This is a genomic window from Chryseobacterium sp. YR221, assembly GCF_900176315.1.
GTDB lineage: Bacteria > Bacteroidota > Bacteroidia > Flavobacteriales > Weeksellaceae > Chryseobacterium > Chryseobacterium rhizosphaerae.
The window spans coordinates 922,352-980,022 of record NZ_FWXM01000001.1 but is presented as its reverse complement, the minus strand read 5'-3'; the positions used below and the strand labels follow the sequence as shown (position 1 = coordinate 980,022).

Sequence of the window (57,671 nt, the reverse complement as noted above, 5' to 3'; positions counted from 1 at the left end):
AATTGAGTCATCATTTTTCCGGGAAAACTGTTTCCATTTCCAAATTACACCATTGGATTAGAAAATAGTACCCGTACACTTCTATACATCCGGTTTACCTTTGTGTTAGAATCTATGAGCCAAAGCAGGAGAAAATAGATGCTCTGCAGGCTTTTAGAGGAAAACGAGAGTGCAGAATAATTCAAAATATAATGATTATGACATCAACAAAGGAAATTAAAGAATGGGCAGGTACGGATATAGATGCTCTTTTATCACCTAAACCGCTGTCTCTGGAGACAGGAATCAAAAGATTAGAAAACGGAATGCTCCATGTTGCGATGAGGAATAATATGCATCAATGTACAGGCAAAATGCTGGACTGGTGGTTCACCTATTTCGAAACCACTGCAGATCTCAGATTATGGCATCCGCACGATCATGTAGAACATGGGGGATGGGATGATCAATGGGTTAAACATAAAAATTATATCGGAGCGACTATTCATGCAACAGAATCATTGGGAGATATTCCTCCGGTGCCTGCCACCATTAAATTTCATGATCCTGCAGATATTTTTAATCCGGAACGCTTAAAAGAAGCCTATGCTAATGGAGATGTGAGTACGGTCATTTATGGACGGATTGGATTTGGAGAAAACACACCGATAGATATGCATGGTGACCCTATGGATGGCTATATGCTGCATGTTGTGAGAGATACGGCACGCGGATGTGTTTTGAGAAGTCATTTTTTCCTTGGCGCCCTGACAGCCGGAACTGAGAATCCGTTACCGGATGAAATCGGATTTGGGCTGATGGAACATTGCTATACCGAGTTCACCTACCTTTCTCAAGTATTGCCTTCGTTGTACTATGCGGAAAATAAAACCGGCGACAAAGCCCCTCTTCTTTGGTAACTTTTAAGGATTGGGAGAAAATTAAGGTATGAATTCAGTAAAACGTCATGTGTTGTCTTTTACATGGCGTTTTGTGAGCAATAATTTAATTAACAATTACTTAGAAATAAAGGAGTCGTCAATGGATGACTGTAAATCTGCAAACTTCTTCTGTGGCACGAAATTTATCGAATAAAAGTGTGAAAAAAGTTGGAGTTAAAAAGTATTTTTCTATCTTTGCAGTCCCTTAAACAAAGGGATTTGCTTAAAAATGGAAACATCAAAAAGTAGATAACCGACTCGGTAGCTCAGCTGGTAGAGCAATACACTTTTAATGTATGGGTCCTGGGTTCGAATCCCAGCCGGGTCACTTAATAGGACAAATCTAAACAATCTAGATTTGTCCTATTTTTTTTGCTCTTTAATCTGTTGGTAATCTGACAGATAGGTTCGGTTGCCGGATTCATTCTTAGACTTTGATGTAGTGTTCTGTCAAAATCCAAAGATTCAGGGGAGCTTTTACATTCAATTTGAAATTTGTGGAAATGGGCAGTGCTGATGGAGAATCAATTATTTACTCTATAGTTTGAATAAAAATGGTACAAAAGCTATTTGACTGATTTTTTTAATCTTTAGATTACTGTTTACTTTTTCGTTGAAAAGAAAAATATATAATAATTGCACTAATAGCCATTAAAATGGATGCTAGAAAAAATGGCGCTCCTGAAAATTCAAGTGGCGCTTTATCGTGGGTAAAATAATAGAATAAGTTGGTCATGATCGGAGGGCCTATAATAGAAGTAGCACTCACTAAACTTGCTAATGCCCCCTGAAGTTCACCCTGCTCATTTGAAGGGACATTTTTACTGATTATTGATTGTAATGCCGGTCCACAGATTCCTCCTAAAGAATAGGGGATAAGGAAAACAAACATCATCCACCCTTGATTGGTAAATGCAAACAGCATTAAACCTAGGGCATAGAATAGCAACCCAAGATATACACTTTTCTGTTCTCCTAATTTTGGGGTTGTCCATCTTATTAGAACTCCTTGTACTAATCCTATTAATAACCCAAGCAACCCAAGAGATAAGCCTACCGTTCGTTCTGTCCAATTAAATTTATACATGGTAAAGAAATGCCAGTTGCTCTGTACAGCATGGAGAGCCACATAGACGAAAATTAAAGCAACGACAAGAGTTGATATTTTTGATTGTTTTCTCAAAAAATTAAATGTTCCTATAGGGTTTGCACGCTTCCAGCTAAATGATCGACGTTTATCTTTTTCTAAACTTTCCGGTAGTACAAACAACCCGTAAAGAAAATTAACCATGCATAATATAGCCGCAACATAAAAGGGAACTCTTGCTCCATAATGTCCAAGTAAACCCCCGATTACTGGGCCTATAATAAACCCTAATCCAAAAGCTGCACCTATTAAGCCGAAATTTTTGGCTCTATCTTCATCGGTGGATATGTCAGCTATATATGCACTGGCAGTTGAAAGGCTAGCTCCAGTAAGCCCTGCAATGATTCTTCCAAAAAACAACCAACCCATGGAAGGGGCAATTGCTAATAGCACATAGTCAATAGCAAATCCAAAAAGAGAAATTAAAATAATTGGGCGTCTTCCATATTGATCACTGAGGTTGCCCACTATAGGTGCAAATATAAATTGCGTAATAGCATAGGCGAAGCCGAGCCAACCTCCATATTTTGCAGCTTCACTAAGGTCACTATGGATAAGCTCTCCAATGAGTTTAGGAACCACGGGAAGTATAATTCCCCAACCTGTAATATCAATCAACAACGTGATAAATATAAATCCAATAGCTGCTTTTCTACCTGTTTTTTTCATGCTGTAAAATTATACAGAGATAAAAAGAAGGTATTAACAATTTAATGGTGTTTACATACAATCTGAAAGCTAATAATGTTCAGCGATCTGTAAATAGTGTTCGTACATAAACGGATATACATTATGATTCGTTTCTATACGTTTTTGGTGACATTCCTACTATTCTTTTAAAGTATCTGCAAAAGACACTGGTTTCTTCAAAATAAAGCTCATTGCTAATTTCTTTAATTGATAAATTAGAAGATTTTAATAAGGTTTTAGCATACAGAATTGTGATATGATCAATCCACTGTAATGCAGATTTTCCAGTTTTCTGTTTCAGGAAAGAGGAAAGATACTGTGGTGTTAAATGTAGTTTTTTAGCATAAAATGCAACGTTTCTTTGTTCGTTAGCATGCTTTGTAATGAGTAGATAAAAATCGTCTATAATCTCATGTGTTCGGTTTTTTACTAAACTTTTGTTATTCGCTAAATTAGAATATACCTCAGAAATCATACTGATGAGAACCATAACAAGATGCCGCAGCATTTGTGTCTTATGAGGACTCGGTTTTTTATGATAGAAGTTTTGTATAAGGGTCAATAATTCATTTTGAAGCGTTATGTCTTCGGGTTGAAGTCTGATAATTGGTTGCCATCTTATTTGATTATTCATTACAAACTCACGTAGAATGGGAAATTCTGTAATAAAATCTAATGAAAGACCAATTGTGACTATTTGTGCATCTTCACTTAATGACTTTGTGTCGATCATCAATTGTGGTTGTAAAATAGCAATATCACCCGTATTTATTTCATACTCTAAAAAATGGATTTGCGATTTCATGGATCCTTGTACCATGAACCCTAGTAATAAACCATCAAATAGTCGACTATGACTTGTATATTTCTTATTGGGGTCATTTTGTTGACTAAGAATAACTATCCCTTCCGTCTTTTTTGAAGGATCAAGATTGTACAGTTTATAGACATTATCCAAAGTTATAAATAGAGCCATGTGCAAATATCGAAAAAAACACACCGCTGTAGCAAACGTTATGAGGTACTACTTTAAAAATCGCATACAAATACCATGAAAATTAAAAATCATCTATGAATTAATTTACGTCTCGACTGCTTAATTTGTGCTTCCTCCTTCGAGAGGTTTTATAATTACTGACAGAATTAACGGGTCAATTTGAACGGGTTACTATGGGGCAAGCTTTGCAGATCCTATAGTCAAATTATAGTTTTCTTCAATCGGTACTAATTTTCTGGCTATTTTTTCTATGTCTTTTCCTTCTTTAGTCCACAAAAAAGGTACAAATGAATAGACTTGATTGCCACTTGCTTTTTTTACGTCGTCTTGCCAATTTTTCCATCTGAAAATCTCATAAAACGTATTGATATCACCAACCAAAGCCCAATAAAGAAATTCAGAATAGTTGGTGTCTAAACATTCCCATTCAAGAGTGTCTTGTGGTAAATAATAAACTTTCCCAATCTCACTTCCAATTCCGCCGGCGTTTAGGGCAAAATATCCACCGATTACATCGTCCGCAATTAAAAAATGTGAGGGTTGGTCACCATAATTTTTAAAAGTTTTTCCTTTATTCCATTCAGCCAAACCCCGGTCTAGTTTTTTACTTCCTGAACCTAAAATTCTAAGCCAGCCGTTGTCAATTAATATACCGCCCGTTTCGTAGATTACAGCACCCATTGACGAACGTGTTGTGACTTGAGTATTCACAAGTTCTTTTTCTGCTCTTTTCTCGTCTTTTGGTAAAATTTCATATTCGTTTTGGGCTTCATTTAACCATTCTGTTACTAATTCCCAACCCGGCTCTTCCAGGTGTATTAAATCTTCAAGTGTCTTCATATTTTGTTCGTTTTTATTGGTGTAGGTTGGTTCTATAAAATTATCACTACCTTTTTTCGGCTTTACGTTCGGGTGAGAACATGAAGCATAAAAGCTAATATCCTTATTAAAGTTCAACTAAAAAACTGTTGTTGAGCATTGCACTTCAGCTAAACTGACGTGAAAATCTTTTTTTGCTGTAGCTTTTTTACACAAGCTTATTTTTAAATTCGTAAAATAATTCAGGGTTAATAAGTTTAAAATTTTTCTTCAAATCGCTTTGTTCATAGTCAGAAGCAACCACCACAAAATCATCCGTTTTGTTGAGTTCAAATGCAGAAATACTATTTTTTAAATTTTTACAGCATTCTATAATCATTTTTATCGTATTATTTTCTTTCTGATGTAAAGAGGTTTCTTGATTGTATAAATTAAACAGATTTTGAGTTTCTTCGTTCAACTCAATTTCGAGGGAATGGGAATAGTCTATTGGATTCCAAATTATCCATTTTGCTTCTTTCCCTTTTTCATTGAGCCATTCTTTACGGTCTGACTCGGTTCCAAATCCAATTGAAGGCGGGAGCATTTCCTCATGATAATAATAAATATAGATACAATAAATTTTTTCCTGAATGTTATAATGTAAAATGTTTTGCTTTAGAATTTCAAGAAGTTTTTCTGATACAAGGTCGGTTAATTTTTTGTAGCTAATTTTCTTGTTCGGCTTATTATACCAATAATGCTCCTTTTCTTTTATAGATTGAAGCAGCCCTGTTTCGTCATAATAGTAATCAAATATCCTATCAGGAACTTCTGTGTTTTGATAGATACGCTGCATTGTCTTAGTTGACAGTTTTCCCTTATTATAAGTGTACAGATATTTAATCCAACCGTCTTTAAAAACAGCATAACTAATAGTTAATACTGAATGCTCATACATGAAAAGTTCCACATGGTCTATTTCTTTTTCTATACTATAATCAAATCGGTAGCTTTCTATGTTATCTTTTTCCCTGATATAAAAAATTTCGTAAAATAAATCTTTTAGACCCGTGAATTGTCTTTCAACAATGATTTCATTATGGTCATCAACACCATATTGATACTGATTTTCTTTTTTTACAGGTTCATCTTTATGAAGTCTGCCTTTTGGAAAGCGGTTTTCCTCAAAATAAAAAGGCTCAAGATTAGAAATGCTGTCAGTTGTCCAAAACCATCTGATTACTTTTTGTTCTGTGTTTTTTTTAATCGTTTTATAATTCTTTTGAGCTTTGCTGAATTTTTCTTGAAGTTGTTCTATAGTCTTCATCAGTTTTTAGTTTGTGCGATCTGTTTTTGGAAAGTTTACAACTAATGGGTGGGTGCTTATGATTTGCAGGATTTTGAAAACCGAAATGTTCTACTGTCACCAAATGCCATATGGAAATAATGACTTCTGCATAGTATTTTTTTCAGTCATAATGGTCATCTGTTTTTGATTTCTTATTTGAAGTTTGGGGAAGCATAGGAGGTGGTGGAACATGAGAGCTGTTAATTTGCTCAAGTGTGGGAGGAACAATATGCTCAAGGATAACGGTCTTTTTGAAAGGAAACTGGTTTTTTGAAAGTTCCTCATGGTAATCAAAGTAATAGGTATCCTTGGTATAATAATAGGACTGAATAAGTAATGAGTCTTTTGTACCAAAATAAGTATCAGAGAGGTTAAGCTTTACAAGTCCTTTATCGTTGGCTTTTACTTTTTTTACAATCATAGCACCGGTTTTGTTTTCTTTCATAAAAGTGACTTCAACATGCGGAGCTATTTCATGAGTATCCGTAAGGAAAAGAAGTTCTATACTGTACTGTTTTTGTGCTATAGCTGCTGAAAAACAGAGTGAAAACAGGAAAATCTGTAGTTTTTTCATAATAATCGTTTTAATGATGATACTTCATGACTATATTAGAATCCGTTTCTTTTTCCACTTCTTTAAATCCAATCTTTTTGTATAAATAGTAAGCTCTTTCATTGGTCGGGATTACATCCAGGAAAATATCGATAGGATGAAATAATCTTCTTGCTTCATGAATCACAGCCTCTACCAATTCGTACCCTATGTTTTTACCCTGAAATCCTTCTTGGACATACATCTGGTAGATATTTCCCGAAGAACCGGTATCTTTAACGAAAACACAGATTCCTATAAGCTGAGCATCTGCAAATGCCCCCCAAACAAATCTTTCCGGCGTTTGATTTTCTATATCAAATTGCATTCTTAGCTTTTCCGTATTTTGAGCTTCTTCATAGGTAGCCCCAAATGATTCAGGAAACTTTTTCAAGCTTTCCAGCCGGAGCAGTCTATAGATTTTGCTTTCAGCCGGATGCAATTTTCTGTATTCAATAGTCATAGATAAGTTGTAATGCTATAGCATAGCAAAGATGCGAATAGTTTAGGATACAGATAACATCAATTGTTAAGAATTTTTTTTATGTCAATTAAGTTAAGTCGAGTATTTGATTATTTGTCAAGATGTGTGATGTGTGTTTGTATATCACTTTACTTGGAAATAATAAAAGGTAGAATAATTTTCATGTTATTTGTATTTTCACTCTTGTTTTTGGTCAAAAATTAAGGGGTGTGGCAGATTTTTTGTTAAGCGAAAAGATGCATTCTTAGTTTATTTGTAGTAGACTGAGGTTGAAAAATGGGAAATAATTCGTTAATAATTATATTGTTTATTAAATTAATACCTAGTATTCCTTTAGTATGATAAATTATGTATATTTATATGGAGGAATTATTAATAATCGAAAGATATAATAATATGTTAATTGGATTCTGTTTTGGTATTATTTCTTATGATGCGTAGGTAGGTATAGGAAAATGAATAATATGATTACAGATGAATGGGTGAAAAAAATTGAAAAAATACTTTTTCAATTAGCGTTAATAAGTTAAATGATCAGAAGTAAAATTAGTTATTAAAAAAATCATGAAAAATATTAAAATCTATACCCTCTGTATAGGTTTATTGCTTGTCTTGGTTTCATGCGGAAAGAATATAAGTGAAAGAGAGAAGGAATCCTTTGATACCGATTTAGTGTTTGCAAATCATACTTACATGTCAACCTGGGGATACGAATCTGCTATGCGTCTGAACATAGAGTATTTGAAAAAAGCAGAAAAGATGAATTATCCGGAAGGTAAGGGTATTTGCTATCATAATATTGCATGTATTAATGTGACCATTGGGGATTATGAAAAAGCCAATTTTTTTTTCAATAAGGCGAGGGAATATATTGACATTTCTAAAAATCCACTTCATAAAGCTTTATTTTATCATAATTATAGCCGGTATTACAAATTTCTTAATTTAACCGATAAGGCAATAGGATATAGCAATACTGCATTTTATTATATGAATAAAGCAAAAAAATCAAAACTTAAAGATAGAATTCTTCCCAGGATGTATTTGAATAGAGGAACTTATTTTATGGAAAAAGGCTGGTTGGGTACATCACTGAAAATTTTCCTTAAAGCCAATGAACTTGAAAATTCAAAGTTAACCAATAGTATGTTGGCAAAATATTATTTGTCTGTCCATCAGCCGGATATTGCGGAAACATATCTTGTAAAGGCTAATGAAAAAATGTTGAGTGATAAAACAGATGATGTGGAGTCCTTTTATGTATACTCCACAATGGGCGAGTATTATAATACGTTGAATCGTAATGAAGATGCTGAAAAAGCTTTTAAAAAAGCCCTTTTCATTTTAGAAACACAAGGCGTTTACTCTGTATTCAAAGGACGTTGCTATAAGTCTTTGGCAGAACTATATAAAAAGATGCATGATAAAGACAGAGCTTATTATTATCTGAAAAAATATACCGAGGAAGAAGGAAAATCTGGTTCTGCTCAATTGACAACACTGAATAAAATGATGGATGATTTTATGACAGAAACGAAAAAGGAGTCGGACTGGAATAGAAGTAAGTTGCCTTTAGCTATTGCTTTAGCCATTGGTGCGATCACAACTTCAGGAGTCTATGTTCGAAAGATTATTAATACACTGAGACTGAAAAAGAGAAACTTAAAAAAGGAAACCGATGATTTAAAAAAACATATGCATACCAAGCAGTTTCAGGAAGTTCGAGAGCTGGTAAAAAGGAATGATTCTTCTTTTCTGTTAAAATTCAAAGAACTATATCCGGATTTTGCAGGTGCCCTTTTAAAGATTAATCCCGATCTCGAAAATTCCGAACTGGCTTTCTGTGCTATGCTGAAACTCCGTCTTTCATCCAAAGAGATTGCTGATTATACTTTTGTGCAGCATAAGTCGGTTCAGCAAAAAAAATACCGGATCAGAAAGAGGCTGAATATTCCGGCAGAAGAAGATACTTATGATTTTTTTGACCATTTACAATAAAAAAGGATGATAATCAATATGTTGTCATATGAATTTGAAAAGAGGTTGGTAGACCTTTTAAAACAAGTAAAGAAGACTAGCACCTATATCTTTTGTATAGCTTTGTTACTGGTCTTGGTTTCATGTGGACATAAGAATATAAGTGAAAAAGAGAAAGAAACCTTTGATAACAATTTACTGAGTAAGAATGATTTTTTGTTGTCATCAGGTGAATATGAAGCTCTTATCCGCCTGAACATAGACTATTTGAAAAAAGCAGGAAAATTGGGTTATGGAGAAGGGAAAGGACTTTGTTATCTCAATATAGCAAGGGTGAATGTTTCTGCCGGAAATTATGAAAGGGCTTTGGTTTTTTTTGAAAAAGCAGAAAAAGCTTTATATAAATCCGGAAATGCATATCATAAAGCGTTGTTTTATGATAGTTATAGTAAATATTATTCTCATTTTAAACTGTATGATAAGGCGATAGAATACAATGACAAGGCACTTCATGATGTAAAGGATGTCAAAAAGTCAGAATTCAATGATAAACTTCTTCCAAGGCTATTGGTGAACAGAGGAGCTTATTTTGCATGGAAAGGGTGGTCGGGAACTTCTTTGAAATGTTTGTTAAAAGCAAATGAATTAGAAAATTCAGCATATACCAACTGTATGGTGGCGCAATATTATTTATTTACGCACCAGCTGGAACCGGCAGGAATATACATTCACAGAGCAGAAGAAAAAATACTGACCGAGAAAATAAATAATGTAGAATCTCTTTGGGTATATTATACGATGGGCTACTATTATAATGAGATCAACAATTATAAAGAGGCAGAAAAAAATCTTAAAAAAGCACTGGGAATTAATGTAAAAATAAGACATACATATTCTTCACATATGGTAGAAGTATATCAATCTTTAGCCGAAATGTATAAAAAAATGCATGAAGAGGACAAAGCCTATTATTATCTGAAAAAATATACGGAAGAACGGGGAAAATCCAGTTCTGCCCAATTAATCGCAATAAATCATACGTTGGATGAATTTATATCGGAAACAAAGAGAGAATCGGACTGGAAGAGAAATAAGCTGCCCCTGGCTATTGCATTAGCTATTGCTGTAGTTACTGTTTCGGGAGTCTATGTTCGGAAGGTTATCAATACCCTGAGACTGAAAAAAAGAAGTTTAAAAATGGAAACTGAAGATTTGAAAAGACACGTAAATACCAAGATGTTTCAGGAAGTTATGGAACTGGTGAAAAGAAATGATTCTTCTTTTTTGTTGAAATTCAAAGAACTATATCCTGATTTTGCAGGTGCCCTTTTAAAGATTAATCCTGGTCTCGAAAATTCTGAACTGGCTTTCTGTGCTATGCTGAAACTCCGTCTTTCATCCAAAGAGATTGCTGATTATACTTTTGTGCAGCATAAGTCGGTTCAGCAAAAAAAATACCGGATCAGAAAGAGGCTGGATATTCCGGCAGAAGAAGATATTTATGATTTTTTTGATGGTTTATAATAAAAAATAATAATGATAAGTATAGTATTGTCAAATGAATTTTAGGAAAAGGTTTTATTCAATGTGAAACAAGTGAAGTATAAAGAGTAGAGAATATTATTACCTGTTAAAAAAACAGTTTTTTTACTCATAAATTATATTGGAAAATATTAAAAAATATGATGATCCGTTTTTTTCTTTTTATTGTGTTGATTGTTTTGGTTTCGTGTAATCAGCGTTCCCGTAAACAGGATGAAGAAAACTTTGATATTTCTTTAGGGGAAAAAAATGAGCAGTTCAGCCTATCCGGGGAATATGATTCTCTTGTCAGTCTTAATACAAAATATTACAGACAAGCTAATCAAATGGGCTATGAAGAAGGGAAGGCTTTGACCTATGTCAATCTAGCTAAATTAAATATTTCTCTTGGAAATTTTCAAAAATCGGAAGTGCTTTTTGGTAAAGCAAAAAATGTTCTGGAAAATTCTCAAAATAACCTTCATAAAGCAATATTCTATACTGCGTATGGACGGTTTAATTTTGAACTTAGCAAAACGGATAAGGCTTTTGAGAATTATAATAAAGCATTGAATAATATTTATAAAAGTGAAAATTCTAAATTAAAAGATAAGCTGCTTTTCGATATTTATATTAGACTGGGTGTTTATTTTTCCTTGAAGAAAGAATACCAGAAAGGATTGAAATTTTTTCAAAAGGCTCAAAAGATTGATAATACAGGATACGCAGAATGTGCTATAGGAGATTATGTTTATTACAGGTATCAGGATTCTGCCTACAAATATATAGCAACAGCCTATCATAAGACCAATATTTCCGGAAAAAAAGATGGGATAGCGCTTTATACCAATACGATGATGGGAGAATGGTACTTTGTAGACGGACAATATGATAAAGCAGAGGAAATGCTTTTACAGGCCCTTGAAATTGATAAAAAGACACGGCGTGTATACGCTCATTATACCAAATATATTTACAACGATCTCAGAATGGTATATGAAAAAAAAGGAGACAAAGAAAAAGCTTATTTTTATTTAAATGCTTATACCAATGCAATAGATAAAACCAATATTGCAATATTTACAACCATTAACAAGGATATGGAATCTTTTATTGATGAAACCAAAAAAGATACTAAAAGGCATGATAAAAATGTGCAATGGGTAATCCTATTATCGCTTGTGGGGTTTTCTGTTCTGGGAATATATGCCTGGAGGATTATAGACATACTGAGGAAGAAAAAAGAAGCACTTAAAGTCGAAACAGAAAAATTAAAAGCCAAAGCGGATGATAATAAACAGGACGAAATTCTGGAACTGGCAAGGAAAAATGATCCTGAATTTTTTAACAGGTTTAAAGAAAGCTATCCTGAGTTTATCAATAAGCTTCTCATTATCAATCCTAGTCTTGAAGCTTCCGAGCTTACATTTTGTGCTATGTTAAAATTACATTTTACCTCAAAAGAAATTGCCAGTTATACACTCATCCAACACCGGACTGTTCAGCAGAAAAAATACAGAATCAGAAAAAGACTTAATATCCCTACAGAGACAGATATTTATCATTTTTTTGATAATCTGGTATAAATCCGATATAAAAAACTGCCTGATGATTCCATCAGGCAGTTATTCGAAATGTTTTTTTTCACCATTTAGCTTTTTGGTGATTTGCTTTTTCAAATTTGAATATTTTTCATGAAATTCAAAAATAATCACCTACTACATACGTACTACATTATTATTTTTGTTTAATTTTTTTTATCATTTATCTGTTTTTATTGAAATTCTATGCATCATTGATTTTTTTAATTGATTATTAAAATGTGTACTTTCTAAGTGCTCAATGATAACATCTTTATCTCTTTTTCTCATTAATTTTTAGCATTCTGTAATCTTTTTTTCATCAGAGGAATAATCAATTTAATTGTATGTCATTGATTTGTAGTGTGTTGTATACTATGTTGTATCTATGTAGTAGATCTATTTAATGCTATTTACTATTTAAAAATATAAATTGACATTGTTTTTTGTTACTTAATTAAAGACCAAATGAAGATAGTTTTCGCCAAAATTATTCTTTACTCACATTAAGAATTATACTTGAAAAATATTAAAAAACATTATGAAAAAAAAATTATTATTGGTTAGTACATTAGTAGCTGGAAGTATAGCTACCTATGGACAGAGATGGGAACCTGCTTCTCAAAAATCATCTCAAATAGATAAAAACATTGAAGTTCAGTACTCGTACCAGCTAAACTTACAATCTCTGAGAAACCTTCTAAAAGATGCTGCAGAAACAGGAAGAAATGCAAAACCTGTTATTATTTCTTTACCAACTGCAGAAGGAAGAATCGAAAAATTTGCGGTCTATAGCAATCCGGTGATGGATAGATCTCTGGTAGACAGATATCAGCTAGGTTCTTATGTAGGAGTTGGAGTGGATGATCCTTCTAAATATTTGAGATTCAGTACGTCTCCAGGTGATATGCAGTCTATGATTATCAAAGACGGGATATTCCAGTTTATAGAGCCGATAAGTGCTGATAAACAAACTTATGGAGTTTTCTACAAAACAAAAGAGAGAGGAGAACATGGCTTTAAATGCGAAACGGGAGAACATCATCTTAATGACATTAATAAGTTAGTAGAGAATGGTAAAAAAATGCTTTCGGGAGTAGGAATTGCCAGCAGACCAACTAACACAAAATACAGAGATTTCAGAATGGCATTGTCCGCTACAGGAGAATACAGCCAATATCAACTAACAGCAGCAGGAACTCCCAGCAATGCTCCCGATGATATAAAAAAAGGAATTGTTCTGGCCGCTATGAATAATACAATGACACGAATAAATGGTGTTTTCGAACGTGATTTTGGAGCTCATTTTACGGTTCAGAATCTCCCACAAATCATCTATCTTGATGCTGCTACAGATCCTTATACAAATGATTTAAATACTCAATTACAGCAAACACTTACTTCTGAGGTAGGAAATGCCAATTATGATATTGGGCACGTTTTTCATCAAAATGCAGAAAGAAGTGGAAATGCCGGAGGAATTGGGATTGTCTGTACAGATCCGGATCCCGCTGATAATACGGATATTAAAAAAGGATCAGCTTTTACCAGAGGACCTGTACCTGTAGGTGAAATTTTTGACTTTACCGCTGCCCATGAAATGGGACATCAACTGGGAGCTAACCATACGTTTTCCAACACATCTGTCACAGATGCTAATGAGGGAGCTAATGTAGAGCCTGGAGGAGGAACAACTATTATGGGATATGCAGGCATTACATATGATAATGTTCAGGCTAATTCGGATGGATATTTTCATTATAAATCAATTGATCAGGTGTTAACTAATTTAGAAAATAAACTTAATTGTGGAGTCTCTCAAAATATCAATAATAATACGGCTCCGGTGATCAATCCATTGGCAGCTTATAGTATTCCTAAAGGTACCGCTTATTATCTTGAAGCTTCAGCTACCGATGCTGAAAATGATCCTATAAATTATACATGGGAGCAGAATGACAGTACAGATGAATTTTCCACCATTTCAGGAGACAGCGGTTGGGGATATAATTCAAAAGGAGCCCTCACAAGATCGCTTCCCGGATCACCGAATGGAAGAAGATATTTTCCTAAACTAGAGACAGTAATGAATGGAGGATTAACTAACAAGCAAGAATGGGAAACTGTATCTTATATTCCTCGTGTTTTGAATTATGCAGTAACTGTAAGAGATCAAAATCCACAACGTCCAATGGTTTCCAGCTCAACAACCTCAGTAACGGTAGGAAATGATGGACCTTTCAAATTCAATGGACTTACAACATCTTCAGTACTGTATAATGATGCAGTAAACACAATATATTGGGATGTTGCGAATACAAATACAGCTCCTTATAATGTAGCAGCTGTAAAAATAGATTACACCACTGATAACGGAATTACATGGGCAGATCTTGTGACTGCAACTCCCAATACAGGAAATTATAATGTGCAAATGCCGGGTAGCCTAAGTGGTACCGTTAAACTAAGAATATCGGCTGTAGGTAGTATATTTTATGCAATTTCTCCTGTTATTACTGTAGGAGGTGCCCCTACATCTTCTACATTAGCTCCTACAGGTATCTCTACTTTGGATACTGAGGTTTTCAAAACAACAGCAAGAGTTTCATGGAACAGTATTCCTGGAGCTACTTATTCAATTAATTACAGAAAAGAAGGAACTGTAAATTGGTCTAATGTTGTAAGTGCTGCAAATTCAGTAGTGTTGAATAACTTAGAAGACGAAACGAATTATGAAGTACAGGTGGCTGCTGTAGTCAATTCATCTCTTGGGGTTTTTTCTAATAACTATTCATTTAAAACAAAAGGATTAAAGACAGGTGTTGATTACTGTATATTAAGTTCTGGATCACCTTATTTAGGAGCAATTTTGAAAGTAGTTGTTGCTAATATTAATTATACTGATGTTACGGCAAGATCATATAAAGATTTAAGTGAAGATCCTACTAAGATTATTAATTTGACACAGGGTAGCACCTATACTATTGCACCTAGAATAGGAAACTTATTACAAAGCATGCCTGTAAATATGTCTGCCTGGATTGATTACAATAGAAATGGAGTTTTCGAAGTGTCAGAAAGAATCGCTCAAGTATCCGGAACAGCACCTAAAGGTGATATTGGGATGGGGACTATTAATTTTACAGTTCCATCAGCTACGTATTCAGGAGATAAGTTGACAAGAATGAGGATTGTATGTAAGTATGCCACCAGCTCTTTGGATGATTTGTGCGGTGAAATACCAAGTCAGGCAGGAGGTATTATGGATCTTCCTGTGAGAATTACTGATAATACACTTGCTGTGAGAGAAGTAAAAGATATAAAATCATCAGAGGTATCTATTTACCCTAATCCTGCGGATACATTTGTAGAAGTGAAGAACCTTAGAAGTAAAGCGGATTACAAAATCTACAGTGCAGATGGAAGACTTGTTCAGGAGGGAAAAATTGAAGGAAAAATCAATGTGGCTTCTCTGGTAAAAGGAATGTATGTAATGACGATAAAAGATGACAAAAACACTTATAATAATAAGTTGATCAAGAAATAAGATGAATAAATCTCCACATTAAGATTTTTGAAAATGGAGAGAAAAAAGATGTATTAACTAAAAGGCTGTCTCTTATTGGAGGCAGCCTTTTGTTTACTATGAAGTTATATGACCATTAAAAAATTTCAGCATACTAACTAACGCTTTTTCAGAATGCATCCGTTCTCCGTTTTCAAGGGATTCCTGGGTGGCAATGCCGGCTCTTTTGCGCATTTTGATTTCATAGGCAGAAATAGCTTCCTGTAAAGTGGAATATGTATGGTTTGTCAGACATTCACTAAGTTCCAGAGAGTCCAGCATAGCCATATTGGCACCTTCACCTGCAAATGGCGGCATCACATGAGCGGCATCACCCAGCAGAGTTAAGTTGGGCTTTGTTTCCCAACTTTGGTTCAAAGGCATAGAGTAGATCGGGCGGGGGATAAAAGGAGTCTGAGCATTTTCAAATAATTCATCCCAGATGCTGTTCCATTCAGAATATTCTGTTTTAAACCATTTCAAAACCTGCATCTTATCCGAAAAGTCCAGGCCACTCTGTACACTCCAGTTTTCATCTGCTTTAAAGCTGGCATAAAACCCAAGATCACCGTTGCCTTTCTGACCCAGCAGTATATTCTTGGAATTTCCAAAAGCCATTATTTTGCCCCCTTTAATCAGTGCATCAATATGCGGGGCCGCTTCCTTTGAAACATTACCCTCAAGCATGATGATTCCGGAATAGATAGGTTTCATTTCTGTGAGGTAAGGACGTATTTTAGAATGAGCACCATCTGCTGCAATCACAAGATCGGCATACGCGGAAGTTCCATTTTTGAAATGAAGGATCCAGCCTTCCTGCCGGGCCTCCATTGATAAAAAATGACTGTCCCAAACTACGGTTTCAGGATGTAATGACTCCAGCAGCATATTTCTCAGCGGACCACGGTCTATTTCCGGACGGAAATGTTCAGCTCCAAAATCTTCCTCAGGTTTTAGTTCGTGATCGCTGAAAAATATTTCAGCCTGTTCATTCATAATAAGGGTCTTATCTGCACCGGGACGGAATGTCTTTTTGAATTCTTCCAACAGGTCAGCTTTACGTAAAGCTGCCAGTCCGGAATTTTCATGCATATCAAGAGGAGAACCCTGTACCCGTGCATTTTTATTAGGATCTCTTTCATATACTTTTACATTCGCGTTTTTCAATTGTAAAAGTCTTGCCAGGGTAAGTCCTGCAGGACCACCACCGACGATGGCTATTGATGTATTGTCTATCAGCATTGTTAATTTAAATTTTACAAGGCAAATTTATTTTCCTTTCAACACTGATAATAGTACAAATCGGTCATTTTTATTTTTAGACAATTCTTTAGGAGCAACTCCGGAGAATTTTTTAACCTCTTTGATAAAGTGATTTTGGTCGGTATAATTGAGTTCAGGGAAGAGCTTTCCCTGTGCAATATGTTCCAATGATGTTCTGAAACGTAAAATAGTAGAATAAGCTTTTAAGGATAGCCCTAATTGTTTTGTAAAATAACGGTTGATCTGACGGCTGCTCCAGCCTATTTTTTCTGAAAGATCCTTTACACTCATTTCACCTTTTGATTCATATATAAGTTTAAAAAGTTGATGTTTTCTTTCATCTGTTTTTTCAGGAATCGATTCTCTTATTTTTTGCGTTGCTTTTTTACAGCAAAGCTCAAAATCCTGTAAATCATCCGCTTGATAACCCCAGAAATCATTGGAAAGTACTTCCCCCTTATTTAATAAACCGGCAATAGAGGTCTTTAAAATATATTCTACGGCGATAGGCTTAAAACTGACGACAAAAGCTGTCGTTTTTGAAGGGATTTCTCTTTGTTCCGGATAGGTTTCCAACCCCAGAAGTGTAACACAAAAAGGTTCAGATGGCGATTGCATAAAGAATAAGTCCACCCGTCCGTCAGGAATGATAACCACTTCCTTAGCTGCTCCAGAAAGGTTTTGAAACGTCCCCAGATTTTCTACAAAATCTGCAATCGTCTGATCCGGTTCAATGAAATTATAATGGAAGTCATTATCCATGATTGATCTTAATAAGCTTTCAGTACATGAAGATACAAAAAATGGACAACCGTAAGCCATTTGTTGAATTTTTATAATGTACAGATATCGAAAAATAGAAGGTGGTATTCAATGTTAGATATAATCCTTGCACCTTACAACAGAAAGCTTTTACGATCTTAGCGTCTTAGCGTTTCCCAACCCTAATTCCCCAATTTTTCAAACAAAAACCCGGACTAAAAAAAGATAGCCCGGATAATAACAAGATTAAAAAAATTAGAATGAATAGTCTACGACAATGAAAAATAGATGCGGTATTCAATTTTATCGGAGATAAAATCTTTGCGCCTTACAACAGAAAGCTTTTACGATCTTAGCGCCTTAGCGTTTCCCAACCCTAATTCCCCAATTTTTCAAACAAAAACCCGGACTATCAAAAGATAGCCCAGATAATAACAAGATTAAAAAACTTAGAATGACTATCCTGCAACACTGGTTAATATCATGAAAAATAGATGTGGTATTCAATTTTATCGGAGATAAAATCTTTGCACCTTACAACAGAAAGCTTTTACGATCTTAGCGCCTTAGCGTTTCCCAGCCCTAATTCTCCAATTTTTCAAACAAAAACCCGGACTATCAAAAGATAGCCCGGATAATAACAAGATTAAAAAAATTAGAATGAATAGCCTACAGAAACGGTGACATTTCTGGGAGCTCCCGGAAAGGCTCTCGTGTAATCAAAGCCTCCAAGGAAATAGTATCTGTCGAATACATTATTCACATTTACAGCCATTTTCATTTTTCCGATATGATAATATACGGCAGCATTAACTGTTGTATAAGAAGGCCATTGTCCCCAGAGGGCATTTCCTTCACCATCTTTTCCAATGCTGTTATCCATACGTCTGCTATCGACATAATAAACACCTGCACCAAAGCCTAACCCCTTAATGGTAGAGGCAGAAAATACATACTTCAGCCATATGCTTGCCATATTTTCAGGAGCTCCCGGAAGGGCCTGTCCAATTTCAGAAGCAATGGAAGAAGACTTTACCTCCGTTTTATTGTAGGTATAATTCGCCATTACTTGAAACTCTTTGGTGAGCTGTCCTCGGATATCTAACTCTACACCTTTAGACACCGCTTCTCCGGATTGTCTGTATACCGGAAAACCTGTTGTACTTATTTCTCCCGTAGCAATCAACATATTTCGGCGTTCAATCTGAAACAGAGACAGGTCCATTTGCAATTGGTTTCTGAAAAACCCGGTTTTTAGTCCTGTTTCAAGTTGAAAGCTATGTTCAGCTGTAAAGGGTTGCGCTGCACCATAATCCTGATAGTTTTGAATGAAATTGGCTCCTACAGGGGCAAACCCCTGTGAATAGCTTGCAAAATAATTAACCTGACCGTTGATTTGATAGGTTAATCCAATACGGGGCAGCCAGGCATTCTGTGTCGCATGATAACGGTCAGCAGAGCTTACGGTTTCAGAATAATAATGTTCATGACGTAATCCTATAATAAGCTTGAGTTTTTCTGCAAAAGAGATCTGATCCTGGACATATATTCCTGTTGTTTTATAAGGGCTCAAAAAAGGATAATTTCCCTGTGCCAGCCATACATAATTGCTCAGATCATGAGTCGTATACGTTGGGTTGTTAAGATCAAATGTCAAAGGGACGGTTTTTCCATCTATTTTTTGCTGTCTTGCTTCCCGCTGCTGATTATTGCTGTCTCCTTCATATTGGGCATAATCTACTCCGGCAATGATATGGTGCTGTACTTTACTGCCCGGAAGATCCCATTTTACATAAACTACGGAATTATCGGTATAATCTTTTCCATGACGGTCAAAGAAGCGCATGTTCATAATGGTGTTTTGGGGAGCATCAGCATAGCTGTTTAACGTGCGATGTTCATTAACGTCTTCCTGGTATATTGACTTCATATAGCTGGCATTCAGGGACAGATTATGCGTAAGACGCTGGCTGAGCCTGGCACTGAATGACAGGGTCTTGGTATTGTAAAAATCAGATGGCTGACTTAAAGTAAAAGAGCGGGGCAGGGCATAGAAGTTATTATTTCTCAGGCCCATTCCACGGTCAAGATATCCATGAAACTGGTCGTATACCAGATCAATATCTAGCTGTGTTCCGTCGAAAGGTTTAAAAGTAAAGGACGGGGCAATCATGAAGTTTTTCTGCTGATTGACATTGCGGAAAGTTTTAGAATCCTCATATCCGGCATTGAAGCGATACAGGATTTTCTTTTCCTGATCTAAAGGTCCTCCTATATCCATATTGGTACGGAATGTCTGGAAACTGCCCACCGAAAAATTGACAGAGCCCTTTTGCTGTTCCAAAGGCTTTTTCGTGACCATGTTGATCGTTCCACCGGGAGTGATATCCCCAAATAAGGAGGCTCCGGGGCCTTTTAAAACAGAAACACTTTCCAGGTTAATCGTTAAAGGCGAACGGTAATAGCTGTTTCCGTAGCTGTATCCTGAACGTAAGCCGTTTACAAGGCGGATTCCTGTTTCATAACCGCTTTTAAAACCTCTAATAATGAGATCATCATAGGAAGAAGCTGTAGTGACTCCTGCCAGGTCCTGTACCACATCACGGGTGGTGTATGCCTGTTTGTCTTCCATAAACTCACTGCTTACGATAGAGACCGATTGGGGAAGATCTTTTAAATTCCCTGAAAACTTACCGCCAAGTTCAAGATTATTCGTAAGATAGGAATTGTTTCTTCGGGCTGTGATCAAAACCTCCTGAAGGGTGGTCTGATTTTCTGTCAGACGGATGATGATGCCATTTTTATCATCGTAAGAAAGGGAATCTAACGTAATAGCAGACCCGGAATATCCTTTAGCCTCAATCATTAGCTGGGCAGGATACTGAAAAGGGTTTTCAAATTTAAATCCTCCGTCTTTACCGGTTGTGGTGGCCGTTCCCTGATTGATTGAAACGATAGCATTATTAATTATTTTACCATCCTGATTCAGCACTTTTCCAAAAATAGGATGGGCTTCCTGTGCAGATAGGGCAAAAGGGAGTAAGAGCATTATACCATTGATGCATAATACTTTTCTTGTTGTATTCATGTATATTTCTCTGTATTACTTATTTTTCTGCAGCAGTCAATAATTCCATATGCAGGGTGGGATAGGTCCCTTCATAGCAGGATTTAAGAAGTTTAAAATCCTGTTTCAGCCAATATTCATAGGCTCCCTGAAGGAAGGGGTGGGTGTGCAGGTATAAACGTTTTATATTTTTCAGCTGTGCTGTTTTTATCAGTTCCTGAAACAGCCGGGAGGCAATGCTGGCTCTCCGGTATTCTGGATTGACAAATAATCTTGCCACTTCCACTGTAGTCTTTTCATCAATATGTAAATGAGGAAAACGGTAGTCATACGGCATCATTCCAATAACGCCAATTAATTTCCCGGCTGCTGTTCTGGCTTGTAAAAAAGCACCGGTGGGAGAGTGAAGATAGTTCTGTTCAAAATTAACCAGATCCTTGGGAACGATCAGCGGATCAAGTAAAGGATAGAGTTGACGCCTGAATTCCATAACATAAGGCAGTACTTCAAATACATGGTAATCTTCTACCACGGAAATTGTTATTTCTTCATGATTTTTCATATTTTTTATTTTAATTGGGGTGCAAACATGGGAATACCCTGATTATCCAGAGCCAGTAAAGGAACCTGATAGGTATCTTCAAGCAGTTGCTTCAGTTCATCTTTTTCCATCGACCGAGAAACGGGGATAAGTTCATTCTGGCGCATAACAAAAAAATCATCTCCGAACAGGAAGGCCAGGTTGGGGTCATGCATTACACATAAAACGGTTGTGCCTTCATTCACCAGGTGGCGGATGACCTCAAGAACTGCTACCTGATAATGCAGATCCAGATGGTTGGTAGGCTCATCCAGCATTAATAGGTCCGGTTTCTGAACCAGTACCCTGCATAACAGGACCAATTGCCTTTCGCCCCCGGAAAGGGAAGTATAGGCTTTATCTTTTAAATGGGTTAAATTAAACTTTTGAAGAAGTGTTTCCACTTCCTGATAATCAGATTTTTTAGGCGAAAACCTTGAAAAAGAAGCCCGGCCGGTTAAAACCACATCAAAAACGGTAAAAGGAAAAGTCGTCTGATGAAACTGAGTTAAAAAACCGAGACGAACAGGTGATGTGGTTCCAATTTTTATTTTCCGGCGTTCCTTATCGGTAATCCATAGGTTTCCTTGATAGTTCTTTTCCAGTCCGGCGATTATTTTGAATAAGGTTGATTTACCGCTGCCGTTTCTTCCCAAGATGACGGAAAGCTTTCCTTTAGCAAAGGTTGCATTTACATTTTTAAGTACTTCCTCTTTTCCATAGCCAAAAGAAAGCTGTTCAATAGAAATTATAGTATTCATGAATTCCAGTTTATAGCGTTTCGACGCATCAGATAGATGAAAACAGGGGCTCCGATAATCATGGTAAATACCCCGATAGGGATTTCAAAAGGCATGGCAGTCCGGGAAAAATCATCAATTAATAATAAAAATGTTCCCCCGATGCTGATATTGGCCCAGACGGTGATATGGTTATTCGGCCCGAAAATCATCCTGCTGATATGAGGCACAATCAGTCCGAACAGGCTGATCACTCCCACAGCAGCTACAGAAGAAGCGGTAATCATAGTGGCTACAGCCATAAGGATAAGTTTAAGCCATATTGGATTGATCCCTACCGCCATTGCTTCATGATCTCCCAGGGCCAGAAGGTTTAGTTTCCAGCGAAGGGTCACAATGACCAGTAAACCCATAAGAATCGGAAATACTGCAGTGTGTACTTTCTGCCATGAAGCTGTATGAAGGTTTCCCATAGTCCATTGCACAATAGCCTGTAACTTATAGGGATCACTCAGATACTGAAGGACCGTCAGGACCGCTGTAAACACTCCTGATACAATCATTCCGGCAAGAACCATGCTTACAATGGAGGTTTTAGCTCCTGCATAGGATACCGCATAGGTGATCACCACAGCGATTACACCAAAAATAAAAGCTGATATATTGACGGCCATTATCGGAAACAACATTGCCAGCGCTGCACCAAATGCCGACCCTGAGGAAATACCCAGGGTAAAAGGATCCACAATAGGATTCCTGAATACTGCCTGGAGGACACCTCCTGATGAGGCTAATGAGGCCCCTACCAAGAAAGTGAGAATAATACGCGGTAAACGCACCTGCCATAAAATAGTATGCAAACTTTCCTGAAAACCTGCTTTATCTTCAGACAGTCCAAATTCCAGGGCTATGTGATGAAACAGTTCTCCCAAACCTATATTCTGGCTGGAACCTATCATCAGTGAAACAATAATCAATAGCATAGGCAGCAGGATTAATAAGGACCATGTTTTTATATGCTGCGTCATCAGATCAATCCTTTTTTGCCGTAGATCACTTCAAAGGTTTTCTTTACCTCCTTATCCAGCTGTTCCTGCGTATATTCAGGCATGCACCAATGGCGAAGCTGTTTGGCAAACAACAGAAATTTTACAGTATGTGGATCATACGGAAACGATGGCGACATAGCAAATACCTGCTTGTTTTTTACGGCAGGAAGTGCAGCAAGCTCTTTGAGACTGTAGACATCCGATAATTTGGAGTTCCACAAAACGATCAGGTCCGGATTCCATTTATACATGGTTTCAGCGCTTATATTAGGAGCTTCCACAGGAACAGGGCATGCGTTTTGAGCTCCGGATAAGCTGATGGCCATATCAATTAAGCTGCCTTTTCCGGAGGTAGACATAATACGTCCTTTTGACCATGCATAGTATATTTTTTTAGGAGATGTCTCCCGGGAGGTTCTCATCTTTCTTACTTCTTCCGAAACATAGCCCGTAATTTCTTCTGCCCGTTTTTGTTTTCCAAGGAGTTTTCCTACATTTTTCAGTTCTTCCAAAATTTTCTCATCATTCAGAGATGAGAAAGTAAATACAGGAATTCCCAGGTTCTCTATCTGATTGATATGATCTTCATCGGTATTGAATGTTAATACCAAATCCGGTTTCAGCCCCACAATACTTTCAGCATTGCTGGATGATCCTCCAAAAGTGGGGGTAGCAATCGTTTTATTTTTAATCCGGTCATCAAGCTTGGATAGAAAGCTGTAGGTATCTTCCATTTCATAGATCTGCTGCGGGATACCTACTATTTTTCCTCCTGCCTGAAGCATATACACATCATCAACAAGCGCATTGTATAAAACAACAATTCGTTGTGCTTCGTGGGGAAGAATGATGGTTTTGCCTCGGCTGTCTTTAGCGGTGACCTGCGTATGGGAGGAGATTTCCTTATCGTAAGAACTGTTAGGCTTATTACAATCCTGTAAAGCAAATACCATTGCAAAAAGGCCTGTAACAAGCAGGTTTTTAATTTTCATGTACTTTATTTTTTACCAGATAGCGTAATGATCGACAGGATAAAAGCTGAGTATCTGCGAGTTCAATACGTCCATTGTATTTTACAGACAGCTGTTCATATAAACGGCCATCATAGGGAACAGCAAAATGTTGCTGTGGCATAAGAAACAGGGGTAAATGCTGATTACCGATAAAGTAGCAGAAATCTGCCGCTTCAGTATCATTTTTTGCTAAAAAACAGATGGTAAGGCATGTTTTGATGCTAATCGTTGCGATCAGTTGCCCATTGCTGTACAGCCTGTCTCCATGTTGCCATTCCTTGCGGTTATTCAGCCTAAGTTCTAAAACCAACCCGGAAGGGGTAGCCCGGGTCAGTTTCTGTTTCTTGTTTTCAAACCATTCGAGCTCCAGCACTTCCGGACAATCATTCCGCTTATCCTTTATTTTCACTTCATCTATTACGGTTGGCTGTAATGTATTCATTGGTTAGGCTTTCTGAGCCGCTTCTTTTTTTAGTTTTACTTTTTCTTTCAGCCAGTTGCACCATTCATCAATTCCGTCTCCATTCAAAGTGCTGATGGTCATTACTTCAAGATTGGGGTTTACTTCGTGGGCATCTTTTGTGACGGCTTCTACAGAGAAAGGAACATACGGCAGCAGGTCGGCTTTAGAAACAAGCATCAGCTCACTGGTTAAAAACATACGGGGATATTTTTTTGGCTTATCATCACCTTCTGTAGAGGCAAGAAGTGTTACCCGATAGTCTTCTCCCAGATCAAAAGCGGAAGGACAAAGAAGGTTTCCTACATTTTCGATGAATAATAAATCAAGGCCTTCCAGATCGATATGATCCAGCGCCTGCAGGATCATTTGTGCCTCGATGTGGCACATGCCGCCAGTTACAATTTGCAGTGCGTTGATTCCCACTTCGCGCATGCGGATAGCATCGCGTTCTGTTTCAGGGTCTCCCACAAGGATTGAAATGCTAAGGTCTTTACTCAGGCGTTTTCCCGTTTCCTGCATCAGGGTTGTTTTTCCCGATCCCGGGGATGAACATACGTTGATAACGCAAATATCTTTTAAACGGTCTCTGATGGCTTTAGCCACAAAATCATTGGCTTTTAATAAATGCAGGGTCGTATTATCACATTGAACGGAACCTACACGGTTTCCTAAACTTTTTGGATTAGCTGTTGACATATGAATGGTCTTTTTGTTTAAAAATTACTTTTGAAATGAAAAGTTCATTTCCCTGAACGATATGGCTGGAAGGGGTTTCACAGTCATCACAGACGAATCTGTGGTACCTGACCGGGAAGTCTTTATGACAGTGTTCACAATGAGCTATAATGTCATTGACCAGCACTTCAAGTTCCATTTCCCGATACCGGGGTTGATCGGCAATAAATGCATCGAATGCATTCTGGATCAAAACAGGCTGAACATTGGAAAGCAGTCCGGCTGTTACCTGAACCTGCTGAATATCTTCCACTTTGGCATTATAATGTTCTTCCAACGTGTCAAAAATATCCTTCACTATACTCAATTCATGCATAGCTTATATTTTTTATAGGTGAAACTGATTATCCGGAAATACTTCGGACAACCTTACTTAGAAAATGACTGTAATAATATCCGGGTGATAGGATCACAGATGGGATGTGTGAGATAGATCTTAAGAGGTAATCTTTAGATTATGAAATAAGAGGTATTTGGGTAAGTGATAATGATGTACGGATTCTGAATCAGAATGTATTACCGCATTACCGTTTGTTTTTGGCTTTCCCGATAACAGATCGGCCATAAAAAGTGTAAAAGGAAGATCGAGGAATGTTTTGTCAACATCAAAATCATTTTCCGTAATGGAAGCAATGAATAGAATATCCTGTTGGGGAAGAGATTCTGCTGCCTTTAGACCTTTCTGATCCTGTAAAGACCCTTCCTGTACAGTACTTTTTTTATGGTTTGCATATCCCAGAATTGTTGTAAAAAACAGGATAAGCAAAAAAGCAAATGATATGTGGAAGGACTTCTTCATCGGTATTGCAAATTTAGCCCTTTTGCATTCCTTTATTCTTACCAAAAACCTTTTAAAAATGTTCAAAATCAGGAGTAAATAGAGGGCTTACAACCACATGTGAAGGCTGTTTTTCTTTGATGTTTAAATGTTTATTTATCTGATAATCAATTGGATGTTTTCTGTTTTTAAATGATTTTTAAGTTTTTGATATTCCTTTTAAATGTTTAAAAAAATGACTGATTAAGAAGAATTATTTTAGTTATAAAAGTCAGGAGGGTTGAACGGTTTAAGTCATTATATACCCAAATATCCTTAAAATATACCTGTTTTTAAAGGTCTGGTCAGTCTATTTTTGCAGGTAGATTACAATGACATATGAAAGCAATAGTACTGGAAAAATTTGGAGATGTAGAAAACCTTGTTGAAAAAGAGATTGAAAAACCTGTCGTAAAAGATAAAGAGGTCCTTATCAGAGTAAAGGCTGTCAGCATCAATCCGGTGGATGTCAAAGTCCGCAGCAGGCACGCTCCTTTGGCTGAAGATCTGGTACAATATAATCCGTTAATTCTAGGTTGGGACATTTCCGGTGTAGTTGTAGAGCTAGGTAATGAGGTAAGTCAATTTCAAGTCGGGGATGAGGTATTTGGGATGATCAATTTTGTGGGGCATGGAAAAGCTTATGCAGAATACGTAGCAGCTCCGGCGGATCAACTGGCTGTTAAACCTAAAAATATCACTCATATTGAAGCTGCCGCCAGCACATTGGCAGCACTTACTGCATGGCAGGCATTTGATAGCTATGGAAAATTGAGAACTACAGATAAAGTACTGATCCATGCTGCTTCAGGAGGAGTAGGGCACTTTGCCGTACAGATAGCAAAACATATAGGTGCGCATGTAACGGCAACGTCTTCAGCGTCTAACCGGGATTTTGTACTGGGGCTGGGAGCCGACGAGCATATTGATTATAAAACAACCCGTTTTGAAAACATACTTGATGACATTGATTTTGTGTTAGAATCTATTGGAGGAGACAACTTCCAAAAATCAGTTCAGGTTTTGAAGCCCTTCGGTAGTATCGTTACCTTGCCATCCGGTCATACATTGGAAGATGAAATGGCTGCCCAGGAAAAAAAACTGCATGCCTGCTACTTTATGGTGGTGTATTCCAGTGGACGGGATATGCAGCATATTGCTTCCTTATTAGAAAAAGGTATTATACGGCCACATATCTCTCATGTATTCCGTTTTGATGAAATGAGAAAGGCTCATCTACAGGTTGAAACAGGACGTACGATAGGGAAAGTAGTAGTGGAGCTATAAGATAAGAAGGGATTTATATTATAGTTTTTCCGGTTCACAGCTCGCCGGGAGAAATGAATGAAAGACAGATTGCTGAAGGAATAGTGCTAGTTTGTAAGTAAATATAAGAACTTTCCAAAACTTTTTCCGGCGGTAAATATCAATAAAGCAGAAATGGAAATAATAATAATTCCAAAAGCAGGACTTTTCTGAGCTTTTTCTATCAAAAAGGGAAGAAGATCTTTAGCTTTTATTTGAGTCAGTTCATTAAATATCTTTTTCATAGTGTTTTGTTTATCAATGAGTAGCAGGATTATGAAGTTTGTTACATAATAAAAAGCGAAAGAAAACACGTAGCTAGACCTTGCATTTATTTAATCGGAATAAAAAATTATTACGATTAGTTTTTTTCTTTCAAAATATAGAGTAAACCCAATGGCAGTCAGTGTTAAAGTCCTTATATTTGGTTGATGTAATGCATTGTAAATAGCTTATGATGTACAATGAAAAAGAAAAGGATATGCAAGAACAGGAAATAGATTTTTTACAACATAACGAATCTGCATGGAATAAACAGGCTTTGGAACAGAACGAGTGGTCGCAGCCTGTAAGTGCAGAACTGATTGCTCATGCTAAAGAAGGAAAATGGGACGTTCATCTGACTCCTAAGCCATTAGACAAAAAATGGTTGGGAGAAATCAGGGGGAAGAAAATTTTGTGCCTGGCTTCAGCAGGAGGACAGCAGGCGCCGGTATTGGCTGCAGCAGGAGCTTCCGTTGTGGTTTTTGATATTTCTGACGAACAGCTGAGACAGGATGAACAAGTTGCCGAACGTGACGGGCTCACATTGAAAACCGTTCAGGGAGATATGACCGATCTTAGTGTTTTTGAAGATGAATCCTTTGATATTGTATTTCATCCGATTTCCAATCATTACGTGGAAGATGTTAATCCCGTTTGGAAAGAAGCCTTTAGGGTATTAAAAAAAGGAGGGGTTCTACTGGCAAGTTTTTTTAATCCTGTTGTTTTTGTAGCAGACCGGAATCCTCAGGATATGGCAGATGGAATCATAAGACCAAAATATACTTTGCCCTATGCAGATATCAGAGATCTTAACCAGCAGCAAATTACCGGAAAACTGGAGAATAAAGAAGCTTTGGTTTTTGGGCATACACTTTCAGACCTTATCGGAGGACAGCTAAAAGCCGGTTTTATAATTGAAGATTTTGCAGAAGAAATGCAGCCGAATCCGAGGTTTTTAATTGATAAATACCTGCCGACCTTTATGGCAACTAAAGCTGTAAAACTAAAATAAAAAAATCAGGTTTTCGCTACTGCTACAATGGAAGGTCTACATATTCCCCTCCGCTATAGGGGTGGCGAAAATTCAAAGAATTTTTAACGGGGTGGTCTTAATAATGTTTTTAAACCCATTACAGTCTTTTTAAAATAAAACTGTAATAAAAAATAGTACTTTTGCTCAGTCGGATAGCTAAAATGTTCGTGTTGAGTACTTATTGTAATGAATAAATCATCAATCAACAATTATTTTCATTCCTTATTCAGTATTGAAGAGGAAGTGGTTGAAAAAATTACAGAAACATTCAATCATTTTGATCTAAAAGCCAATACTATTTTGCTGGATAAAGATACCATCAGTACCAAAACCTATTTTTTGGAAAAAGGCTATGTCCGTTCCTATATACTGAATGAAGATAACGAAGAAATTACCACCAATATTTATGCAGCCCCATGTTTTGTAAATGATTTTTTATCCTTTTTCAGACAGCAGCCCACCAAAGAAGTCTATCAGACGGTTACAGACTGTAGCTTTTGGGCGACAGGTTTAGAAAACGTACAGCACAATTTTCATAATATCCCGGAATTCAGAGAATTCAGTAGGCTTCTTTTCGTGGTAAACTATTATCAGATCCATGACAGGCTGATAGAGATGGCCAGCCAAAAGGCTGCTACAAGGTATTTCAATCTGATGAAGAAGGATCCTGATATATTTCAGCATGTTCCGTTGAAAGTAATTGCTTCTTATCTGGGAATTAAAGACAGTTCGCTGAGCCGGATCAGAAGAGATATTAATAAAAAATAATTTCTTTTCATTTGTCAAGTGGTATTTCATCGCTTATCACTGATCTTTGCTAAAAAATAATTTCATGAATAAAAAACATATTGTCGTTGTTGGATTAGGGGGAGTAGGCGGTTATTTTGGATTTAAAATAAACCAGGCTAATGAAACGTCAGAAAAATATAAAGTTTCTTTCATTGTCAGAGGAGAAACCTATGACAAGGTAAAAGAAAACGGACTGACCTTACTGTCTCCGGAACATCCTGGCAACAGGACTCATCCTGATGCTGTGGAGCAGCATATCAGTAATATAAAAAATCCTGACCTTGTGCTGATCTGTGTGAAGGAATATGATCTCGAAAATGTCTGCAGACAGCTTAAAGAAGTCATTAACGATGATACTGTATTGCTTCCAATGATGAATGGAGCTGATATTTATGACAGAATCAGAAAAATAATCCCGGATCATACTGTATTGCCAACCTGTATTTATGTAGCTTCCCATATTAAAGAAAGGGGAACGGTAGAACATAAAGGAAAAGCCGGTAAGATGATTGTGGGCAGAGACCCTCAACATTTTTCCAGCGATGTGAACTGGATTGTTGATCTATTGAAAGAAAGTAAAATAGATTTTGATTTTAAAGATAACTCGTTAACGGATATCTGGACCAAGTTTTTCTTTATCGCCAGCTTCGGAATGGTAACTGCAAAGCATAATTCATCTATCGGAACGGTGTGTGCAGATGAGCAGCAGAAATATGAAGCTTCTGAAATCATGAAAGAAATACAACGGATTGCAGCTCAAAAAGAAATTCCTTTGCAGGACGATATTATTGAAGCAACCTTTACAAAGGCATCTACATTTCCTTTCGAAACTCCAACCTCTTTACAGTTGGATATTCATTCCGGAAAAAAAGATAATGAACTGGAATTATTCGCAGGGGCAATTTTAAAATATGGAGCTGACCTGGGTATAGAGACTCCTTTTACTCAAAAGATATATACTGAAATTAAGACAAAATAAGATAAAAATATTTTGGCTAATAAGGCGGGTTAAAACCCGCCATATGTATTTGAAATTATAAAATTCATTTTCTTTGATTCACTAAAACTCACGATCCCTGTCTTTGATAGTTCTGAATTTTGTTTTAAAAAAAGTATCAGCTTTGAGGTTGAATTCATGGGTATAGACTACCAGGGTGCTATGGCCGGAATTGGGCAGGATCCAAAGATTAGCGTTAGGAATATTTCTGAAAATTTCCAGTGTATGTTCCGGTTTTATGACATCATTATCTCCTCCTATGACAAGAACGGGAACTTTAATATTGTGCAAAGTTTTAGGATCTATATTGGGTTGCTCACTCAGTAGTCTTTTATATTTAAGAACAGTATAATCCAGAGCTGTCTTGTCTTTCTTTTGGGCAAATTGTTCTTTAAATTTTGAATAGTTTGCACTTACTCTTTTGAATACATCTGGCTCTACAGCAGTAGAATCCGGGCGTAAATTGGCTCCTGTAATGATCAGCTTCTTTACCTTCTCCGGATGTCTTATAGTTAGCAAAAGCCCATTAATACCACCATCACTCCAACCGATTACAAATACTGAATCAATGTTCATCTTCTGAAGCAATTCTGCATAATCATCAGACATCATTTCATAAGTAAGGGCATCTTGTTTATCTATTGATTTTCCGTGAGCTCTGCTATCAGCAACAATAACTTTGTACGTCTTTGAGAAAAAGGGAATCTGCTTAGAAAAATCAACGATTGAACCTCCGTTTCCATGAATGAGAAGTAAAGGTTGCCCCTGGCCATAGGTTTCGCAGTACATCTTTATTCCGTTGACTTCATAATATTTACCTGCTTTTGGATTGTTACCGTAGCTGGATTTCTCTAAAAGCCGGGAGTACTCATTTTTAATCTCTTTAATATTGCTTTGAGCCGACACTAAAGAAGATAGCAGGGCGAGAAAAAATAATATCGCTTTCATAATTTATAATATGGTGATTAAATTATTGATGATATTTTAATTTTCTCAATGAGTAGAAGAAAATTAAATGATGTTACAAAAATGAACTTCACTGGTAAACAGTATATACAGCTCAGGTTCCATGCATGAATTTCTGTCGGCTCAAAAGCTCTTCCTCCGATTCACGATGATCAGGATCATCAACGCAGCAGTCTACCGGGCATACAGCTTTACACTGTGGCTCCTCATGGAAGCCTTTACATTCGGTGCACTTTCCGGAGACGATATAATACACATCATCTGATACAGCGGGATTGAAAGCATTGGCGTCAGCTTCAGTCCCATCAGGAAATGTTACTCTGCCTGAAAGCTTTGTCTTATCCTGCCAGCGCCAGTCTATAGCTCCTTCGTAAATGGCTGAGTTGGGACATTCCGGTTCGCAGGCCCCACAATTGATGCAGGCATCCGTTATTTTTATGGCCATTTTATTTTATTTTTATGGTTTAAAAAGGGACTTCCTCAACGTTGTCCTGTTTTAGAAATCCCTTACAAACTTAATTAAATCAGTTTCAACAATTTATAACATCATAAACTGTGCAAACTTTTATTTTGAAGCTGTTAATCTTTAGCAATTTTTACTGCAAGTCCATCCATTTCGGCTGTCAGATAGATCTGGCAGGCTAATCTGCTGGTTGCATCGGTGGTAAAAAGTTCTGATAACAGCGCTTCTTCTATTTCATTTTTTTCAGAGAGCGGAATAGCTTCACTGAGGATAAAACAGTGACAGGTGGCGCACATGGCCATTCCGCCACATATTGCTTCCATTGGTAATTCATAGGCTTTACAGATATCCTTAAGGCTTAGCCCCATTTCCAGTGGGCAAAGTAGGGTATGTATATTTCCGTCCGGATCTGTTACTGTAATCGTAATTTCTTCTTTCATAAAGATCAGTCAATGGTAGCTACTACTTGTTTTTCCGCCTGCTTCCTGGTTCCGTCAAAACCTTCTACGCCGCTTACAGTTGTATATTTCAATACAAATTTTTTATTTGGATTAAGGCGCTGATATATACTTTGACAGGCTATTGCAGCTTCATGAAAGCCACATAAGATCAGCTTCATTTTAAAAGGGTAGGTATTGATATCGCCTACCGCATAGACCCCGGAAATATTAGTCTGAAAATCGGTGCCGTTATCTACTTTTATGGCATTCTTTTCCAGTTCCAGTCCCCATTCTGTAAGAGGTCCAAGTTTGGGAACCAAACCAAATAAGGGAATGAAATAATCGGTTTCAATGGTGTGGATAGCCCCTTCTTTCTCAACAACAATTTCACGAAGGTTATCTTCTCCATTAACCCCTGTCACTTCGGCCGGCGTGATGAGATTGATCTTTCCTTCATGTTTTAATTTTTTCACTTTTTCAACAGAATCCAATGCTCCTCGGAATTCATTTCTTCTGTGGATCAATGTTACAGAAGAGGCAATTGCTGCAAGATGAATGGTCCAGTCTAAAGCTGAATCACCACCACCTGCTATCACCACACGCTTTCCGGCATAATCCTCGGGACGCTTTACGAAATAATTAATGCCCCGGTCTTCAAAATCAGCGATGTTTTCAATGGGTGGTTTTTTAGGTTCAAAACTGCCCAGACCTCCGGCAATGATTACTGCTTTTGCTCTGTGTCTTGTTCCTTTATCGGTAATCACTTCAAACAGGTTTTCTTCCAGCTTCAGAAGATGTACGGCAGTTTCATTGAAGGTAAAACCAGGTTCAAACTGTTTGATCTGCTCATAGAGATTATCCACAAGATCACCGGCGAGCACACTGGGAAATCCCGGAATATCAAAAATGGGTTTCTTGGGATATAATTCTGATAACTGGCCTCCCATCTGTGGTAATGCATCTATAATATGACAATGCATTTTGAGAAGGCCGGCTTCAAATACCGTAAACAACCCTGCAGGGCCGGCACCAATGATCAGTATATCTGTTTCTATCATGTTATGATTGATTTATTGTAGTTTTTTCTATTTTTTTTGAGGTGGCTATGCTGATAAGTTTGTCAAACTTTCCGGCATATAAAGATGAAATTTCTGTTTTACGTTCGCTGTCAAACAATGAAGACCGGACGATAGGTACACTGAATGGCAATGGCCAGGCCCTTAGTGATTTGGCTATAGCATCCATCGTATTAATTCCCTGCATAGCCTGTAATCCATCGGCCCAGCATACCAATCCGACAGTTTTATCTGTAAGGTAAGGTTCGTATCTGCTGGCAGTTACTTCAAGCCAGTCCAGGCAGTTTTTCATGACTCCGGGGATGCTTCCATGGTATAGAGGAGCAAGCCAGAGGTGGAGGTCTGCATCGGTAAATAGCTGAGCCATCCGTTCCACAGCCAAAGGTGTTTTGGTAAGAGTGACATCAAATAAAGGGATCCCGGAATCAGCGAGAGTGAAAATTTCAGTTTGAATCCCCAGCATTTGCAGACGATCTGAAAAATAATTGGAAATATGTCCTGAAGTAGATTCGGCTCTTCTTTCCAGTGATCCGTTGAATATGAGTGCTTTCATTTTGTTTTAAGTTTTGAAAATTACTTTGGGTAGCCCTATCTCTCCATACATCAGGCTTTTAACAAGAGGCTTCAGAAGTCCGGCAGCCAGTAAATAGAGCGAAGGATCGTGATCAGCCCGTGCCCGGACAACCACTTTCTGATTTTTATAATGTTTAAGATCCGCATAGGTGAGACGGCGTTTCCAAAGATCAAGAAGAACATCTTCGGCATTGTTTAAATCCACATAAATGGCATAAGGTGATAATTTCTCCATCAGGAACATGTATACCCATGGTGGAATGATAGCATCGGTGGAACAGATGATTCCTACAGCTTTTTCGTTGTATACGGAAAAGTCGATTGCTGCAATTGACTCTTTAAACTCTTTCTCTTTGACAATCATTCCCATAAAAAGATGATCTTTAATATCCAGTTCTACAATTTCTGTAGTAGGTCTGTAGTCTAAAAGATCCAGAGCGATAATGCCTGAAGCTTCTGCTTTATTGATGAAAGTTTCCATAACCGGTTGGTAATCAATTATCTTATTTTTAAAAGGGCTTCTTCATATTTTTTCTCTACTGAAGACCAATCCAGCACAGACCAGAATGAATCGAGATAGTCTGCTCTTTTATTTTGATAAGCCAGATAATAAGCATGTTCCCAAACATCTATCCCAAGTATTGGAAAACCTCTGTTCATAGATAAAACATCCATCATGGGATTATCCTGATTAGGGGTAGAGCTTACTGCCAGGGAACCGTTAAATTTCACATATAACCAAACCCATCCGGAACCGAACTGGCCAAGTCCTGCTTTTTTCATTTCTGCCTTAAGGTTTTCAAGGCTTCCAAATGTTGTTGTAATAACATCATTCAATGGGCCTTCAGGATTTAATTTTGGCGATGGAGAGATAACTTCCCAGAATAAAGAATGATTATAGTGTCCACCACCATTGTTTCTTACAGCCGGACTATACTCACTGATTCTTTGTAATAGTGAATCCAGATCAGGATTGATTTCATTGGTTTGCTCCAATGCTGCGTTCAGATTATCTACATACGCCTGGTGATGGCGCTGATGGTGGATGGTCATCGTTTCTTTATCGATAAATGGTTCTAAAGCATCATAAGCATAAGAAAGCTGAGGTAATGTAAACGGTTTCATTGTATTTATTTTTTTTGATTATTGTCTGACAAAGGTAAACATATATTTGAATAAAACAACTTTTTGGTTGTTTTATAGGGTTTGAATGCTTTTACTTAAATGTGCTTTAAATCAGTATTTTATGATTGTTTGTTAAAGATTATAGAAAATGACTATCTTTGTTGTTGGAAAATAAAACAACCTAAATATTGTCAAATGAAGAAGTCGGCAGCAGATCGTATCCTGATGTTTCTCAAGATGAGAGGAGAAGCAACTTCACTTCTTATTGCTGAAGAACTGTCTGTTACTAAAGAGGGTGCGAGAAAGCATTTACTGAATCTTGCCCAGGAAGGATTGATCCAATCTACCGTAAAAAGCGAGGGTGTTGGCCGCCCATCTACCTATTATACACTCACCGAAAAAGGATTGGCCCAGTTTCCGGATACCCATGCTGATGTTACTGTACAGCTTTTAAAATCTGTAAAAAATCTTTTAGGCGAAAATGCCCTGGATCTTTTGATCAGTGACAGGGAAAAAAATACCCACGACCGGTACGAAAAAGCACTTTCTAAATCAAAATCCATTGAGCAAAGATTGGAAGTTCTGGCTAAGGTCCGCAGTGATGAAGGTTATATGGCAGAATGGAAAAAAGAAGGACAGGAATATTTCCTGATCGAAAATCATTGCCCAATATGTGCTGCAGCTACTGAATGTCAGGGTTTTTGCCGGGCTGAATTATCAAATTTCCAGTCATTGATCGGGAAAGACTATATTGTAGAAAGAATAGATCATATTATTTCAGGAGGACAGCGTTGTGTGTATAAGATCAGCAATTTATAATATTGTAGATTATTTACGGTTAACTGCACAGCAAATTGATTATTAATATTCACCCTTGAATGGTGAAAGGTGAATCCGCTTCACTATGAATTGGATATGATGTACAGGATGGACCTTTCTCCCGGGAATCAATATATGGTCAGCACTTCCATAAGCATCAGGATAGATACCAGTTTTTTAGAGGATTGGTACTCAGGATTCAGTTTTTCCCGGATTTCCCCCAATGCTTTGCTTAATTTGTTACTAACGGTTTTATTGCTTATTCCTAAGGCTTCTGCTGTTTCATTCACCGACATATTTCTCCGGATCCTCATATCATAGACTTGCTGCTCTGTGGAGGGAAGTTGAGAAACTACATTGTCGATCATGGATAACAAAGTAGAAATTTCATTTTCTTCAAGAATTTCAAAATATTCTGTATCTGTCAAATCTGTTTCCAGAGGGAAATCAATCTCATCAATACTCAGGATGGGAGGTGCTTTTTTATAGCTGTTGTAATAATCAATGATCCGGTAATGAAGATGGCGGAGCAGATATCCTTTTGCACTTTCTGATTCATCTGTTTGTATGGCATCCGTATTTTCAATGATTTTCATCCATAAATCCTGGAGCAGCTCTTCGGAAACTTCTTTATCTCTGGTCCGTACAAAAACAAAGCGGTATAAACTATCCCAATATCGGTCATACAACAGCGTAAATGCAGGGCGGTCTCCTGATTTTATTTTCTTTAATAAGGCTGTGTCTGTTAGTTTCATATTGTTGAAACAAAATTACTTAAAGGAAAATTAACTTTTTATGAACTTTAGTTATGGTAAGGTTAAATATTTCTGAAGATCAGAGCTTAAATATGAATTTAATGTTGAATAAATGTAAAAAATATTAAAAATAATAAGCAAAAGAGGCTTAATGTGAATAGAATATTAAGAATGCTCTGGGGAAGTTTTTCATTTTCACTGTCTTATAGATAGAAGTATCTGTGAATACGATGAACTATTTTATGAAACGTTTTAAATATAAAAATATTGAAGCCTTTGTTTTCAGGCTTTGGGCAAGGGAGGTTTCGGAAGAAAAAATCTCTGATAAGGAAAATGAAATTATAGAGAAGTGGAAAATCCATGCAGAAAAAGAGCTGGATCCCATTCATATGAAAGAAGCCAGGGAAAGGATACTGTCTGCGCTGGAACATTATTTCATTCCTATTGAAAAAAGCACACAGATCAGAAGCTTTAAAAAATATGCTTACAGTGCAGCAGCTGTTATTGTTTTGCTTTTGTCATTGGGAGGATGGTTTACCTATAATACATTCTTTAAGCCGGATGTTTACCTTGCAGGATCAGGAAACAAAATTGTACATCTTTCAGACGGAACTGTGGTAACGTTGCTGCCAGGAGCTGAGCTTAGTGTGGATCCATCGTTTCCGGCATCTACCAGAATTGTAGATTTGAAAGGAGATGCTGTTTTTTCTGTAGCAAAATCAAAAACACATCCTTTTATAGTTCAGGCTGAAGGTTTCAGTACAAAAGTATTGGGGACGGTATTCAAAATCTCACAATCCGGAAAGAAGAAAGCAGTGGATCTTTATGAGGGGAAAGTGGCCGTCTCTACTGCAGGGGTTCCTGATTCTTATCTGAAGCCCAATCAGAAGTGGACCAACTTCGGAGTAACCCGTACTACTGCTATTATCTCATTTGCTCCGGACGGAACCCTGAATAAACAGACTCCGGCACTGCTGTCTTTAAGCTTTAATGATGTTGCGCTAAAAGAAGTGGTGGCCGTTTTGGAAGGCAATTACAGTACAAAAATTTATTACCCTAAAGAAGCAGAAGATAAAAAGATCACCGCAGATTTTACGGGAGGAACAGTGGGTGAAAATATTGAATCACTGGCTTTCATATTGGGATTGGAAGTCCAGAAAAAAGAGAACACCTACATCCTGAAAAAATAAAACAGACTATTACCAAAAAAACAATTAATCAGATAACCTATAATTTAAAAGAGAACACTCACGTATGAAAAGTTTGAAATGTGGTTTTACCATAGCAGCGTTATTTTTTACTGTAGCAGCAGAAGCTCAGGAATTGGTTCAGAAAGTGTCATTTTCTGTTCCTACAAACAGACCGTTAATTGAAGTATTGGAAGAATTTGCAGGAAAAACCGGGATGAGACTGGCCTACTCAAAAACAGATATCAAAGAGCTGAAGGTAAAAGGAATAAAATGTGAAAACAGTTCTATCAACAGCTGCCTGAAAGATATTACCAGCGGACTTCCGGTAGTATTTCGTCTGCATGGCGATCTTATTTCAATACAATATGCCGGATCGGGTATTGCTGTACCGGGAAACGGACGTATTTCAGGGAAAATTGTTGACGAAGTGGGAAATCCGATTGCCGGAGCAGAAGTAAGTATCGCCCAGAAAACTGTAACCACGGATAATAACGGGGATTTTACTATAGATCTTCCCTCAGGAATCTATAATCTTACGATAAAAGCCCCTAAATATAATACACTCAGGGTAGAGAAACTATCCGTTACCAATAAGGAGACCAATACGGTTTCATTTGCATTAAATACGGCTTCCGATAAAATTACGGACATTAAAGAAGTGGTGGTAACGGCCACCCGTAAGGCAGATACGCAGGCCGGATTACTGGCTCAACAGAAAAAAGCAGCCCAGATGAGTGATGGAATTTCGGCGGAACAGATCTCTAAAACTCCGGATAGTGATGTAGGGGGAACGTTAAAAAGAGTTACCGGAATTACAACTATAGATAACAAATATGTAGTGGTAAGATCAATGGGAGAGCGCTGGAATACGGCAGCTATGGATGGTATCAATTTACCCAGTACAGAAGCTTATAACCAAAATTTCTCTTTCGATATTATTCCTACCGCCATGGTGGAAAGTGTAGTGGTGAGTAAATCTGCAACACCGGATATGAATGCCAGCTTTGCAGGAGGGTATGTAGAAGTAAGAACAAAAGATATTCCCAACGAAAACTTCACTACGGTGACATTGGGAACGTCCTATAACGATCAGACAGCATTTAAAGAATTCCTGACCCGTAAGCGAGGGAAATATGATTATTTCGGATATGATGACGGAACGAGAAACTTCCCAAAAGGGCTCGAGGCTATGGGCATCAATAACCCATTGTTTTTCGAGCAGTCTAAACAGTTCGCCAATGATAATTTTACGACGTATAAGACGAGAGGGGATATGGGATCCAATATACAGATGGCAATCGGAAGAACATATGCCCTAAAAAACAATAATAAATGGGGTTTTGCAGGGGCTTTTATCATTAAAAATGAACAGAATAAACTGGATATCGACCATACGGGAAGAGGAAACTGGCTGGATACTACCGGACCTCTTGATGCCAACGGGCAGATTCCTTTTTATAATTTTAAAAATACGGGAGCTTCTTACAATTACAATTCTACACTGGCAGGAATGCTGAATTTTGGATTGCAGCTTAATAAAAACAGAATTTCCTTCCGTAATTCCTACACGCATATTTATGATAATACCCTGACCCGGATTACAGGCTGGAATGAATATACAAGTGGAAGTGGTTTACCTTCCAATGCGGAAACTTCCTATAATTATTTTTATAACGGTGTTATTCCAAACAATGATCCTTCGCAAATTAAATCTTTGGATAAACCTTTTACAGGAAACACCAATTATCCTGTTTACCAGATGTTCCTGCAGAATAAGCTGGAAGGTAATCACAAACTCGGAAATATGGAGATCAGCTGGTTTGCTGCCAGAACCGGAGTTTCCTCAGATACAAAAGATTATACACTGCATCAGAGTTTATATAACTTTATAGGAAGTGAGATTTTAAGCTATCACGAGGTCAATAATTCCTCAAGTGATTTTGCCAGAGGATATATTGGGACTAAGGAAACGGATTATAATTATGGGGCGTCATTTAAATGGAATTTAGATAGAGCAGCCTTTAAAAATGATATCAAGATAGGGTATGCCGGTGCATCCAAAACCAATACCAACCAACAGCAGAAATTTTTATTGAGAGTAGATCCGAACAGGAATGTTCCGAATAGTAAAATACTACAGATGTACGGTGCTCTTTCCGATTGGTTTGATGGTTCTCATTATGTTCCCGGTGGGATTGGATGGCAGACCAGGCCTCTCTATAAAAATGATAAATATGAAGGTGAAGTGGAGCAACATGCCATGTATCTTATGTTTGATAACCGTTGGAGGAACAAATTCAGATTGGTCTGGGGATTACGGGCAGAATATTTTAAATATGATCTTATTTCTCAGCAACTCGATACTGAAGATGCCAGAAATGTAAACAAACCGAGCGTTGATGATAAACCTTGGCAATGGATGCCTTCTGCCAATTTTACCTACAGTCCTACCAATAAAATCAATGTGAGACTGGCTTATAATAAAACGGTCATCCGTCCTCAGTTTAATGAAAGAACAGGATTGCCCTATTTTGACCCAATAGCCAACGGTCAGATTTACAATACAGAAATGGTATCTTCTGTAGTCAATAATTATGATTTTAAATTTGAATGGTTTCCGGGATTGGGAGAGATTTTTTCTGCAGGAATCTACTATAAAAATATAGACCATCCTATAGAGCGTGAAGGTTATATTTCCAATGAGGGAAACCTGTATCTGTACAATGGAAATTCTAAGAATGCAAAACTGAAAGGTCTTGAAGTGGAAGTACGGAAAAACCTGGGATTCATTGCAGCCAATTCCATATTATCCCATCTTTTTGTAAGTGGAAATTTCACTTATAACGACACTAAAGTTATTGCTTTTAAAGATCGGGAGAAAACCGGTGACAATGATGCTACCTACGAAGTTTCCAGACCTCTGTATGGGCAGACTCCTTATGCTTACAATTTGGGATTAATGTATGATGATGAAAGACTGGGGCTGAGCTTCCTGTATAACGCTAAAGGTGATCAATATATTACCGTAGGGTATTCTTATAACGGGGAAGAAATACAGAGGCCGTATGCCGTAGCAGATGCTCAGATCTCTTATAAATTTCTTCAGAACAGAAATCTTGAAATCAAATTAAATGTCAAAAACCTTTTCAACAGGGTAAAGGAATATTATAACAATTTTAATTCCTATGCAGGAAAGAAAAGTGGAAGCGGAAGCGGCCTGGAAACAGAAAGGGAATCCCTGGAATTGTTACCGGGAGCGACCAATAAATATGATAAAAATATTGATAAAATCTTATTTCGTGCTTACAGTGGAAGAATATTCGGGCTAAGTGTGAATTATACATTTTGATCAATAATTAGATAAAAGTGAAGAGCTCTTGATATAGAAATGTACAGGTTTCGGAATCCTGAACATGAGCCGGATCAATACTGATGATGCGCACAGCAGTACCGGATCAGCTAAAAACCGAACGCTACTATATTTTTCCGGATAGTAGCGGATAAACAGGAAACCCCGGCAGATCAGCTCCTCATGGGATGCAGGGTGAAATAAAAACCAAATCGCAGGAATATAGAGGCGGATATTCCTCAATATTAAAATTTCCGGTCCTAAAATAAACAACCGGATCTCTTAAAAATTATAACAATGAAAAAACTAACTCTTATTGCAGCTGCTGCATTATCTCTTACTGCTTGTCAACACGATAACTTAGCAGATTCTTCTACACCATTCGATATGAAAGCAACTTCTGCGGAATATCTTACGGCTTCTGCGCTTCCTGTTACTACTGTTAGCGGTGCTATTACTTCTAATACTACATGGAGTGGTGTTATAGAGCTTGACGGTACTGTAGCTGTTAAAAATGGAGCTACCCTTACTATTCAGCCAGGAACTTTTATCAAAGCTAAACCAAACGCTTCAGGAGAAGGTTCAGGAATTTTAGTAATTACAAAAACAGGTAAAATCAATGCTACCGGTACAGAGTCTCAGCCTATTATTTTTACTAGCTACAAATTATTGGACGGAAACGAAGACACTACTGCAACTCCTGGAGATTTCGGAGGGGTAATCCTTTTAGGAGATGCTCCTACCAATGTACCTTCTACAACTACTATTGAAGGTCTTACAGGAAGTGATTATTATTTCGGAGGAACGAATCCTTCTCATAATGCAGGAATCTTAAAGTATGTACGTATCGAGTTTGCTGGGTACGATTTCGTAGGAGCTAACTCTGGTAATGAAGTAAACGCTTTATCATTAGGAGGTGTTGGAAACGGAACTACTTTAGATCATATCCAGGTTTCTTACGGTCAGGATGACTCTTTCGAATTCTTTGGAGGTACAGTAAATGCTTCAAACCTAATTTCTTTTGCTGCTGAAGATGATAATTTTGACTTTGATAACGGATATACAGGAACTATTACTTGTGCCCTTTCTTTGGCAGATTACAATTCAGCACATACTGTAAGTGGTGGAAGTCCTGACTCTAACGGTATTGAGTTGGATAACAACGCTACAGGTACAGCTACTTCATTGATTACAAATCCTATAATCAATAACCTTACAATCATTGGTGCTAAATATGGTAATGCAGGACAAGGTGCTGCATACGAAAACGGTATCCATATCAGAAGAAACGGTAAGTTAACTTTAAATAATGCTGTAGTAACAGGATATCCGGTAGGGATCAGAGTAGAAGGTACAGGTTCTGAGCTTTCTTCTGCTTCTACTTTAAACACTATTCAGGTTCATGGCTTTACAACTTCTGTGACAGGAGCAGGTACAGCAGGAATTCCGGCAGCTAATCTTCTTACAGGAAATACAGCGGCATTATGGGGAATGAGCCAACCATTCTTCAACGAAGGTCTTTGGAATGTTTCACCTAGAAACTGTGGAAACTTCCAGGGAACTTGGACGAAATACAATTTTGCTATTGTAGAATAATAAATTTTTAAAAGCAGGGAAACAGCGTATGCTGATTCCTTGCTTTTTATTACTCAAAAAAATCATAATAATAATTGTCATGAAAAAAATAATTTTATCATCTGTTCTGTTTTTATCTCAGCTGGCTACAGCACAAACCCTGGTATGGGGAAATACTTTTGATACTCCTGCTGATCTTCAGGGATGGACTTTCCATGATCTGAATAACAACAGCAATGGATGGCTTCAGGGACAAAATATTTATCACAATGGTACTTCTATGGTATATGGAACTGCAGGGGTTCTCCGTCATTCCATTAACCTAGTTCCAACGGGAAATGCATCAGGATTTTTGGCGGAAAATGACTGGATCATTTCCCCTCAGATTGATTTGACAAATACCGCAGGAACCATTACTCTGGCTGCCTATATCGGAAGACAAAGAACTACCCATACCACGCTTGGCAGAGACCTTTATATCTATGTAAGTACTCCTCAGAAAGCAGTTCCTGAATTGTCAGATTTCCAGGCAATGACTGTAGATACTGCAGGGAACGAGCTTCCAAGCCCTTATAAAATACAAGTGGGAGGATCAGATAATCCTTTCCCTACAGATCTTACCCAATTTGTACAAGATCTGGTAGATATCTCTGCTTTTGCAGGAAAGAAAATCTATATCGGATTGTGGTCCAACAGAAAACCTAACAGTAATAATATCCAAAATATCAATATCGATGAAATAGCTATCTATGCCAGCGCATTTTTAGGAACAAAGGATGTAAAAACAAAGAAAAATCTAACTCAAATAGCAGAGAATCCTGTAAAAGAAACTCTGAAATTAAAGCTTAACCCGGAATTGAAAGAAAAAACAGCAGTAGTAAGTATTTACAATGTTGCAGCCCAAAAAGTGATTACAGCTCAGTATTCCCAATCTATTAATGTAGTAGGATTATCGGCAGGAACTTATATCGCGGAAATTACTGACGGAAAGACTACAGAGCGATTGAAATTTATTAAAAAATAATCAGTTAACTCTTAAAAACCAATCATTAAAGAGACCATCAAATTTTACATATACAATAATGGATAGCATTTTAATTAAAAGGTTATCCGAAACATATCCAACTAGTTTTTTTATAATTATGTATTGCCCTGCTCATCGGGTGGGGCAATATTTTAAAGTTTAAATGATATAATTGATTCAAAAAGATGAATAAGATCTTTGCATTACTATTCTTTACCATCCTATTTTCATGTACAGACAACACTGTAATGGAAAGGTATGATAAAATACAGAAACCCGGAGAAGTAACCATTAAAGGATTTTCAAAACCTGATGTACTTCAGCTGAGGTTTAATGGAGTTCCGGTATCTATTAACGGAAATACTTCATACACCAATAAAATAGAAACTCAGCTTCAGTTTGTACTGGATGAAGGGGAAACCAACAAACTGGGAATATATAATAATGAAACAGGAGCCGAGATCAGAAAATATACCATTAGCTATGACAATATAGCAGATTATAAAAATCTATACTTTTTTAATCTTCCCGGTATTTTCCTGCAAACCTATGCCGTAAAGCCTCAGGTTAATTTTGGGAAAGTAGGATTTGAATTTATTTTTCCTAACCTGGGAGAATTTTCAGGATCATCTCTTACCCATGTAAAAGGCATTTTAAAAAGAGAAAATGGAGTGGTACTGGCCGAATTTGAGAGCATTGGAAAGGATGATTTTACCGCGGTGAAAATTTATAATTCATTCAGTGCTACCGCTCCGGTATATCTGGAATTATATAAACCGGGAACTACAGAACCTTATGTAGGGTCCGAAATGATTAAAGTGACCGTAAAACAACATATGGGAGCTAATATGATCGTACTTCAGGAAAAATTGGAAAATGGAGTATGGGTTGTAAAGGGAGACATTGATGTAGCAGAATATCTGTAATTATATATGAAAAAATTTTTGAAATTTCAGTTTATTGCTATTATAGCCTTTTTCGTTTCGTGTACCAATAATGACGAAAGTGCACCTGTTTTCCCCGACGGAAGTACAGAATCCCTGAATGTCTGGGTACAGGACAGCATGAAAAGGTATTATTACTGGGCTGATCAGATGCCTGCCAAACCGGATTATCACCTTCCGGCAAAAGATTTTTTTAAAAGTCTGTTATCCCCTCAGGACAGGTTTTCTTTTATCGTCAATACGCAAGATTCCTCTACATATCCGCGTTCGATACGAAATATGTACGGCTTTGATTATACAGTGATCCAGCTTACCAGTGGAGAAGTGGTTACTGTAATCAAACTGGTCCTTACAAACTCTCCGGCTTTCAATGCAGGTCTGGAAAGAGGAATGATTATTACAAAAATAAATGGAAAAGCAGTTACGGCTGCCAATGCAGAAACCATTACTTCTTCTATGAAAGATCAAACGGTGATAGATCTTAAGGTGGGAAGCTGGAAAAACGGAGCTGTTGCCGATGAAAAGGATGTCACCGTGTATTATGGATATTCTTTGGAACAGCCTCTCTTATCAAAAATTTTTAATGAAAACGGTAAAAAGACGGGGTATCTGTATATCTATGATTTTCCGGATGGGATGACCCCTATGCTTAATCAGAAGTTTGCAGAGTTTAAAGCTGCCGGAGTTCAGGAATTGATTCTTGATCTAAGGTATAATTATGGAGGTTCCGTTTCATCTGCCGCAGCACTTTGTGCATTAATTCCCTCAGGAATATCAGCCAGTTCACCCTTTATTATTTTTAAAGGAAATAAAAACGGAGGTGAAGTTAAAAGAACTTTTGGACAACAGATTTCTTACGATCCTAAAGCGCTTGATTTTAATGTGTTGCATGCTAATTCATTAGGATTGAATAAACTCTATGTTCTTACCTCAAACAGTACGGCTTCAGCCGCAGAAATAGTAGTCAATAACCTGAAACCCTATCTGCAGGTTGTCCAAATAGGGGATGTTACCTTAGGAAAAGACATGGCAGGGTTTGTAGTGGAAGACAAAAGGAAACCCAAAAAGATTTCCTGGCAGATTCACCCTGTTATTTATAAGGTATTCAATGCGAACGGAACAGGGGAATACAGCAATGGGATTTCCCCACAGTTTAAGGTGAATGAATACACTCAGTTACCATTACTTCCATTGGGAGATCCCGGAGAAAGCTTAATTTCAGAAGCTTTAACCAATGTTTATTTAAAACAGGTCCATTCTGAATCCTACCACAAAACAAAAATTCTGTATCAAAGTGATGTACCTTTTGCTGCAAAGGGAAAGTAAACGGAAAAATTAAAAAATGAATAAAAAACTGTTATTAATCTTCTTTAAAAAAATTAAAAAATAATAAGATAAAAAATTAATATCATGCAGGGAATAGAACCACAACTTCATACAAGCCTTACCAGCCGTATCGAAAATTACCGTCTTTTATTAGAAGCTTTGGAAGATCCTGAATCCCGGTCTTCTGACATTGCTCTGCAAATTTCAGAATTAGGAAACCTGTATGAAGATTATTTATCCAATAAAAAGAACCTAGAGAAGAGTATTAAAAACTATAGAGAGTATCATGAGAACCTGAGAAAAAGACTGACCATCAGGTTTCGGGAACTCAAAAGAAAAGCAAGACAGAAATAATCCTTAATGGGAGGCAGCCATTATTTTTGACCTGCTTTCTGTGGTCTTTCTTGCGAAATTCATACATTTATACAATCAAGATGACAGAGGGTATATTTATGAATTTTAATACGACTGAACTTTCCGGCTATTTACAGATATTTTGGCATTTTTCATGGCTGGAATGGATCGTATTCAGCCTTATCATTAATGTTTTTCTATATCTGTTTTCTATTGGCCTATACCTTTTTATAGAGAAGACATGTCCTAAAAGCAGACTTCAGGAAAAAAATCATCCCATTACGTCATCCGATTTTTATCTTAGTATTTTGACGATTGCCTGCAACTGTCTTGTACTTTTATTGGGGGTATTTTTATGGAAGAACGGATGGATTGAAGTCGGAAATAAAGAATCAGCGGTTTGGATAGTTTCAGAGGTCGTTGCTTTACTTCTCTTAATGGATCTCCTGATGTATTTTTTTCATTATGCCGCTCATATACCCTTTGTATATACCTTACTGCATGGTAAACATCATGAGCATATAAGCACCAATTACTTAAGCCTTTTTGTGCTTCATCCATTAGAAACGATTGGATTTGGGGTGATGATGCTTGTTTTGTTGATCTGTTATCCTTTTTCTGTTGTTTCCATTTCCATTTATTTACTGCTCAATCTTATTTGGGGAACGATAGGGCATTTGAACAGGGAATTTTTTCCTGCAAAGTTTGACAGATATTGGATAGGAACCACCAGATTTCATAACCAGCATCATTTGGATGGAAGTAAAAATTTTGGATTTTATACCTCGATCTGGGACAGACTGTTTGGAACATATAAGTAAGAGAACTGAAGCTGTAAGAGGAAAGGATATTTTCAATCGATTCTATCTTCACTCACTTAAATAAATAATCTTTGCGTCAAAAAATAAGCTAACATGAGCTTTTTTCAATAAATATGTTTTAACGCAAAGTTTTTAAATGAGAGCTGATTATTTTAAGAGGGCAAAGAGACAGTGTTTACAATAAATGGAGCTGGGTTGATTAAAGCTTGAGATGGAGTAAAACTTTCCCCAGCAGATCATTAAAATTCTTCAATTCTTTAGAGGTTAATATCGCAGCAGTCTGCCGGGTTATATTTTCCCGGAATGTTTCTGAATTTTCGATAACAAACCGTCCTTTCTCCGTTATGTGAAGATTGAATTTTCGTCGATCGGTTTCATCCTGCTTCTGGATAATGAAATCATGGCTGATCAGGAATTTTAATTGCTTTGAGACAGCGGCCTGGCTGATATTGAAGGAAGTGGATACTTCTCTGCCCGTTACTCCCTCTTTCCGCAAAACAAACTCCATAATATTATAATGAGCTGCTGTTACGCCATTAATATCCCCTCTGTTCATATGAGCAAGAATGAGACACTGAAAATCAGTAAATGTGTTAAAAAATTCTTTTTCAATAGCTTTCATGAGAAATATACTTAACTTAGTTAACTATTAACAAAGGTAATCATTATATCATGGAAAATATAGAAATTACAAATGCAAGACAAAATAATCTCAAAAATATTTCCATAGAAATTCCAAAAAATAAGATTGTTGTTTTTACGGGAGTATCGGGTTCCGGAAAATCTTCTCTGGTATTTGAAACCATTGGAGCTGAAGCCCAGCGTCAGATTAATGAAACTCAGAATAGTTTTATTAGAAACCGATTACAGCATTATGGAATACCGGATGTGGACAAAATTGAAAACCTGAATGTTCCTATCATCATCAATCAGAAAAGGCTAGGGGGGAATGCGAGGTCTACCGTAGGAACAGCTACTGATGTATATGCTTCCCTGAGGCTGTTATTTTCAAGAATGGGAAGCCCGTTTGTGGGGTATTCCAATGTTTTTTCCTTTAATAATCCCCAGGGGATGTGTCCGGAATGTGAAGGACTGGGTTTCATCCAGGCCTTGAATATTACCACTCTGATCGACAAGAATAAATCTTTACAGGAAGGGGCTGTCAGATTTCCAACCTTTCAGCCGGGAGGCTGGCGTCTGACAAGATATACCTTATCCGGATATTTTGATAATGATAAAAAGCTGAAAGATTTTACTGACGAAGAATGGGAAACACTGCTCTATGCAGAAGAGCATAAACCCAAACATCCCCATAAAGAATGGGGGAAAACGGTAAAATACGAAGGGATTATTCCAAGAATAGAAAAAGCATTCCTAAAAAAAGATTCAAAAGAAAACATAACGAGGAAAGATGCGTTGAAAAATGTTGTCACAACAAAGACCTGTCCATCCTGTAAAGGAAAACGGCTTAATGAAAAAATACTGTCCTGTACCATTGAAGGAAAAAATATTGCGGATTGTACGGCACTTTCAATGGATGAATTGCTTGAATTTATTAATTCGCTGGAATCCAAAACCTATGATGTCATCATCAAGGAGCTTTCCGGAAAACTCCAAAATATAATCAATATAGGGTTACAATACCTTACATTGGACCGAACTACCCAAACACTTTCCGGAGGGGAATCTCAACGGATAAAAATGGTAAGGAATCTTGGAAACAGTCTTGTTGATTTGCTGTATATTTTTGATGAACCGAGCATTGGTCTTCATCCGAAGGACCTACAGAACATTATCCGTATTATGGAACAGATCCGGGATAAAGGAAATTCCGTTTTAATCGTAGAGCATGATCCCGATATTATTAAAATGGCAGACTGGGTGATTGATATGGGCCCCGGATCCGGAAAAAAAGGAGGAAAAGTGATATATGAAGGAACGTTTAATGAGCTGAGGCAATCTGCAGGTAAAACCGGATCTTATTTTGCTGAAAAGCCAGTTATTAAGTTGCTTCCCCGAAAACCAAAGGATTATCTGAAAATCAGGAATGCCCATCTGTATAATCTTAAAAATATAAATGTCAGTATTCCCACAGAGGTATTGACTGTAATAACGGGAGTGGCAGGTTCAGGGAAAAGTACTTTGATCAATAGGGTATTACCGGATTTTTATCCTGATGTGACGATTATAGACCAATCGTTATTTGCAGCCAGTGCCCGTTCCAATCTGCTTACTTATTTGAATATATCAGATACGGTACGTAAGCTTTTTGCTCATGCCAGCCACGTTTCAGAGAAGCTGTTTAGCAGAAACAGTGAAGGAGCCTGTAAAAACTGCAAAGGGTTGGGTATCGAAAAAATAGATCTTGCATTTATGGACGATATTGAGCAGCCCTGTGAAGAATGTGGCGGCTCAGGATTTGATCCTAAGGTTCTGAAATATCAGTACAATCAGAAAACAATAGTAGAAGTCATGAATATGACCGTTTCAGAGGCGATATCCTTTTTTACCGATGAATCTGTCATTAAACACTTTGAGGTATTGATAAAATTAGGACTGGATTACCTGACGTTAGGACAAAGGCTGGATAGTTTTTCAGGAGGTGAGAGACAGCGTCTGAAACTTACCAAAGAATTGAAACACAGTAACCGGACCATTGTCATGGATGAACCGAGTACGGGTCTGCATCCCAGCGATACGCAGAAATTATTATCTTTTCTAAATGCGCTTACAGATAAGAAGAATACATTAATTGTTATAGAACATAATTTAGATATTATTGCCCAGGCAGATTGGATCATAGATATAGGTCCGGGTGCCGGGAAATTTGGGGGTGAAGTTATGTTTGAAGGAAGTCCGGAAGCACTGTTGAAAAATAAAACATCCTATACTGCGGAATTTCTGAGGAAACATATTCAGGGATAAAAATAAACCGTTACAATAAAAAAGGAGGTAAGAATGCTATCAAGATTTGAAATATAGTATTCTTACCACCCTTATTAATAATTTAAACCTGTTTATCTGGATTGATCTGCAGTTTTTATAGCCTTTTTGATTCTTTCTTCAATCACTCTCCAGTCATAGAAATGAAATACCCTGCCATTGCTCATAGCAACAAATACTCCTTTTGGAAAGGCGGGCCCCAGATTAATATTCGTTACTTCAGAACCGTCACTTTCACTGGTAGAAACAGGAATTTCTGCAATTTTTCCTTTTGCAGGATCTTCTCTGAGGTAAACATTAAATGTGTCTTTCTGTTGGTTGGAAACCAAAATGTATCCATTCTGTGGGGAGGTAGGATAGATGGAAATTCCCTCTACATCAGAGGTGAAATCTCCTTTTCCAAAAACCAATAATTCATCATTTCCTTTTGCCGGATCTGCATGATATTGGTGTACTCCAAACTGTTCGTCAGAATAATAGATATAGCCTTTTTCATCATCTACAGCAATACTTTCAATTTCCTTTAAACCACTGTATTTTCCAAACTTCCTGACTACCTCACCTGTGATGGTTCCGTTTTTCTCAGAAAGCTTATATTGCCAGAGGTAACCGTCTTTCGGACCTGATTTTCTTCCGACAACAACAAATATATCTCCTGTTCCCGGGTTTTTATACATGGAAATACCCATTGGGCCACGCTCTGTTTCTCCTTCAAATACAGAGATTTCTCCCACTTCTTTCAGCTCGGGAAGAGTATACAGTTTTACTTTATTGGTTTCTCTTTCTGTCACTGCAGCAATGTCTACTTTTTTACCATTCACCGTAAAACCATATTCAATATCCACATTATTGGGACGTTGAAGTCCCGAAACTTTATGGATGATTTTTCCGTTAAGATCGAAGGCATACAGCCCACCATCAGTATCTTTATCCGTTCCGATGATGATACTTTTTGAAGCGTCTTCAGGATTGATCCATATTGCCGGATCATCGGTATCATGAGCTACGGTTTCGGTAATAACGGTTGGTTTAAGCTTTTCTCCCAATTCTTTCTGCCCTGTACAGCTGATCGCAAAAGGAAAAACTGAAACTGCAATGATATAATATTTTATTTTCTTCATGATTATTTTAAAAGTCAAATTTTACCCCCATGGTAAATCTGGGTCTGTAATATTCCGCCTGAGCCGTTCTGCTCTGAATTCCCTGATAATATCTTAACGGCTGATTGGTCAGATTATTGGCTTCAGCAAAAATCCTCAACTGGCTGGTGATTTTATAGGAAGCATTGGCATCCAGAAAAAACTGCTTGTCATAATACCGGTCATCAAAAGCTTTTCCTCCCAGTTCATCAATATAATGAGAAGCATAATTCATAGATACTCTGGCTGAAAAACGCTTGTTTTCCCATGAAAGAGATCCGTTGAACATATGAGGTGCCGCTCCGGGAAGTCCTACATCCGTTCTTTCAATACCGTCTTCATTAGTAATACCTTTTGCCTTGGATTTCGTATAGGTATAGTTAACATATACACCAAGACCTTTCCAGAATGCTCCGGGAATAAAATCAAGCTGTCTTTGCAATGCAACTTCAAATCCGTAGATATCTACATTATCACCATTACGCTGCTGGGTAAATTTCCAGTTGCTTTCACCGGAAGGAATAGGGTTGGTTTGCCCTGCAAAGTCGGCAGCGAAGTCACCAGCCGTATAATTTCTTTTGGAGTATGTGTAAATGAAATTATTAAGGTTCTTATAGAAAATTCCTCCTGAAAGAATCCCTACAGACTTAAAATACTTTTCAGCCATAAAATCAAAATTATAAGCGTAGGTAGCTTTTAAGTTGGGATTTCCGGCTGCCACAATTTCATCTTCAGAGATCACATTCAGGTAAGGTACCAATGAGTAATAGTTCGGACGGGCAAGTGCTGTAGTAAATGCAGCACGAAGTACAAGATCCTGTACCAGAACATATTTGAAAGAAAGGTTGGGAAGGACGTTGGTGTACGTATTCGTATTGTTTATCTGTCCTACGAGGTCTTTTTCATTCATAACGTAATTCCCGGTATAATCAATCTTTGTTGTTTCCACACGTGCCCCAACAATCATGGAAACTTTGTCGTTAAAATCCTGATCCCAACGGATATACCCTGCATAGATCTGTTCTTTAGCGGTATAGTTGCTTGAAAGGAATTTTTCAGGTTTGGATTTACCGTTGAACAGACCCTGGTTAAATAAGTCTAATCCTCCAAGATAGGCCGGATCAACAAATGTGCCCGGAATATAATTTCCCGCCTGAAAGTTGTGTCCGTCAAGATAAACCGTAGGCACGGACAGCAGACTTCCCATATTGCTGATCGGTTGGAAAGCATAGAAGTCATTTTCTCTTTCTTTTTCCTTCAGACGCATACGGAAACCTGTACGAAGTCTTCCTTTCTGATCTTCAATGACAGAAAAAGGAAAACGTACATTCACTTTCGCCCCAAACTCCTTCTCCTGGGTAAAGCTGTTGGCATCCGAAAGATCACTTAATTTATAGCTTCCTAAATTATCAGCGGCCAGAGGGGTAATAACCGGGTTTTCAGGATCACTCAGATTCTGGGAGAAGTTCATTTTGCTGTTTTCAAATTCTATATAGCGCTGATGAGGTTTATCTTCACTGGCTATGGCATAATTCATAGACCAGTCAAGGTCTACTTTAGATCCGAGCAAATGCTCACCCCGTAAGGCATAATTCTGAACTTTTTGTTTTTCCAGACGGGTGTTATCATTGCTTGCATCGCCACCTTTGTTCTGTCTGGTAATGCTGCCTTTCCAGTCTGTGATTTCCGTTTCATCGGCATTATACACAGGCTTTATTTTATATCCCAAAGCATAGCGGGTTTCCTTATCATTCCTGAAATTGTACATCGCTGAAGCATAGATCTTATTTTTTGAATTGAATTCATAATCCATATTAAGATCAAAACTATGTCTGATACGATGCTCATTATAGTAACGAACGCCCATTTTGCTGATGTATGCTGTTTGGGCAGCGTCATTAGCCAGGCTCCATACGGGTTCTATATTATCTGAGCCGAAATTATTGTTGTTATAGGAAAAACTGAATACAGCACCCAGCTTTTTATTTAAAAACCTGTTTCCATATACGAATCCTGCTGTATAATTGCCTTTTTCGCGAATCGGACTATATCCTCCGGCCAGGGTTGCTGAAATTCTCTGTCCGTTAGGGGAAGCCCTTGTGATAAGATTTACAGAACCTCCGATAGCATCAGCATCCATATCGGGAGTTAAGGTTTTATTAACCTCAATGGTAGAGATCATATCCGAAGGAATCAGGTCCATCTGTACATTACGGTTGTCTCCTTCCGCAGAAGGAATTCTGTCTCCGTTTAGGGTAACAGAATTAAGATTTGGAGCAAGACCCCTGATAATAAGATTTCTTGCTTCACCCTGATCATTCTGGATAGTAACTCCCGGAACACGTTTTAATGCATCTCCAATATTGGCATCAGGAAAACGGCCGATCTGATCGGAGGAAATCACATTGGTGATATTGGCATTGTTTTTTTGTTTGTTTAAGGCTCTTGCCTGGTTTTTTAAAGTAGCGCCTGAAACTACAATTTCGGCAATAGAGTTTTCTTTTTTATCAAAAACAATATTTTGACGGGTGTTTTTTTCAGGTTCAACGGTTACATTATACTCATGTACTCCATATCCCAGGTAATCAATCCTCATGGTATAAGTGCCTGGAGGAACATTAAGGAAAACAAAATTTCCATGTTCATCAGAGGTTGTATAGATATTTCCGGGATTTAAAGATATCTTGGCGCCCGGTAATGCAATCTTAGTGTCGTCATTAATATTTCCGGAAAGAGAACCGGTTTGTGCATAGAAAAAAATAGAGGCACAAAACAAAACGGATGTAAAAATTTTCTTCACTTTCTTTTATTAGGTTAAAAATTGAAACAAATTTAAACGTCTGTTTGGGGAAAGTGTTGAAGTAAAAATTAAGATTGTTTTAAGATTTGTTAATATAAGAAGCGGGAAGCTCCCTATTTTCCTAGGTTTCAGATCCCAACCCCTTTGCTGAATGATTTCCTTCCAGTAAGAAAGTCAATTCATCACATTGTATAATTTTACCATCCTGAATGGTAAATTCTGCCAATACCTTATGCAGAACGGTACTTCCATCTTTTAAAACAGATGTTGCGATGTGCTTGGTAAAAATAGTGTTCCCGTTTTCAGCACTGTTAATAATTTCGAGCTTTTGTTCAGCTACTTTTTCTTTAAGTTTCTTTATGTGCAGGACGAATTCGTTATAATCTAGCTGGGCATGATCTACAAACTGGACATATTGCTTGGAAAAGTACTTTTCAATTGCTGACTGATCAAAAACAGGGTTTTCCAGCACCTCACTGAAAACCTGTTGTATAAAATGTTTCATAGTTTTATTATTTGAAACAAAATTACATCCGGCATTCTTGGCTGAACGATAACATTTGTAAAGAAATGTGAATGTGATAACAAAACGAGATATAGGTTAATAGAAAATTTGTTTTAACCACGAATGTTTTTGCTTCGATACACAGAGTAGTACATTCGCAGCTAAAACAAAATATTGCATAGAGAGGATTGTTTTTGAGACTACCTTCTATTTGCTTTCTATGGAAGGCATATTGGTCATCACCTGCCATTTCCCATTTTCCTGTACACAGGTAATAAGTGAAGAAAATCTTAATACAGAGCTTTCCAGAGAAACCTTAGCGTAAGCAATATTGTTGTTGTGCTCCAGGAAATGATAGGTAATTTTACGTGGTTTTCCACCAAAAATTTTTTCCCGTACCAACCTGATATACTCGTTCTTGGGGATAACGAATATTCCAGGTTGATCAAAAAAACCGTCCTGGATATTCTGATAATCTTTGTGAAGGATCTCTTCTAAAACTGCTGTATCACTGTTGTCGCCTCCTTTAATGAATTTTTCAATGGTTTGTTGTATCTGTTGCATATGCATTGAGTTGTTTTAAAATTTCCGATTGTTGTATGAGTATTTTTTCACCGGTTCTGGACTGATCTACTGTACCATCCAGAGGGAAATAAGAGATTTCAGTGATTCCCATAAGACTTAAAAGCTGAGTGAGGTGGTTTTCCAATGGATTCAATGTTTCAGTACTAATTCCTCCCATTGAAGAAATAATGTAAGCTTTTTTATTTGCAAGCAACCCTTTTGGGATGGAGCTGCCGGCAAATGTTTTTTTTGTTCTGATCACCAGATCAAAGTAAGCCTTCAAAGAAGACGGTATTCCATAGTTGTACATCGGACAGGTGATGAGAATTTCATTACATTGGTAGAGCTCATTGATCAGTTCATCAGATAGCTCAATATTTTCGGAATCCGGAATCTCACTGAAAAATGCATCGACTGTTTCCTGGGTAATATGAGGGATAAGCTTTCTCGTAACATCTCTTTCAATCATAATCCCTTCTGGGTTTTTTGTCTGCCATTGTCGGATAAAATAATCTCCTAAGGTCCTTGAATAGGAGCCTTTAGTTCTAAGACTGCTGTCGATTCTGAGTAATGTGTTCATACTTTTTTCTTTAAAGACACATAGCTTCTTTCAAACGTGACACTTATTGCAGTCTTTTTAATTTTTCTGGATCTACAATAGAATAGATTTCACGGATTAATCCCTTGGGATCAATATCTAAAATATGACAGTTGTAAATACGATCTCCCTGCCAGAAGCAAATAGCAGGCTGATGATTAAAAATATGGAATGTATAAGGCCTGTTACCAAGAAATTGCTGCTGTACATAGGCCAGAAGCTGGGCAGTAGCAGATTTTCCAACTTCTACAGCTTTGATCACACGAACCCGTTTTCCACCATCCGCAGAAAGCCTGATATCATCGATAAGAAGTTTTTCAATATGAGGTATATTTCCTTCGCTTAATGCTTGCTGGTATTGATGAAGAATGCCCATATCAGGAGAAATACTGATAGAATCCGGGGTATATTTTATATTTTGCAGCTGTTTACCGGCGCGGCTTAGTAGTTTACGGGAATTTTCCACCGAAATATCAAGAGCCTCTGCAATTTCCTGGTGAGAATAGTCGAAAGCTTCCTTGAGAATATAGACTGCACGTTCTCTGGCATTCAGCTTTTCTAAAAGAACAAGCAGGGTATATCGGGCAGTCTGTTCTTTGATGAGTTTATTTTCTGCATTTTCAAAAGAAAGCGGCTCGGGAAGCCATTCTCCATACACCATTTTTTTGCTGTGCCTGTTTTTAAAATTAATAGCATGATTAATGGTGCTTTTGATCAGGAAATTAGTCTCATCCCTGATCTCTGATTTATCCAGTGAAATATATTTTTCTATAACATCCTGTACCAGATCCTGAGAATCCTCATAAGAACCGGTAATATTATAGGCATAGGTGAGGAGTCTGTTGTAATTTTCCTGCATGATATTTCTTTGTAAGACAAACTTAGTGAAGAAAACGTGACGGTTTTCATTAAAAAAAGATAAAAAAATATCAGACAACGGATGATCTAGTAAGAGTTGACTTTAGTCCGCTCTCGGTATAAAATACTCCACTGGCTTTAGCCAAAATCTATAATGCATACTATGTTGTTTCCTTATTTTAAAGTGGAAGACTGAAGCAAATCTTTTAGGATGAGTTTGGATTTTTCTATTAATTCGTTTGATCTATAGAGCTGGCTGGTAAGTATTGAGCTTTCGAAAAGAAGGTAAATATGGGCTGATAAAATATCATTGTTAAGGTCCTTATTGAAACAATCTCTCAATTTACCCTTGTGATCCCGGATTACATGATGAATTTCTGTCTTATCAACCGGTATTTCAGACATGATATTTAAGAAACTACATCCCCTGAAATCTTCTTTCTCATTCATATAGATCAAAAAATCAAATGATTTCATGAATTTTTCTTCCATGGTCTGAGCATCAGATATAAAGTTTTCCAACTCGGAGACCCAATAGTCAAATCTTTTATTAAAAAATTCGATGCATAGATCGTCTTTAGACTTAAAATGTTGGTAGAAGCTTGCTTTGGATACACCTGCTTCTTCAATAATCTGATTGATACCAGTACTGTTATAGCCTTGTTGATGAAAAAGGACCATAGCTGTACTTACGATTCTTTCGCGAGGTCTGGACATTGATTGTGGCTTTCCTGCAAATGTAAAGAAAATATGAACAGACTGGTGTGTTTGATTGATATCTTACATGTTTTTTTGAACGGAAGGTACTGCTGTTGCACACAAAAAGTAACCCCCAGACGAATTAGGTGTTGATCTAGATAAAAGGCGAGAATCTACTTTAATTAATTTTTAAATAAATCCTCTTGCATAATAAAGCTGAATAATAAAAAACAGTAAAGTAAAGATCCATACTATATACGGATGAT

The 57,671-nt window shown here is 37.3% G+C and carries 54 protein-coding genes and 1 tRNA gene (1 of these 55 cut by a window edge); 20 read left to right on the top strand and 35 right to left on the bottom strand.

Annotation, left to right across the window (positions count from 1 at the left end; all coding sequences use genetic code 11):
* Positions 1–197: 197 nt before the first annotated feature.
* Entirely contained in the window at positions 198–899 is a 702-nt protein-coding gene (locus B8967_RS04505; protein WP_084084951.1) for a DAPG hydrolase family protein, read from the top strand.
* Between the two features lie 276 nt (positions 900–1,175).
* Positions 1,176–1,248, top strand: a tRNA-Lys gene (locus B8967_RS04500).
* 267 nt (positions 1,249–1,515) lie between these two features.
* On the opposite strand, the gene B8967_RS04495 is transcribed toward B8967_RS04500, so the two are convergent.
* From B8967_RS04495 to B8967_RS04470, 6 genes are all read right to left on the bottom strand, one after another.
* Positions 1,516–2,736 (bottom strand): TCR/Tet family MFS transporter, encoded by a 1,221-nt coding sequence (locus B8967_RS04495; RefSeq protein ID WP_084084716.1) that lies wholly within the window; start codon positions 2,734–2,736, stop codon positions 1,516–1,518.
* A gap of 121 nt (positions 2,737–2,857) precedes the next feature.
* Entirely contained in the window at positions 2,858–3,733 is an 876-nt protein-coding gene (locus tag B8967_RS04490; protein WP_084084714.1) for a helix-turn-helix domain-containing protein, read from the bottom strand.
* 192 nt (positions 3,734–3,925) lie between these two features.
* On the bottom strand, positions 3,926–4,594 hold the full coding sequence (locus B8967_RS04485; protein ID WP_084084950.1) for a DUF2625 domain-containing protein: 669 nt from the start codon (positions 4,592–4,594) through the stop codon (positions 3,926–3,928).
* 187 nt (positions 4,595–4,781) lie between these two features.
* A complete protein-coding gene (locus tag B8967_RS04480; protein ID WP_084084712.1) occupies positions 4,782–5,882 on the bottom strand; it encodes a hypothetical protein in 1,101 nt (366 codons plus the stop codon).
* A gap of 142 nt (positions 5,883–6,024) precedes the next feature.
* Positions 6,025–6,477: a hypothetical protein gene (locus B8967_RS04475; protein ID WP_084084710.1), complete on the bottom strand. Its 453-nt coding sequence runs from the start codon at positions 6,475–6,477 to the stop codon at positions 6,025–6,027.
* Positions 6,478–6,487: 10 nt separating this feature from the next.
* Complete coding sequence (locus B8967_RS04470) at positions 6,488–6,958, bottom strand: GNAT family N-acetyltransferase (protein WP_084084708.1); 471 nt, start codon at positions 6,956–6,958, stop codon at positions 6,488–6,490.
* Positions 6,959–7,543: 585 nt separating this feature from the next.
* Between B8967_RS04470 and B8967_RS04465 the strand changes: the two genes are divergently transcribed.
* From B8967_RS04465 to B8967_RS04450, 4 genes are all read left to right on the top strand, one after another.
* On the top strand, positions 7,544–8,977 hold the full coding sequence (locus B8967_RS04465) for a tetratricopeptide repeat protein (RefSeq protein WP_084084706.1): 1,434 nt from the start codon (positions 7,544–7,546) through the stop codon (positions 8,975–8,977).
* Positions 8,978–8,995: 18 nt separating this feature from the next.
* The gene (locus tag B8967_RS04460) at positions 8,996–10,480 is read left to right on the top strand and encodes a tetratricopeptide repeat protein (protein ID WP_143330463.1); all 1,485 of its coding nucleotides are present in this window, start codon (positions 8,996–8,998) and stop codon (positions 10,478–10,480) included.
* Positions 10,481–10,638: 158 nt separating this feature from the next.
* A complete protein-coding gene (locus B8967_RS04455; protein ID WP_084084702.1) occupies positions 10,639–12,063 on the top strand; it encodes a tetratricopeptide repeat protein in 1,425 nt (474 codons plus the stop codon).
* 535 nt (positions 12,064–12,598) lie between these two features.
* A complete protein-coding gene (locus B8967_RS04450) occupies positions 12,599–15,604 on the top strand; it encodes a reprolysin-like metallopeptidase (protein WP_084084700.1) in 3,006 nt (1,001 codons plus the stop codon).
* A gap of 96 nt (positions 15,605–15,700) precedes the next feature.
* On the opposite strand, the gene B8967_RS04445 is transcribed toward B8967_RS04450, so the two are convergent.
* From B8967_RS04445 to B8967_RS04395, 11 genes are all read right to left on the bottom strand, one after another.
* Positions 15,701–16,864 (bottom strand): FAD-dependent oxidoreductase, encoded by a 1,164-nt coding sequence (locus B8967_RS04445; RefSeq protein ID WP_084084698.1) that lies wholly within the window; start codon positions 16,862–16,864, stop codon positions 15,701–15,703.
* A 27-nt stretch (positions 16,865–16,891) separates the two neighbouring features.
* Entirely contained in the window at positions 16,892–17,707 is an 816-nt protein-coding gene (locus B8967_RS04440; RefSeq protein WP_228406023.1) for a helix-turn-helix domain-containing protein, read from the bottom strand.
* Between the two features lie 595 nt (positions 17,708–18,302).
* The gene (locus B8967_RS04435) at positions 18,303–20,735 is read right to left on the bottom strand and encodes a TonB-dependent siderophore receptor (RefSeq protein WP_084084694.1); all 2,433 of its coding nucleotides are present in this window, start codon (positions 20,733–20,735) and stop codon (positions 18,303–18,305) included.
* Positions 20,736–20,754: 19 nt separating this feature from the next.
* The gene (locus B8967_RS04430; RefSeq protein ID WP_084084692.1) at positions 20,755–21,276 is read right to left on the bottom strand and encodes a GNAT family N-acetyltransferase; all 522 of its coding nucleotides are present in this window, start codon (positions 21,274–21,276) and stop codon (positions 20,755–20,757) included.
* Positions 21,277–21,281: 5 nt separating this feature from the next.
* Complete coding sequence (locus B8967_RS04425; protein ID WP_084084690.1) at positions 21,282–22,055, bottom strand: ABC transporter ATP-binding protein; 774 nt, start codon at positions 22,053–22,055, stop codon at positions 21,282–21,284.
* On the bottom strand, positions 22,052–23,062 hold the full coding sequence (locus B8967_RS04420) for a FecCD family ABC transporter permease (protein WP_084084688.1): 1,011 nt from the start codon (positions 23,060–23,062) through the stop codon (positions 22,052–22,054). The genes B8967_RS04425 and B8967_RS04420 overlap by 4 nt, the downstream gene beginning before the upstream one ends.
* Complete coding sequence (locus B8967_RS04415) at positions 23,062–24,075, bottom strand: ABC transporter substrate-binding protein (RefSeq protein WP_084084686.1); 1,014 nt, start codon at positions 24,073–24,075, stop codon at positions 23,062–23,064. Before B8967_RS04415 ends, B8967_RS04420 begins: the two co-directional genes overlap by 1 nt.
* The gene (locus tag B8967_RS04410; protein ID WP_084084684.1) at positions 24,065–24,538 is read right to left on the bottom strand and encodes an urease accessory protein UreE; all 474 of its coding nucleotides are present in this window, start codon (positions 24,536–24,538) and stop codon (positions 24,065–24,067) included. The genes B8967_RS04415 and B8967_RS04410 overlap by 11 nt, the downstream gene beginning before the upstream one ends.
* Positions 24,539–24,541: 3 nt before the next feature.
* A complete protein-coding gene (gene hypB / locus B8967_RS04405; protein WP_084084682.1) occupies positions 24,542–25,255 on the bottom strand; it encodes a hydrogenase nickel incorporation protein HypB in 714 nt (237 codons plus the stop codon).
* The gene (locus B8967_RS04400) at positions 25,242–25,610 is read right to left on the bottom strand and encodes a hydrogenase maturation nickel metallochaperone HypA/HybF (protein WP_084084680.1); all 369 of its coding nucleotides are present in this window, start codon (positions 25,608–25,610) and stop codon (positions 25,242–25,244) included. The genes hypB and B8967_RS04400 overlap by 14 nt, the downstream gene beginning before the upstream one ends.
* A gap of 120 nt (positions 25,611–25,730) precedes the next feature.
* On the bottom strand, positions 25,731–26,093 hold the full coding sequence (locus tag B8967_RS04395; protein WP_084084678.1) for a hypothetical protein: 363 nt from the start codon (positions 26,091–26,093) through the stop codon (positions 25,731–25,733).
* A 357-nt stretch (positions 26,094–26,450) separates the two neighbouring features.
* On the opposite strand from B8967_RS04395, the gene B8967_RS04390 reads away from it, so the two are divergent.
* Positions 26,451–27,398 (top strand): NADP-dependent oxidoreductase, encoded by a 948-nt coding sequence (locus B8967_RS04390; RefSeq protein ID WP_084084676.1) that lies wholly within the window; start codon positions 26,451–26,453, stop codon positions 27,396–27,398.
* 86 nt (positions 27,399–27,484) lie between these two features.
* Here B8967_RS04390 and B8967_RS22385 read toward each other — a convergent pair whose 3' ends face one another.
* Positions 27,485–27,661, bottom strand: coding sequence for a hypothetical protein (locus tag B8967_RS22385; protein WP_179140029.1), 177 nt, complete (start codon positions 27,659–27,661; stop codon positions 27,485–27,487).
* Between the two features lie 236 nt (positions 27,662–27,897).
* Between B8967_RS22385 and B8967_RS04380 the strand changes: the two genes are divergently transcribed.
* The 3 genes from B8967_RS04380 (at position 27,898) to B8967_RS04370 (ending at position 30,481) form a co-directional block, all read left to right on the top strand.
* Positions 27,898–28,692, top strand: a complete 795-nt coding sequence (locus B8967_RS04380) for a class I SAM-dependent methyltransferase (RefSeq protein ID WP_084084949.1) — start codon at positions 27,898–27,900, stop codon at positions 28,690–28,692.
* Between the two features lie 207 nt (positions 28,693–28,899).
* Entirely contained in the window at positions 28,900–29,481 is a 582-nt protein-coding gene (locus B8967_RS04375) for a Crp/Fnr family transcriptional regulator (protein WP_047490622.1), read from the top strand.
* Between the two features lie 64 nt (positions 29,482–29,545).
* The gene (locus B8967_RS04370) at positions 29,546–30,481 is read left to right on the top strand and encodes a ketopantoate reductase family protein (RefSeq protein WP_084084672.1); all 936 of its coding nucleotides are present in this window, start codon (positions 29,546–29,548) and stop codon (positions 30,479–30,481) included.
* Between the two features lie 81 nt (positions 30,482–30,562).
* Here B8967_RS04370 and B8967_RS04365 read toward each other — a convergent pair whose 3' ends face one another.
* From B8967_RS04365 to B8967_RS04335, 7 genes are all read right to left on the bottom strand, one after another.
* Positions 30,563–31,447 (bottom strand): alpha/beta fold hydrolase, encoded by an 885-nt coding sequence (locus tag B8967_RS04365; protein WP_084084670.1) that lies wholly within the window; start codon positions 31,445–31,447, stop codon positions 30,563–30,565.
* A 112-nt stretch (positions 31,448–31,559) separates the two neighbouring features.
* On the bottom strand, positions 31,560–31,910 hold the full coding sequence (locus tag B8967_RS04360) for a 4Fe-4S dicluster domain-containing protein (RefSeq protein WP_084084668.1): 351 nt from the start codon (positions 31,908–31,910) through the stop codon (positions 31,560–31,562).
* A gap of 134 nt (positions 31,911–32,044) precedes the next feature.
* Positions 32,045–32,368, bottom strand: coding sequence for a 2Fe-2S iron-sulfur cluster-binding protein (locus B8967_RS04355; RefSeq protein WP_084084666.1), 324 nt, complete (start codon positions 32,366–32,368; stop codon positions 32,045–32,047).
* Between the two features lie 5 nt (positions 32,369–32,373).
* The gene (locus B8967_RS04350; protein WP_084084664.1) at positions 32,374–33,426 is read right to left on the bottom strand and encodes an NAD(P)/FAD-dependent oxidoreductase; all 1,053 of its coding nucleotides are present in this window, start codon (positions 33,424–33,426) and stop codon (positions 32,374–32,376) included.
* Position 33,427: 1 nt separating this feature from the next.
* Positions 33,428–33,997 (bottom strand): NADPH-dependent FMN reductase, encoded by a 570-nt coding sequence (locus B8967_RS04345; RefSeq protein WP_047490603.1) that lies wholly within the window; start codon positions 33,995–33,997, stop codon positions 33,428–33,430.
* A gap of 6 nt (positions 33,998–34,003) precedes the next feature.
* A complete protein-coding gene (locus B8967_RS04340) occupies positions 34,004–34,498 on the bottom strand; it encodes a DUF2480 family protein (protein ID WP_047490600.1) in 495 nt (164 codons plus the stop codon).
* A gap of 17 nt (positions 34,499–34,515) precedes the next feature.
* A complete protein-coding gene (locus tag B8967_RS04335; protein ID WP_084084662.1) occupies positions 34,516–35,142 on the bottom strand; it encodes a superoxide dismutase in 627 nt (208 codons plus the stop codon).
* 195 nt (positions 35,143–35,337) lie between these two features.
* Here B8967_RS04335 and B8967_RS04330 point away from each other — a divergent pair, with 195 nt between their 5' ends.
* Complete coding sequence (locus B8967_RS04330) at positions 35,338–35,961, top strand: helix-turn-helix transcriptional regulator (RefSeq protein WP_084084660.1); 624 nt, start codon at positions 35,338–35,340, stop codon at positions 35,959–35,961.
* Between the two features lie 128 nt (positions 35,962–36,089).
* Here B8967_RS04330 and B8967_RS04325 read toward each other — a convergent pair whose 3' ends face one another.
* Positions 36,090–36,716, bottom strand: coding sequence for an RNA polymerase sigma factor (locus tag B8967_RS04325; protein WP_047490590.1), 627 nt, complete (start codon positions 36,714–36,716; stop codon positions 36,090–36,092).
* A 242-nt stretch (positions 36,717–36,958) separates the two neighbouring features.
* Here B8967_RS04325 and B8967_RS04320 point away from each other — a divergent pair, with 242 nt between their 5' ends.
* The 8 genes from B8967_RS04320 to B8967_RS04285 all read left to right on the top strand — a co-directional run bounded on the left by B8967_RS04320 (position 36,959) and on the right by B8967_RS04285 (position 47,299).
* Entirely contained in the window at positions 36,959–37,906 is a 948-nt protein-coding gene (locus B8967_RS04320) for a FecR family protein (RefSeq protein WP_228406021.1), read from the top strand.
* A gap of 64 nt (positions 37,907–37,970) precedes the next feature.
* Entirely contained in the window at positions 37,971–41,255 is a 3,285-nt protein-coding gene (locus B8967_RS04315) for a TonB-dependent receptor (RefSeq protein WP_084084656.1), read from the top strand.
* 297 nt (positions 41,256–41,552) lie between these two features.
* A complete protein-coding gene (locus tag B8967_RS04310) occupies positions 41,553–42,851 on the top strand; it encodes a hypothetical protein (protein WP_084084654.1) in 1,299 nt (432 codons plus the stop codon).
* A gap of 79 nt (positions 42,852–42,930) precedes the next feature.
* Positions 42,931–43,854 carry a T9SS-dependent choice-of-anchor J family protein gene (locus B8967_RS04305; protein WP_084084652.1) on the top strand — a complete coding sequence of 308 codons (924 nt, stop codon included), beginning with the start codon at positions 42,931–42,933 and terminating at the stop codon, positions 43,852–43,854.
* A 185-nt stretch (positions 43,855–44,039) separates the two neighbouring features.
* Positions 44,040–44,780, top strand: a complete 741-nt coding sequence (locus B8967_RS04300) for a hypothetical protein (protein WP_228406019.1) — start codon at positions 44,040–44,042, stop codon at positions 44,778–44,780.
* 6 nt (positions 44,781–44,786) lie between these two features.
* Positions 44,787–46,124, top strand: coding sequence for a S41 family peptidase (locus B8967_RS04295; RefSeq protein WP_084084651.1), 1,338 nt, complete (start codon positions 44,787–44,789; stop codon positions 46,122–46,124).
* Between the two features lie 84 nt (positions 46,125–46,208).
* Positions 46,209–46,478 (top strand): hypothetical protein, encoded by a 270-nt coding sequence (locus B8967_RS04290; protein ID WP_047490568.1) that lies wholly within the window; start codon positions 46,209–46,211, stop codon positions 46,476–46,478.
* 98 nt (positions 46,479–46,576) lie between these two features.
* Entirely contained in the window at positions 46,577–47,299 is a 723-nt protein-coding gene (locus B8967_RS04285) for a sterol desaturase family protein (RefSeq protein WP_084084650.1), read from the top strand.
* A 199-nt stretch (positions 47,300–47,498) separates the two neighbouring features.
* Here the strand turns inward: B8967_RS04285 and B8967_RS04280 are convergent, their stop codons facing one another.
* Positions 47,499–47,921 carry a MarR family winged helix-turn-helix transcriptional regulator gene (locus tag B8967_RS04280; RefSeq protein ID WP_084084649.1) on the bottom strand — a complete coding sequence of 141 codons (423 nt, stop codon included), beginning with the start codon at positions 47,919–47,921 and terminating at the stop codon, positions 47,499–47,501.
* Positions 47,922–47,971: 50 nt separating this feature from the next.
* Between B8967_RS04280 and B8967_RS04275 the strand changes: the two genes are divergently transcribed.
* Complete coding sequence (locus B8967_RS04275; protein ID WP_084084648.1) at positions 47,972–50,224, top strand: ATP-binding cassette domain-containing protein; 2,253 nt, start codon at positions 47,972–47,974, stop codon at positions 50,222–50,224.
* Between the two features lie 92 nt (positions 50,225–50,316).
* On the opposite strand, the gene B8967_RS04270 is transcribed toward B8967_RS04275, so the two are convergent.
* The 8 genes from B8967_RS04270 to B8967_RS04235 form a co-directional block, all read right to left on the bottom strand.
* Positions 50,317–51,363 (bottom strand): phytase, encoded by a 1,047-nt coding sequence (locus tag B8967_RS04270; protein WP_084084647.1) that lies wholly within the window; start codon positions 51,361–51,363, stop codon positions 50,317–50,319.
* Positions 51,364–51,370: 7 nt separating this feature from the next.
* Positions 51,371–54,181, bottom strand: coding sequence for a TonB-dependent receptor (locus B8967_RS04265; RefSeq protein WP_084084646.1), 2,811 nt, complete (start codon positions 54,179–54,181; stop codon positions 51,371–51,373).
* A gap of 121 nt (positions 54,182–54,302) precedes the next feature.
* Positions 54,303–54,686, bottom strand: coding sequence for a hypothetical protein (locus B8967_RS04260; protein ID WP_047490858.1), 384 nt, complete (start codon positions 54,684–54,686; stop codon positions 54,303–54,305).
* Between the two features lie 207 nt (positions 54,687–54,893).
* Positions 54,894–55,250, bottom strand: coding sequence for a nuclear transport factor 2 family protein (locus tag B8967_RS04255; RefSeq protein ID WP_179140028.1), 357 nt, complete (start codon positions 55,248–55,250; stop codon positions 54,894–54,896).
* Positions 55,225–55,830: an FMN-dependent NADH-azoreductase gene (locus B8967_RS04250; RefSeq protein WP_084084644.1), complete on the bottom strand. Its 606-nt coding sequence runs from the start codon at positions 55,828–55,830 to the stop codon at positions 55,225–55,227. Before B8967_RS04250 ends, B8967_RS04255 begins: the two co-directional genes overlap by 26 nt.
* A 43-nt stretch (positions 55,831–55,873) precedes the next feature.
* On the bottom strand, positions 55,874–56,707 hold the full coding sequence (locus B8967_RS04245; RefSeq protein WP_084084643.1) for a sigma-70 family RNA polymerase sigma factor: 834 nt from the start codon (positions 56,705–56,707) through the stop codon (positions 55,874–55,876).
* A gap of 173 nt (positions 56,708–56,880) precedes the next feature.
* A complete protein-coding gene (locus B8967_RS04240) occupies positions 56,881–57,423 on the bottom strand; it encodes a TetR/AcrR family transcriptional regulator (protein ID WP_084084642.1) in 543 nt (180 codons plus the stop codon).
* Between the two features lie 171 nt (positions 57,424–57,594).
* A protein-coding gene (locus B8967_RS04235; RefSeq protein ID WP_047490539.1) for a hypothetical protein crosses the window boundary here: on the bottom strand, positions 57,595–57,671 show its 3' end. 637 nt of this gene lie beyond the right edge of the window; the window shows 77 of its 714 coding nt (coding positions 638–714); the start codon falls outside the window, past its right edge; it ends in the stop codon at positions 57,595–57,597.

What these genes read in the sequence shown, in the direction of transcription:
- B8967_RS04460 (WP_143330463.1), top strand. Translation starts at nt 8,996, where the DNA reads ATGTTGTCATATGAATTTGAAAAGAGGTTGGTAGACCTTTTAAAACAA.
- B8967_RS04295 (WP_084084651.1), top strand. Translation starts at nt 44,787, where the DNA reads ATGAAAAAATTTTTGAAATTTCAGTTTATTGCTATTATAGCCTTTTTC.
- B8967_RS04325 (WP_047490590.1), bottom strand. Translation starts at nt 36,716, where the DNA reads ATGAAACTAACAGACACAGCCTTATTAAAGAAAATAAAATCAGGAGAC.
- B8967_RS04245 (WP_084084643.1), bottom strand. Translation starts at nt 56,707, where the DNA reads ATGCAGGAAAATTACAACAGACTCCTCACCTATGCCTATAATATTACC.
- B8967_RS04495 (WP_084084716.1), bottom strand. Translation starts at nt 2,736, where the DNA reads ATGAAAAAAACAGGTAGAAAAGCAGCTATTGGATTTATATTTATCACG.
- B8967_RS04465 (WP_084084706.1), top strand. Translation starts at nt 7,544, where the DNA reads ATGAAAAATATTAAAATCTATACCCTCTGTATAGGTTTATTGCTTGTC.
- B8967_RS04320 (WP_228406021.1), top strand. Translation starts at nt 36,959, where the DNA reads ATGAAACGTTTTAAATATAAAAATATTGAAGCCTTTGTTTTCAGGCTT.
- B8967_RS04330 (WP_084084660.1), top strand. Translation starts at nt 35,338, where the DNA reads ATGAAGAAGTCGGCAGCAGATCGTATCCTGATGTTTCTCAAGATGAGA.
- hypB (WP_084084682.1), bottom strand. Translation starts at nt 25,255, where the DNA reads ATGTCAACAGCTAATCCAAAAAGTTTAGGAAACCGTGTAGGTTCCGTT.
- B8967_RS04305 (WP_084084652.1), top strand. Translation starts at nt 42,931, where the DNA reads ATGAAAAAAATAATTTTATCATCTGTTCTGTTTTTATCTCAGCTGGCT.
- B8967_RS04480 (WP_084084712.1), bottom strand. Translation starts at nt 5,882, where the DNA reads ATGAAGACTATAGAACAACTTCAAGAAAAATTCAGCAAAGCTCAAAAG.
- B8967_RS04360 (WP_084084668.1), bottom strand. Translation starts at nt 31,910, where the DNA reads ATGGCCATAAAAATAACGGATGCCTGCATCAATTGTGGGGCCTGCGAA.
- B8967_RS04315 (WP_084084656.1), top strand. Translation starts at nt 37,971, where the DNA reads ATGAAAAGTTTGAAATGTGGTTTTACCATAGCAGCGTTATTTTTTACT.
- B8967_RS04355 (WP_084084666.1), bottom strand. Translation starts at nt 32,368, where the DNA reads ATGAAAGAAGAAATTACGATTACAGTAACAGATCCGGACGGAAATATA.
- B8967_RS04335 (WP_084084662.1), bottom strand. Translation starts at nt 35,142, where the DNA reads ATGAAACCGTTTACATTACCTCAGCTTTCTTATGCTTATGATGCTTTA.
- B8967_RS04430 (WP_084084692.1), bottom strand. Translation starts at nt 21,276, where the DNA reads ATGAAAAATCATGAAGAAATAACAATTTCCGTGGTAGAAGATTACCAT.
- B8967_RS04250 (WP_084084644.1), bottom strand. Translation starts at nt 55,830, where the DNA reads ATGAACACATTACTCAGAATCGACAGCAGTCTTAGAACTAAAGGCTCC.
- B8967_RS04300 (WP_228406019.1), top strand. Translation starts at nt 44,040, where the DNA reads ATGAATAAGATCTTTGCATTACTATTCTTTACCATCCTATTTTCATGT.
- B8967_RS04445 (WP_084084698.1), bottom strand. Translation starts at nt 16,864, where the DNA reads ATGCTGATAGACAATACATCAATAGCCATCGTCGGTGGTGGTCCTGCA.
- B8967_RS04275 (WP_084084648.1), top strand. Translation starts at nt 47,972, where the DNA reads ATGGAAAATATAGAAATTACAAATGCAAGACAAAATAATCTCAAAAAT.
- B8967_RS04240 (WP_084084642.1), bottom strand. Translation starts at nt 57,423, where the DNA reads ATGTCCAGACCTCGCGAAAGAATCGTAAGTACAGCTATGGTCCTTTTT.
- B8967_RS04290 (WP_047490568.1), top strand. Translation starts at nt 46,209, where the DNA reads ATGCAGGGAATAGAACCACAACTTCATACAAGCCTTACCAGCCGTATC.
- B8967_RS04340 (WP_047490600.1), bottom strand. Translation starts at nt 34,498, where the DNA reads ATGGAAACTTTCATCAATAAAGCAGAAGCTTCAGGCATTATCGCTCTG.
- B8967_RS04285 (WP_084084650.1), top strand. Translation starts at nt 46,577, where the DNA reads ATGAATTTTAATACGACTGAACTTTCCGGCTATTTACAGATATTTTGG.
- B8967_RS04400 (WP_084084680.1), bottom strand. Translation starts at nt 25,610, where the DNA reads ATGCATGAATTGAGTATAGTGAAGGATATTTTTGACACGTTGGAAGAA.
- B8967_RS04505 (WP_084084951.1), top strand. Translation starts at nt 198, where the DNA reads ATGACATCAACAAAGGAAATTAAAGAATGGGCAGGTACGGATATAGAT.
- B8967_RS04370 (WP_084084672.1), top strand. Translation starts at nt 29,546, where the DNA reads ATGAATAAAAAACATATTGTCGTTGTTGGATTAGGGGGAGTAGGCGGT.
- B8967_RS22385 (WP_179140029.1), bottom strand. Translation starts at nt 27,661, where the DNA reads ATGAAAAAGATATTTAATGAACTGACTCAAATAAAAGCTAAAGATCTT.
- B8967_RS04380 (WP_084084949.1), top strand. Translation starts at nt 27,898, where the DNA reads ATGCAAGAACAGGAAATAGATTTTTTACAACATAACGAATCTGCATGG.
- B8967_RS04435 (WP_084084694.1), bottom strand. Translation starts at nt 20,735, where the DNA reads ATGAATACAACAAGAAAAGTATTATGCATCAATGGTATAATGCTCTTA.
- B8967_RS04395 (WP_084084678.1), bottom strand. Translation starts at nt 26,093, where the DNA reads ATGAAGAAGTCCTTCCACATATCATTTGCTTTTTTGCTTATCCTGTTT.
- B8967_RS04365 (WP_084084670.1), bottom strand. Translation starts at nt 31,447, where the DNA reads ATGAAAGCGATATTATTTTTTCTCGCCCTGCTATCTTCTTTAGTGTCG.
- B8967_RS04415 (WP_084084686.1), bottom strand. Translation starts at nt 24,075, where the DNA reads ATGAAAATTAAAAACCTGCTTGTTACAGGCCTTTTTGCAATGGTATTT.
- B8967_RS04485 (WP_084084950.1), bottom strand. Translation starts at nt 4,594, where the DNA reads ATGAAGACACTTGAAGATTTAATACACCTGGAAGAGCCGGGTTGGGAA.
- B8967_RS04455 (WP_084084702.1), top strand. Translation starts at nt 10,639, where the DNA reads ATGATGATCCGTTTTTTTCTTTTTATTGTGTTGATTGTTTTGGTTTCG.
- B8967_RS04475 (WP_084084710.1), bottom strand. Translation starts at nt 6,477, where the DNA reads ATGAAAAAACTACAGATTTTCCTGTTTTCACTCTGTTTTTCAGCAGCT.
- B8967_RS04410 (WP_084084684.1), bottom strand. Translation starts at nt 24,538, where the DNA reads ATGAATACATTACAGCCAACCGTAATAGATGAAGTGAAAATAAAGGAT.
- B8967_RS04390 (WP_084084676.1), top strand. Translation starts at nt 26,451, where the DNA reads ATGAAAGCAATAGTACTGGAAAAATTTGGAGATGTAGAAAACCTTGTT.
- B8967_RS04345 (WP_047490603.1), bottom strand. Translation starts at nt 33,997, where the DNA reads ATGAAAGCACTCATATTCAACGGATCACTGGAAAGAAGAGCCGAATCT.
- B8967_RS04440 (WP_228406023.1), bottom strand. Translation starts at nt 17,707, where the DNA reads ATGGCTTACGGTTGTCCATTTTTTGTATCTTCATGTACTGAAAGCTTA.
- B8967_RS04490 (WP_084084714.1), bottom strand. Translation starts at nt 3,733, where the DNA reads ATGGCTCTATTTATAACTTTGGATAATGTCTATAAACTGTACAATCTT.
- B8967_RS04260 (WP_047490858.1), bottom strand. Translation starts at nt 54,686, where the DNA reads ATGAAACATTTTATACAACAGGTTTTCAGTGAGGTGCTGGAAAACCCT.
- B8967_RS04450 (WP_084084700.1), top strand. Translation starts at nt 12,599, where the DNA reads ATGAAAAAAAAATTATTATTGGTTAGTACATTAGTAGCTGGAAGTATA.
- B8967_RS04310 (WP_084084654.1), top strand. Translation starts at nt 41,553, where the DNA reads ATGAAAAAACTAACTCTTATTGCAGCTGCTGCATTATCTCTTACTGCT.
- B8967_RS04420 (WP_084084688.1), bottom strand. Translation starts at nt 23,062, where the DNA reads ATGACGCAGCATATAAAAACATGGTCCTTATTAATCCTGCTGCCTATG.
- B8967_RS04270 (WP_084084647.1), bottom strand. Translation starts at nt 51,363, where the DNA reads ATGAAGAAAATAAAATATTATATCATTGCAGTTTCAGTTTTTCCTTTT.
- B8967_RS04255 (WP_179140028.1), bottom strand. Translation starts at nt 55,250, where the DNA reads ATGCAACAGATACAACAAACCATTGAAAAATTCATTAAAGGAGGCGAC.
- B8967_RS04375 (WP_047490622.1), top strand. Translation starts at nt 28,900, where the DNA reads ATGAATAAATCATCAATCAACAATTATTTTCATTCCTTATTCAGTATT.
- B8967_RS04350 (WP_084084664.1), bottom strand. Translation starts at nt 33,426, where the DNA reads ATGATAGAAACAGATATACTGATCATTGGTGCCGGCCCTGCAGGGTTG.
- B8967_RS04470 (WP_084084708.1), bottom strand. Translation starts at nt 6,958, where the DNA reads ATGACTATTGAATACAGAAAATTGCATCCGGCTGAAAGCAAAATCTAT.
- B8967_RS04425 (WP_084084690.1), bottom strand. Translation starts at nt 22,055, where the DNA reads ATGAATACTATAATTTCTATTGAACAGCTTTCTTTTGGCTATGGAAAA.
- B8967_RS04280 (WP_084084649.1), bottom strand. Translation starts at nt 47,921, where the DNA reads ATGAAAGCTATTGAAAAAGAATTTTTTAACACATTTACTGATTTTCAG.